The organism is Alloprevotella sp. Lung230 (genome assembly GCF_014385435.1).
Taxonomy (GTDB): Bacteria; Bacteroidota; Bacteroidia; order Bacteroidales; family Bacteroidaceae; genus Alloprevotella.
Map to the genome: position 1 here is coordinate 57,672 of NZ_JACSUD010000004.1, position 57,671 is coordinate 115,342.

At 54.5% G+C, this 57,671-nt stretch carries 39 protein-coding genes and 1 tRNA gene (2 of these 40 cut by a window edge); 18 read left to right on the forward strand and 22 right to left on the reverse strand.

Going from position 1 to position 57,671, the window contains the following annotated elements; genetic code table 11:
* Positions 1 to 628: the 5' end (the start) of a bifunctional UDP-sugar hydrolase/5'-nucleotidase gene (locus H8527_RS03830; protein WP_187545753.1), read on the reverse strand. Its footprint begins 1,013 nt before the window's first position; 628 of the gene's 1,641 nt are visible here — the first part of the coding sequence; the start codon lies at positions 626 to 628; its stop codon lies off the left edge, out of view.
* A gap of 256 nt (positions 629 to 884) precedes the next feature.
* Between H8527_RS03830 and H8527_RS03835 the strand changes: the two genes are divergently transcribed.
* Both H8527_RS03835 and H8527_RS03840 read left to right on the forward strand, forming a co-directional pair.
* A complete protein-coding gene (locus H8527_RS03835; protein WP_187545755.1) occupies positions 885 to 3,977 on the forward strand; it encodes a M60 family metallopeptidase in 3,093 nt (1,030 codons plus the stop codon).
* 160 nt (positions 3,978 to 4,137) lie between these two features.
* Complete coding sequence (locus H8527_RS03840) at positions 4,138 to 6,330, forward strand: GH92 family glycosyl hydrolase (protein WP_187545756.1); 2,193 nt, start codon at positions 4,138 to 4,140, stop codon at positions 6,328 to 6,330.
* 187 nt (positions 6,331 to 6,517) lie between these two features.
* Here the strand turns inward: H8527_RS03840 and H8527_RS03845 are convergent, their stop codons facing one another.
* Positions 6,518 to 6,691: a hypothetical protein gene (locus H8527_RS03845; RefSeq protein ID WP_187545758.1), complete on the reverse strand. Its 174-nt coding sequence runs from the start codon at positions 6,689 to 6,691 to the stop codon at positions 6,518 to 6,520.
* A gap of 379 nt (positions 6,692 to 7,070) precedes the next feature.
* Between H8527_RS03845 and H8527_RS03850 the strand changes: the two genes are divergently transcribed.
* From H8527_RS03850 to mfd, 7 genes are all read left to right on the forward strand, one after another.
* Positions 7,071 to 7,141 (forward strand) — tRNA-Gln (locus H8527_RS03850).
* A 182-nt stretch (positions 7,142 to 7,323) separates the two neighbouring features.
* Entirely contained in the window at positions 7,324 to 8,802 is a 1,479-nt protein-coding gene (locus tag H8527_RS03855; RefSeq protein ID WP_187545760.1) for a lipopolysaccharide biosynthesis protein, read from the forward strand.
* A gap of 23 nt (positions 8,803 to 8,825) precedes the next feature.
* On the forward strand, positions 8,826 to 10,073 hold the full coding sequence (locus tag H8527_RS03860; protein WP_187545761.1) for a pitrilysin family protein: 1,248 nt from the start codon (positions 8,826 to 8,828) through the stop codon (positions 10,071 to 10,073).
* Positions 10,074 to 10,077: 4 nt separating this feature from the next.
* Positions 10,078 to 10,641 (forward strand): NUDIX domain-containing protein, encoded by a 564-nt coding sequence (locus H8527_RS03865; RefSeq protein ID WP_187545763.1) that lies wholly within the window; start codon positions 10,078 to 10,080, stop codon positions 10,639 to 10,641.
* A 177-nt stretch (positions 10,642 to 10,818) separates the two neighbouring features.
* Complete coding sequence (locus H8527_RS03870) at positions 10,819 to 12,978, forward strand: peptidylprolyl isomerase (RefSeq protein ID WP_222935108.1); 2,160 nt, start codon at positions 10,819 to 10,821, stop codon at positions 12,976 to 12,978.
* Between the two features lie 98 nt (positions 12,979 to 13,076).
* On the forward strand, positions 13,077 to 15,050 hold the full coding sequence (locus H8527_RS03875) for an LTA synthase family protein (RefSeq protein WP_187545766.1): 1,974 nt from the start codon (positions 13,077 to 13,079) through the stop codon (positions 15,048 to 15,050).
* A gap of 96 nt (positions 15,051 to 15,146) precedes the next feature.
* Positions 15,147 to 18,629 carry a transcription-repair coupling factor gene (gene mfd, locus H8527_RS03880; RefSeq protein ID WP_187545768.1) on the forward strand — a complete coding sequence of 1,161 codons (3,483 nt, stop codon included), beginning with the start codon at positions 15,147 to 15,149 and terminating at the stop codon, positions 18,627 to 18,629.
* 563 nt (positions 18,630 to 19,192) lie between these two features.
* On the opposite strand, the gene H8527_RS03885 is transcribed toward mfd, so the two are convergent.
* From H8527_RS03885 to H8527_RS03900, 4 genes are all read right to left on the reverse strand, one after another.
* Positions 19,193 to 21,436 (reverse strand): GH92 family glycosyl hydrolase, encoded by a 2,244-nt coding sequence (locus H8527_RS03885; protein WP_187545769.1) that lies wholly within the window; start codon positions 21,434 to 21,436, stop codon positions 19,193 to 19,195.
* 77 nt (positions 21,437 to 21,513) lie between these two features.
* Positions 21,514 to 22,464, reverse strand: coding sequence for a ribosome small subunit-dependent GTPase A (gene rsgA, locus H8527_RS03890; protein WP_187545771.1), 951 nt, complete (start codon positions 22,462 to 22,464; stop codon positions 21,514 to 21,516).
* A gap of 143 nt (positions 22,465 to 22,607) precedes the next feature.
* Positions 22,608 to 23,168 (reverse strand): ribosome recycling factor, encoded by a 561-nt coding sequence (gene frr, locus H8527_RS03895; protein ID WP_187545773.1) that lies wholly within the window; start codon positions 23,166 to 23,168, stop codon positions 22,608 to 22,610.
* Positions 23,169 to 23,379: 211 nt separating this feature from the next.
* A complete protein-coding gene (locus H8527_RS03900) occupies positions 23,380 to 24,306 on the reverse strand; it encodes a lysophospholipid acyltransferase family protein (protein ID WP_187545775.1) in 927 nt (308 codons plus the stop codon).
* A 472-nt stretch (positions 24,307 to 24,778) separates the two neighbouring features.
* Between H8527_RS03900 and H8527_RS09860 the strand changes: the two genes are divergently transcribed.
* Complete coding sequence (locus tag H8527_RS09860) at positions 24,779 to 24,904, forward strand: hypothetical protein (protein WP_255498509.1); 126 nt, start codon at positions 24,779 to 24,781, stop codon at positions 24,902 to 24,904.
* Positions 24,905 to 25,145: 241 nt separating this feature from the next.
* Here the strand turns inward: H8527_RS09860 and rpsJ are convergent, their stop codons facing one another.
* The 16 genes from rpsJ to H8527_RS03980 all read right to left on the reverse strand — a co-directional run bounded on the left by rpsJ (position 25,146) and on the right by H8527_RS03980 (position 46,275).
* The gene (gene rpsJ, locus H8527_RS03905; RefSeq protein WP_124932125.1) at positions 25,146 to 25,451 is read right to left on the reverse strand and encodes a 30S ribosomal protein S10; all 306 of its coding nucleotides are present in this window, start codon (positions 25,449 to 25,451) and stop codon (positions 25,146 to 25,148) included.
* 98 nt (positions 25,452 to 25,549) lie between these two features.
* Complete coding sequence (gene fusA, locus H8527_RS03910) at positions 25,550 to 27,670, reverse strand: elongation factor G (RefSeq protein ID WP_187545776.1); 2,121 nt, start codon at positions 27,668 to 27,670, stop codon at positions 25,550 to 25,552.
* Between the two features lie 26 nt (positions 27,671 to 27,696).
* Positions 27,697 to 28,173, reverse strand: a complete 477-nt coding sequence (gene rpsG, locus H8527_RS03915) for a 30S ribosomal protein S7 (protein WP_187545778.1) — start codon at positions 28,171 to 28,173, stop codon at positions 27,697 to 27,699.
* A 220-nt stretch (positions 28,174 to 28,393) separates the two neighbouring features.
* Positions 28,394 to 28,777: a 30S ribosomal protein S12 gene (gene rpsL, locus H8527_RS03920; protein ID WP_187545780.1), complete on the reverse strand. Its 384-nt coding sequence runs from the start codon at positions 28,775 to 28,777 to the stop codon at positions 28,394 to 28,396.
* A gap of 1,009 nt (positions 28,778 to 29,786) precedes the next feature.
* Entirely contained in the window at positions 29,787 to 30,212 is a 426-nt protein-coding gene (locus tag H8527_RS03925; protein ID WP_255498510.1) for a hypothetical protein, read from the reverse strand.
* Between the two features lie 410 nt (positions 30,213 to 30,622).
* The gene (locus H8527_RS03930; protein ID WP_187545784.1) at positions 30,623 to 31,288 is read right to left on the reverse strand and encodes a hypothetical protein; all 666 of its coding nucleotides are present in this window, start codon (positions 31,286 to 31,288) and stop codon (positions 30,623 to 30,625) included.
* A gap of 2 nt (positions 31,289 to 31,290) precedes the next feature.
* Complete coding sequence (locus tag H8527_RS03935) at positions 31,291 to 31,611, reverse strand: hypothetical protein (RefSeq protein ID WP_187545786.1); 321 nt, start codon at positions 31,609 to 31,611, stop codon at positions 31,291 to 31,293.
* 292 nt (positions 31,612 to 31,903) lie between these two features.
* Positions 31,904 to 32,329 carry a hypothetical protein gene (locus H8527_RS03940; protein ID WP_255498511.1) on the reverse strand — a complete coding sequence of 142 codons (426 nt, stop codon included), beginning with the start codon at positions 32,327 to 32,329 and terminating at the stop codon, positions 31,904 to 31,906.
* A gap of 732 nt (positions 32,330 to 33,061) precedes the next feature.
* Positions 33,062 to 35,689: an alanine--tRNA ligase gene (alaS, locus tag H8527_RS03945; RefSeq protein ID WP_187545788.1), complete on the reverse strand. Its 2,628-nt coding sequence runs from the start codon at positions 35,687 to 35,689 to the stop codon at positions 33,062 to 33,064.
* Between the two features lie 130 nt (positions 35,690 to 35,819).
* Positions 35,820 to 36,218, reverse strand: a complete 399-nt coding sequence (locus tag H8527_RS03950) for a DUF805 domain-containing protein (RefSeq protein WP_187545789.1) — start codon at positions 36,216 to 36,218, stop codon at positions 35,820 to 35,822.
* 111 nt (positions 36,219 to 36,329) lie between these two features.
* A complete protein-coding gene (locus tag H8527_RS03955) occupies positions 36,330 to 36,857 on the reverse strand; it encodes a DUF805 domain-containing protein (RefSeq protein WP_187545791.1) in 528 nt (175 codons plus the stop codon).
* Positions 36,858 to 37,195: 338 nt separating this feature from the next.
* Entirely contained in the window at positions 37,196 to 37,669 is a 474-nt protein-coding gene (locus H8527_RS03960) for a Dps family protein (RefSeq protein WP_187545793.1), read from the reverse strand.
* Positions 37,670 to 37,876: 207 nt separating this feature from the next.
* Positions 37,877 to 39,292 carry a DUF5723 family protein gene (locus tag H8527_RS03965; protein WP_187545795.1) on the reverse strand — a complete coding sequence of 472 codons (1,416 nt, stop codon included), beginning with the start codon at positions 39,290 to 39,292 and terminating at the stop codon, positions 37,877 to 37,879.
* 21 nt (positions 39,293 to 39,313) lie between these two features.
* Positions 39,314 to 41,125: a hypothetical protein gene (locus H8527_RS03970; RefSeq protein WP_187545797.1), complete on the reverse strand. Its 1,812-nt coding sequence runs from the start codon at positions 41,123 to 41,125 to the stop codon at positions 39,314 to 39,316.
* Between the two features lie 471 nt (positions 41,126 to 41,596).
* Positions 41,597 to 44,047, reverse strand: coding sequence for a glycoside hydrolase family 27 protein (locus H8527_RS03975; RefSeq protein WP_187545799.1), 2,451 nt, complete (start codon positions 44,045 to 44,047; stop codon positions 41,597 to 41,599).
* Between the two features lie 476 nt (positions 44,048 to 44,523).
* On the reverse strand, positions 44,524 to 46,275 hold the full coding sequence (locus tag H8527_RS03980) for a putative transporter (RefSeq protein ID WP_187545801.1): 1,752 nt from the start codon (positions 46,273 to 46,275) through the stop codon (positions 44,524 to 44,526).
* A 208-nt stretch (positions 46,276 to 46,483) separates the two neighbouring features.
* Here H8527_RS03980 and udk point away from each other — a divergent pair, with 208 nt between their 5' ends.
* The 8 genes from udk to H8527_RS04020 all read left to right on the forward strand — a co-directional run.
* Positions 46,484 to 47,125, forward strand: a complete 642-nt coding sequence (udk, locus tag H8527_RS03985; RefSeq protein ID WP_187545803.1) for a uridine kinase — start codon at positions 46,484 to 46,486, stop codon at positions 47,123 to 47,125.
* Between the two features lie 106 nt (positions 47,126 to 47,231).
* Positions 47,232 to 49,154: a 1-deoxy-D-xylulose-5-phosphate synthase gene (dxs, locus tag H8527_RS03990; protein ID WP_187545805.1), complete on the forward strand. Its 1,923-nt coding sequence runs from the start codon at positions 47,232 to 47,234 to the stop codon at positions 49,152 to 49,154.
* A 12-nt stretch (positions 49,155 to 49,166) separates the two neighbouring features.
* The gene (trkA, locus tag H8527_RS03995; protein ID WP_187545807.1) at positions 49,167 to 50,510 is read left to right on the forward strand and encodes a Trk system potassium transporter TrkA; all 1,344 of its coding nucleotides are present in this window, start codon (positions 49,167 to 49,169) and stop codon (positions 50,508 to 50,510) included.
* Between the two features lie 37 nt (positions 50,511 to 50,547).
* The gene (locus H8527_RS04000; protein WP_187545809.1) at positions 50,548 to 52,005 is read left to right on the forward strand and encodes a TrkH family potassium uptake protein; all 1,458 of its coding nucleotides are present in this window, start codon (positions 50,548 to 50,550) and stop codon (positions 52,003 to 52,005) included.
* A gap of 493 nt (positions 52,006 to 52,498) precedes the next feature.
* Positions 52,499 to 53,113 (forward strand): TetR/AcrR family transcriptional regulator, encoded by a 615-nt coding sequence (locus tag H8527_RS04005; protein WP_187545811.1) that lies wholly within the window; start codon positions 52,499 to 52,501, stop codon positions 53,111 to 53,113.
* 23 nt (positions 53,114 to 53,136) lie between these two features.
* Positions 53,137 to 54,891: an ABC transporter ATP-binding protein gene (locus H8527_RS04010; protein ID WP_187545813.1), complete on the forward strand. Its 1,755-nt coding sequence runs from the start codon at positions 53,137 to 53,139 to the stop codon at positions 54,889 to 54,891.
* 52 nt (positions 54,892 to 54,943) lie between these two features.
* Entirely contained in the window at positions 54,944 to 56,689 is a 1,746-nt protein-coding gene (locus H8527_RS04015; protein ID WP_187545815.1) for an ABC transporter ATP-binding protein, read from the forward strand.
* Positions 56,690 to 57,480: 791 nt separating this feature from the next.
* Positions 57,481 to 57,671: the 5' portion of a co-chaperone GroES gene (locus H8527_RS04020; RefSeq protein WP_187545817.1), read on the forward strand. It continues 82 nt past the right edge of the window; only the first 191 of its 273 coding nucleotides appear in the window; the start codon lies at positions 57,481 to 57,483; the stop codon falls past the right edge of the window.

A 57,671-nucleotide genomic window follows, 5' to 3' on the forward strand; every position in this document is an offset into this window, starting at 1 on the left:
TGCCGTCGAAGGAGAGCCCTTTCAGGCGCTTCGCACTGGCCTGCCAAGGGGTGTTGCTCGTGAGCAGTCCGACGAAGGCCACATCGACCGTGCGCCCTCCGCCCACCGACACCGGCACCACTGCCCACGGCTGTGCAAAAGCGGGGATGCGCCCCTCGGCGTTGCGGGTGTTGGCGCAGACGTAGTCGATGTGCCACGTGCGAGGGATGAGTTCGGTGTGCTGCCATTTGTCGGCCAGTACGTCCTGCCCTTCGTCAAACTCGTGGTTGCCGAGGGCGCTGAGGGTGATGCCCATGTCTTTGAACACCTGCGGCATGAGAGTCTTGGGGCGCGTGGCGGAATAGAAGAAACTGCCGCCGAAGTTGTCGCCGGCCGACACGGTGACGTTGTGGGGATAGACCTGCTTGAGGGAGTCGAGCGTCTGCACCACATAGGCAGCACCGGGCACGCCCTTCCGCGGGTCGGAGACGATGCCGGCGTGGAAGTCGTTGATGGTGAAGACGGCCACCGTGACCGTCGATGGGCGGCTTTGTGCCTGTGTCGTCGAAGTACTGAGCCCGAAAGCCGCTGTGCAAAACAGGCTCATGCTGAGTGCTGCTTGGGAGAAGGAGTGTTTGAGGTTCATCATATTGATTTTGAGATTTGAAGACGTGCAAATTTACGGATTTAATCTTAATATGCCCCAACAGACGTTCTCAAAAAAAGCGTCTTTGGGTAGAAATCCTCGAAATCTGCGAAATCGCTGCGAAAGATACATTTTCCGACTTCGCAGCACAAAAAATAGTCGGGTGCGCTTTGTAGAAGAGAATAAATACGTATCTTTGCCAGCGTAGTTCGCAAAACCACTCTTTAGCAAATAAATTCCTTAATTTTTATCCACCACAATGAAACATTTTACAAAACTTCTTTGGCTTTTTCTCGCCATCGTAGGGTCATTCCTCCCCTCTGTGGCCGAAGCTTCCAAGGCCGATGTGGACAAGTACCTCCAAGATGGAGGCATTTTCCGCATCAAAAATCGTGGGTCGAACCGCTACATGACCCTCAATGCCAGCAACGGCAACCTCACCGGGCGCGACATCATCGGCGCCCGCCCCAATGCGCTCACCCAGATTTGGGTAGTCAAGGGGGCAGCCGGAACTTACAGCATCCGCAGCGCTTTCGACGGCCGCTACGTGCCGGCCAAGGAGGGCAACCCCATGCAGGCAGTGAGGGCCGTCACACCGCTCTACATGAAGTACAGCGCGGCCAACAGCGGCACTTCCACTTCCTATGTGACCATCTCATGGAAGTCGGACTTCTCCGACCGCAACTGTCTGAACGAAAACAACGGTTCGCACAATATCCTTGGCTGGTATGCCAACTCACCTTCAGTCAATGATGCCTTCTCCGACTGGGTACTGGAGCCCGTCAACGACCTCACCGCCGAGGAAATCAAAGCTCAAATCACGTCCCAAGCCGGCGTGGTGTCGGCCACCGATGGCGGCGTCTACCGCATCCTCAGTGCCAGCTACAACACCTTCATGACCGAAGCGCCTTTCTCCCACGAACTCTCTTGCACCGGACTGCTGGAAAATGACTACAGCCAACTTTGGAAACTCGAAAAACACACCAACGGAAAGTGGAACTTGAAGAACGTGCTCACCGGGCGCTACATCAAAACGCAGGGCGGTGAACTCTCACGCATCTACGAAACCACCACCAGCAGCAATTCTCGCTTCTCTCTTGAAGACGGCAACGACGACTATCTGCCCGTCTATTCCTTTGTCGACGGCAACGGCATCGGACTCCACTGCGACGCCAGGGGGCACGTGGTGGGATGGGACGCCAGCATAGCAACTTCCCAATGGATGCTCCGCACCGCGACTGTCGACGAAACGGCTTTGAAAGCTGCGCAAGACAAACTTGCGGAATATGCAGCTTTGACTGAGCAGGCCAATGTGGCGCGACTGCGTACCACGATGCAGGCTTATTTCGAAGATCTCGCCTGCACTAAGCTAAAAGCCCAATATCAGGCCATGAGCGACGCCGATTTGACCACACTTATGAGCACCACCCCGACCGATCAGACGGGTGCTATTAAGATGGCACTGCCGCCTTTCGTCCAAGAAATGGTGTTGAAGGTGAAGAACAACACCTGGGGACATCGCGAAAAGGAATTTCGCATCTATGACTACAAGCCCTACTCCGACCACACTCAGTGGAACTCCACAAAACTTGTCGGTACCGGCTACATGCTTTCGCCCCAAACCGGTCCCACCGGCATCAGCGTGAAGCGCGGCGACATCATCACAGTTTACGTCGGCGGTAACATCCCCGGCGGCACCACCCTGCACCTGATGAACTGCTCCGGCATGGAAGTGGCCGGCGACTACAAAAAGTTGCAATCGGGGCTCAACGTGGTTTTCTTCGACAACGACGGCCACCTTTTCATCAACTACGTCATCACCAACACCAACAAGAAGTTGGCCGAAGTGCCCGCCCTCCCCATCCACATCGAAGGCGGCTACATCAATGGTTGTTTCGACATCACTCGCGGCCACACCAATGCCGACTGGCTCGACATGGAAAAGACGCTCTTCAAGGACGAAATCATCCATATGAAAAGCAAGTGGACACAATTTAATATGGTGCTCAGCGGCGTGAAGAAGCAAATCAACTACGCCCAGATGAGCAAGGTCGACGTCGACGGCACGCCCAAGGGCATCGAGGGCACACTCATCCGTTGGGACAAACTCGTAGAAATCGAACGTGAGCTCATCGGTGCTCCGCAGTTCTACGACCGCTTCAATTCGATGCTATCGGCTTCCGCTAGTTCAAAAGGTAATCCCTATGCTTCGACTTATGGCACTTACTATCCCGGCGTGGGCAAATACATGAACTACGACCACATGACCTTCGGCACAGAAAACGACGAAGGCGGTGACTTCTGGATGGTTGCTCACGAGGTGGGACACACCAACCAATCCCTCATCAACCTCCCCGGCGACACCGAAATGTCCGTCAACTTCTTCTCGCAGGTCGTGCGCTGGAAGCAGGGATCCAACGTGGGACGCGGCCGCCCCTTGTCCAACACCATCGCCTCCTTCCACAAGCAGCAACATCACAGCGAGTACGACATCTGGCAACGCAGCCGCATGTACTTCCAGCTCTGGCTCTACTACGAACTCCAAGGCCACAAACCCGGTTTCTGGCCGGCCGTCTGCGACCTCATGCGCAAGAGTCCCATGACCAAGTCGACCAGCGAGAACAACCCCGGTAGCGCCAACGGTAGCTACTTCAAGTTTGCCAAAAATTGTGCCGATGCAGCAGGCGAAGACCTTTCCGAATTCTTTGAATTCTACGGTTTCTTCCGTCCGCGCCAAAACTTCAAAGTGGGCGACTACACCAACTCCTACTTCAACATCACCCAGGCCGACATCGATGCCTGCAAAGCCTACATGAGCAAGTATCCGAAGGCACATCCCGGCCTCATCTTCATCGACGAGCGCATCCGCAAGTCGCCGGCCAACTATCCCGGCATGTCCACCGGTGCCATGCGCCTGGGCACGTCCCCCGACGCCACGCCCGGTGTCACCTCGGAAGTGGGCAATGTGGGCATGTACAGCGACTTCCGCACTGACCTTCCCGTCAAGCCTTATAGTTGCACCGTTGCCTCCTCGGGCCGCGTCACCGTCAAGCAGGACGGCAGTGGCGCTGTCGGTTTCAAAGTCTACGACCTCCAGGACAAACTGGTCTATGTGGCCAACACCTGGACTTTCAACCTCCCCTCGACGGTGTTGAAAAACGGCTACCGCATTGTTGCCGCCTACGGCAACGGCACGCAGACCACCCTCTACGACAGCACCAACCCCACGGGCATCGGCACGGTTGAAGTCACCAACAGCGCTGCTCCGAAGGTCTACGATCTCACCGGACGCCGCACCACCCCCGCCGACCACGGTGTGCGCATTGTCAATGGCAAGGTCGCTATCCAATAAGGCGGCAGACCATCGCATTTCCGACCTTTTCATTCGTCTTTCAGTCGCTTGAAGCGACATCTCATCCCTTGATGGAGGCCGTGCCAAAACAAATCGTTTTTGGGCACGGCCTCCTCTCGTGGAGGGAGGGTTGGATATTCTCTCTAACACACACCTATTTATGAAATCTCGTTTTGCTTTTCTCATCTTCCTGCTCCTCCTCGGTAGCGTGCCGCTCTGTGCCCAGCGCGACTACACGCAGTATGTCAATCCCCTCGTGGGTACCGACTTTGTGGGCAACACTTATCCCGGTGCCCAAGTGCCGTTCGGTATGGTGCAACTCAGCCCCGACAACCTCATCGGCGGTTGGGACCGCATTGCCGGCTACTTCTATCCCGACAGCACACTGACGGGATTTTCCCACACCCACCTCTCAGGCACGGGCGCCGGCGACCTCTACGACATTTCCTTCTTTCCGACCACGCTGCCGCAAAAGGCCGATTTCACCGTTCGACATCCTGACCAAGCTCCGCTCGGCATCTATTCCACCTTCCTCCACAGCGAGGAGACGGCCACAGCCGGATTTTATGTCGTGCGACTGGCCGACTACGACATCCGCGTCCGCCTCACGGCCACACCGCGTTGCGGCGTTCAGCACTACACCTTCCCTGCCGATGGTCGTGAGCGTGTGGTGACGCTCAACCTCGCCCGCACGATGAACTGGGATGCCACGCAGGCCGGCGAGGTACAGTTTCTCGACAGCACCACCCTCTGCGGGCATCGTTTCTCCACGGGATGGGCGCGCGACCAGCGGGTGTTTTTCGCCACGCGTTTCTCCCGCCCTTGGCAGCGTGTAGAGATCGACACCGTGCCCACGACAGCCGGCCGGAGCGTAGTGGTGCGCTTCTACTTCGGACATTCTGCCGATGAGGCTCAACGTTCCATCACTCTGGTCACGGCCCTGAGCGGGACGAGCACGGAAGGCGCGCTGCGCAACCTCGCTGCCGAAGCACCGCACAACGATTTCGACCGCTATCGAGAAGACGCGCGCCGCCTTTGGAACGAACAACTCTCGCGCCTCGAAGCCGAGAGTGACAACACGACCGACCTCCGTAAGTTCTACACCGCCCTCTATCACACCCTCCTCGCTCCCACCATCGCCAGCGATGTCGACGGAGCCTATCTCGGATCCGACCGCCGCATCCACCACACGGTCGGCATCCACTACTCCACTTTCTCACTCTGGGACACCTTCCGCGCCTCCCATCCCCTCTTCACGCTCATCTGCCCCGAACGCGTGGGCGACATGGCACAAAGTCTCATCGACTTCGGCACGCAACACGGCCGCCTGCCGGTGTGGTCGATGTGGAGCAGCGAGACTGACATGATGATTGGGCTGCACGCCATTCCCATCTTGGCCGATGCCATCGGCAAGGGCATTAAAGGCTTCGACTATGCTCAGGCACTGGCTTTGAGCCGCCGCTCCCTCCTTGATGCCGACTACCGCAGTCTGGGACACTACGACAGTTTGGGCTACGTCCCCTTCGACGTAACGGACATGGGGAAAGACGACTGGTCGCTCTCGCGCACCCTCGAATATGCCTACAACGACCATTGCGTGGCGCAGATGGCGCAATGGGTGGAAGGGCGTCCCGACCACCGCTTTGCCCAACGCTCGCAAAACTTCCGCCACCTTTTCGATGCGCAGTCGGGCTTCTTCCGTCCTCGCGACAGCCACGGCCGCTTCCAGTCGGACTTCCATCCCGAGGCCTACACACCGCACATCTGCGAGAGCAACGCCTGGCAGTATCTGTGGAGTGTGCAGCACGACCTCCCGGCACTGATGCACCTGCTCGGCGGTCGCGACCGGATGGAGGCGCGTCTCGACTCCTTTTTCACCCTCGCTCCCCGCGACAAGGCCGAACTTCCCCTCTTCTCCACCGGTATGCTGGGGCAGTATGCCCACGGCAACGAGCCTTCCCACCATGTGGCTTATCTCTACAACGTCGTCGGCCGGCCCGAGAAGACACAGCACTACGTGGCGCGGATAGTCCGCGAACTCTATCGTGACAATCCGGCGGGCTTGTGTGGCAACGACGACTGCGGACAACTCTCCGCCTGGCTGGTGTGGAGCGCCATGGGCTTCTACCCCGTCGACCCGGTGAGTGGGCGCTACGAACTGGGCACGCCGCTCTTCCCGCACCTTCGCCTCCACCTGCCCGGGGGCACGACCACCACACTCCTCGCTCCCCACGTCGATGCCGACCATTGGCGCGTGGCGAGTCTCCGCGTCAATGGCCGTCGCCACCGCTCCACGTTCCTCCCCCACGCCCTCCTCACCTCCGGTGCTCGTATGGAATGGGAGATGAAGTGAGCACCGACTTGTATTTTTATATTTTACCGATTATTTAATTCCACTCAATAGGTAGTGTACTATATCGATGGAGGCGGTGTTTTCCATTACCCACTCAAATCAAAATAGAGTGTACTTTCAAGGCAGAAGTGCAACAGTTCCCCCTTCCCTCGCGCGCGTTCCCTACAATTGTGTATGTTTTTTGCCTTCACGCCTTCACCCGGCGAGGTAAGTTGCAGAGCAACAGAAGGTTGTGGGTGAAGGCAAAAGGCGTTTCATCCTTCACCGCCTTCACTACCTTCAGGGACTTTTCCTTCACCGGCAACTCTCTGACAGCCTGCAATTTAGGGAATTCGGTGAAGGCAGTGAAGGCAAAAAACAAGACTTTCAATGTAGTAACGCGCGCGTACGCGTGAGAACGAGAACGTGTGGAGATAGAAACGCACACGATAGAGAAAAAGGAGGAGAGAAACAAGATGGGAGAAAGAAATATAAAAATATAAATAGGAGGGGGAGGAATTTACCTCTGAGATAAATACAACTATCTCTGAGATAAAAATAATTACCTCAGAGGTAGTTTTTTCAATCTCAGGGGTAGATAAGCGGGGGCGAAAATTCTTTGCCCAACTGATTGGGGAGAGTTCATGGGCGTGTTTCTGTCGTCTTTTTCTCGACGAGAACAGAAAAATCGTGCTTTTGGTAGAAAAAAGCGCGGGAAGGCTTGCAGGTGTGAAAAGAATGTCGTACTTTTGCAGCGCAATTGGGTCATGGTGTAATGGTAACACTACAGGTTTTGGTTCTGTCATTCTGGGTTCGAATCCCGGTGACCCAACAAAATGCGCTGATTGGCTGCGTGCGCAACGCTCCGATTAGCGCTTTTTTGTTGTATTTCGGCCGCTGCGTCTGTTTCCTTCGTGCTCACTCCTGTCTCGTCCGTGCGAGCAGCCCCTTTCGCAACGTCTGATTTCCCGACATCATCTTTCATATCACCTTATCTTCTGTCCTCCAAAAGCTATGGCTTCTCTAAAATCGCTTGCCAAAGACACCGCCATCTATGGAATGAGTTCCATCGTGGGGCGCTTTCTCAACTACTTGCTCATGCCGCTCTACACGGCCAAAATCGCGGCTTCTACCGGTGGATATGGTGTGGTGACGGAAGTCTATTCCTACACCGCGCTGCTTTTCGTCATCCTCACTTTCGGCATGGAGACCACGCTGTTTCGCTTCATCAACCGCGAGGACGAGCGCGACCCGACTCGCGTCTACACCACTGCCCTCATCGCTGTGGGCAGCGTGGGCTTGGCATTCATCGCCTTGGTGCTGCTGGGGCTGCGCGGCATTGCCGGCTGGATGGGCTATGCCGACCATCCGGAATACGTATGGATGATGGCGACGGCCGTAGCGCTCGATGCCTTTCAGGCCATCCCCTTCTGCTACCTTCGCTATCAAAAACGCCCGATGAAGTTTGCCATCCTCAAACTCGGTTTCATCTTCCTCAACATCACGCTCAATCTCCTCTTCTTCCTCGTTCTGCCGGCCGTTATGGAGGATTTTGTGGTGAAGGTAGACTATGTCTTTGCCATCAACCTCGCCTGCACCGGCCTCATCACCTTCGGATTTTGGAAAGAACTTTTCGGTGTGCGCTGGCGGCTGGACAAAGCGCTCCTGCGTCGCATGCTCGGCTATGCGTGGCCCATTTTGGTGCTCGGCATTGCGGGCATCCTCAACCAAACGGCCGACAAAATCCTCTTCCCTCAACTTGTGCCCGGTCGGGAAGGTAAGGTGCAGCTCGGCATCTATGGGGCAGCGGTGAAGATAGCCATGATTATGGCGCTCATCACGCAAGCCTTCCGTTATGCTTACGAGCCGTTTGTCTTCGCAGCCACCAAAGAGGGCGACAGCACCGACAACCGTCGCACGTATGCCCTGACAATGAAGTTTTTCATCATCTTCACCCTCTTTGCTTTTCTCGCAGTGGTGGCCTATCTGGAAGTGATCCGCCACATCATCGGTCGGGACTACTGGGAAGGCTTGAAGACCGTACCCATCGTGATGGTGGCCGAAATCCTGATGGGCATCTACTTCAACCTCTCCTTCTGGTACAAACTCACCGACCGCACCATCTGGGGCACTTGGTTTTCGGGAGCAGGCTGTGTGGTGTTGCTCGCCTGCAATGTGCTCTTTGTGCCGCAATATGGCTACATGGCCTGCGCTTGGGCCGGCGTGGCGGGCTACGGTACGGCAATGATGCTCTCTTACTTCGTGGGGCAACGCTACTATCCCATCCCTTATCCCCTCCGCTCCATCGCGCTCTACGTGCTGTTGGCCGCTGTGCTCTATGCGGTGATGGCCTTTGTGCCCAGTCTGACCGCTTCGACACCCCTTCATCTGTTGGTCAATACGGTCTGCCTCGTCCTCTTCCTCACCTACGTTGTGCGCACCGACTTCCCGCTCTCCCGTCTGCCTTGGGTGGGGAAATACGTCCGCCGCTAATTCTTCTTCTCTCCTACTGAATTATGCCCACAGCAACACTCAGCAACGGCCTTCGCGTCATCTTCGAGCCCTCCGCTTCGGAAGTGCTCTATTGCGGCTATGTGGTGTGTGCCGGCACACGCCATGAGCCCGAAGCCGACAGCGGAATGGCGCACTTCTTGGAACACTTGAGTTTCAAAGGCACCACGCGCCGCACCTCCACACAAATCAACAACTTTCTGGAACGAGTGGGCGGCGATCTCAACGCCTTCACCAACAAGCAAGAGACAGTGTACCACGCCACGGTGTTGCGCAAGGACGTGGCACGCGCCGTCGATTTGCTCACGGACATTGTGTTCCACAGCACCTACCCTCAGGCGGAAATCACGAAAGAAGTGGAAGTGATTGTGGACGAAATCGATAGTTATCGCGACAGCCCCTCAGAACTCATTTTCGACGAATTCGAACACCTCCTCTTTGCCGACGCTCCCCTTGGGCGCGACATTCTCGGCACTCCCGAACGTCTGCGCCAATACACCACGGCCGATGCACACCGATTTGCCGACCGCTACTACCAACCGGACAATGCCATCTTCTTTGTCTATGGGCAAACCGACTTTGCCCGCGTGCTGCGTCTGCTCTCCAAGGCGCATCAAGCCGAAGTGACGACTGCGCCTCCATCGCCCCCGGAAGTACGCCCCGGAGAGGTGGACGCCCCCACGGCTTTCAAAGGCTACGCCACACCAACCACACGCATCGTGCAGAAGGACACCCATCAAGCCCACGTCATGATGGGCGCCCCGACTTTCGGGAGCAACGACCCACGCCGCTTCGCACTGATTTTGCTCAACAACCTGCTGGGCGGTCCCGGGATGAACTCCCGCCTCAACATGGTGGTGCGTGAGCGCCACGGCCTGGTCTACAGCATCGATGCCTACCTCAACTCCTATCCCGATGCGGGCTACTGGAATGTCTACTTCGGTTGTGATGTCGACGACGTGAAGCGCTGCCTCCGTTTGGTGAAACGCGAGTTGCAGAAGTTGGCCGAAAAGCCACTCACACCGGCACAACTCAAAGCCGCCAAAGACCAATTGTGCGGACAAATCGGTATCTCGTGCGACAACCGCGAAGGCTATGCCCTGGCGATGGCCAAGACCTTTGCCCATTTCGGCCGCCACCGCAATGTGGCCGACGTCGTGGCCGCCATCCGCGAGGTGACGGCCGAACAACTGCAGAAGTTGGCCGCCGAGATTTATGCGCCCGAACGCTTGTTTACCCTCATCTATCAGTAGGAAGATGTCCTCCCATTGTCTCTCCCGCTTTTGCTACTGCCCCTGCTGCGGCAGCGACCAATTTTCCGTGCTCGACGACCGCTCCAAACGCTGTGCCGAGTGCGGCTTTGTGTTCTACCTCAATGCTTCGGCCGCCACCGTGGCCCTCATCCGCAATCCCAAGGGCGAACTCCTCGTGGTGCGTCGTGCCCGCCATCCGGGCAAAGGGTTGCTCACCCTGCCCGGCGGCTTCGTGGACCACGGAGAGAGTATCGAAGAGGGTTGCCTGCGTGAGGTGCGCGAGGAAGTCGGTGTGTCGGGACGCATCGTTCGCTTCCTGTTTTCCCTCCCCAACCGTTACCCATTTTCCGACTTTGTCGTGCCCACGGTCGACAGTTTCTTTGAAGTCGCCATCGACAATCCGGCAGCGATTGTGGCCGGCGACGATGCCGAGGCGGCCTTTTGGGTAGCCCCCGAAGATTTGCCCCTCTCGTCCTTTGCGATGTCCTCCGTGCGCGAAGGTTTGGCGCGTTGGCTGGAAGAGCAAAGGAGAAAAACAAACACCTCATCCGTCCTAACCTCTTCGTAAGTCTTGTTGAGCCCCGCCCTCCATCAGCAGGCAGGCGTCGTCGGGATTACACTTTTTTAGGTCAAAAGGCAGTAGAAACAAAGTTTTTTGCGTATCTTTGTCGCCAAATATGTGCATACCCCCTCTCGGGAGAAGTGCTAAAAGACTGAGAATGAAACAATAATAACAACAATACTAATGGCAGCATTACAAAAAATCAGAAGCAATACGTGGATTATTGCAATCATGGGAGTAGGACTTTTCCTCTTCATCCTGACCATGGTACTCGACCAAAACACCATCTCGGCCATCACCAGCGGCGGCCGCACCGTGGGTGAAGTCTACGGCAAGAGCCTTTCGCAAGAGGAATTCTACAAGATGGTCAACGAAGCCTCCGAAGTGCAGAAGTTCCGCAGCGGTGGCAGCCTCACCGACGAACAAACGGAGCAGGTGCGCGACCAGGTGTGGAACGAGTTTGTTTCGTTTGAACTCATCAAGCACGAGTGCGACAAGCTCGGTCTTATCGTCACCGACGAAGAGGTGAAACAAGCCCTTCGCGAAGGAACGGCCCAAAGTTTCCAGAACGTTCCGATGTTCATGGGGCAAGACGGTCGCTTCAACTACACCGCCCTCCAAGGTTTCTTCAAGCAAGCCAAGGAAATGAAGGGCAAACAGGTCGATTCCTCTGTGGCTGAGCAAATCGCCACCATCAACAGCCTTTGGGCCTACACCGAGAAGCAATTGCGCCGCGAGTTGCTCATGAACAAGTATCAAGCGCTCTTCGTGACTTCCTTCACCAGCAACCCTGTGAGCGCCAAGGTGGCTTTCAACGACCGCACCGTCTCCACCAACACGCAAGTGGCGGCTTTGCCTTTCGCTTCGATTTCCGACAAGGAGGTGAAGGTCGAAGACAGCGACCTCAAGGCCGCCTATGACCAATATAAAGAATTGTTCCGTCTCGACAACGAAGTGCGCGACATCAAGTATATCGACGTGAACGTGACGGCAAGTGCTGCCGACAAGAAGGCCCTCAACAACGAGATGAACGTCATCTTCGGCAAGCTCCAAGCGGGCGAAGATCCTGCTGCCGTCATCAACGCCAGCAAGAGTGCTGTACGTTTTGCCAATGTGCCCCTCTCCACGAGCGTATTCCCCTCCGACATCAAGGCAGAACTCGACTCTATGGGGGCAGGAGCCACCAAAGCACCCTACCTCAACGTACAGGACAACACGATGAACATCGTCAAGGTGATTTCCAAAGTTCAAGCTCCAGATTCCATCCTCTATCGCGCTCTCCCCGTGCAGGCTGCTGATGCCAAGGCTGCCGGTGTGCGTGCCGACTCCATCCTCAACGCCCTCAACAGCGGTGCAAAATATGCCGACATCGCCAAGAAGGCCGGTGTACCCAGCGACTCATCGTGGATTGCCGCTTCGCAATTTGAGTCTACCGAAATCTCTGCCGACAACGCCAAGTTTGTCAATGCCCTTTATAATGCTCCGCTGAAAGGCTACACTCAACTCGAAATCGGTGGCAACAAAATCATCCTCCAAGTCCTCGATCGCAAGGCGATGAAGAGCAAGGTGGTGGCCGCTGTGGTGAAAATCCCCGTAGACTTCTCCAAAGCCACTTACGATGCTGCGGTGAGCAAGTTCAACCGCTTCCTGGCTGAAAATCACTCCTTGGCCGACATTGTAAAGAACGCTCCCAAGGCCGGCTATCAGGTGATTGACCAAGATGGTTTCTCCTCGTCCAACCGCCACATCGGTGGCAACGGCCAGTTCCCCGGCATCGCCGGTTCGAAAGACGCTGTGCGCTGGGTGTTCGACACTGCTGACGAAGGCGAACTCTCTCCTCTCTACGAAGTGGGCGAAGCCAACAACCACCTCCTCGTGGTTGCCTTGGACAAGGTCTACAAGAAAGGCTACATGCCTTGGGACAACAAGCAGGTGAAAGAGTTCCTCACCGCAGTAGTGAAGAGCCAGAAGAAGGGCGAAGTGGCAGCGAAGAAACTCGCCGGTGTGAAGACCATCGAAGCCGCCAAAGCCAAGGGTGCTGTTGTCGACAGTCTCAACAACGTGACGTTCTCAGGCTATGCCGTTGTTCCTGCCGTTGGTACTCCCGAGCCGATGCTCACGGCCGCTATCAGCACTGCCAAGGTGGGCCAGACCACCGCTCCCATCATCGGTACCGCCGGTGCCTACGTGGCCAAGATTGTTTCGCGCAACAAGGGCACGGAGAAGTTTGACGCCAAACTCGAAATGAACATGACACAGCGCAGCTACATGCAGGCCGCCCAGCAGGTGCTTGGGGCTTTGGCACGCAAGGCTGACATTGTCGACCATCGCTACAAGTTCTAATCCCCTCATTGATTAGCAACAGACTCACCGAAGCGAAGTGAGGAGGTGAAACTCCCCACTTCGCTTTTCCTTTGTTCCTTTCCCTCTTTTTTTCCTCCATGCGTACTTCTATTTCTGCGCGCTCCTTGGCCTCTTCGGGGTGGAGCGTTCCCGTTGTGCTTCTGCTCAACACCCTGTTGGCACTTATGGTGTTTGCACTGTGCCGCCTCGTCTTTTTTCTGGAAAACTATACCCTCTATGCTGCCGACTTAGGGCGCTGGTCGTGGGGCGAGATGTGGGAAGGCACGTTGCGGTTTGACGGTGCCGCCGTGGCTTATACCCAGCTGCTCTATGCACTGTTCTTGCTCTTCCCCTATCCCCGTTGGGAGGGGCAAGTGCGACAACGCTTGACCAAATGGACGTTTGTCGGGGTGCAAAGTCTGTGTGTGGTTCTCAACCTCATCGATGCCGTCTACGTCCAGTACACCGGACGGCGCAGCACGATCGGTGTGCTGCAAGAGTTCAGTCACGAAAGCAACATCGGGCGCATCTTCCTCGCCGAGCTCCTCCCCCACTGGTACCTCTTCGTGGCAGGCGCAGTCCTCATTTTCCTCCTCTATCGGTGCTACGTCTCGCTGCCCCATCCCACGAGCCCTTTCCGCCCGAAGTCCTACTACTTCTCGCGCATCGGCACTCTACTGGGGTTTGCTCTCCTCGCAGTGGTAGGCATGCGGGGCGGCTATCTCGGGGGACAGCGTCCCATTCGCTTGACCGATGCCAACATCTTTGTCCGGCGTCCCACTGAAGCGTCCCTCATCCTCAACACCCCCTTTTCCATCATCCGCACCCTCGGCAAACGCTCCTTTGTTGTGCCGCACTACTTTCCGGCCGACCGTTTGCCAGCCCTCTATTCGCCCATCCACAACGTGGGCGACAGTCTGCCGATGCGGCGGAAGAACGTGGTGGTGCTCATTGTCGAAAGCATGGGCCGCGAATACATCGGTGCGCTCAACCGCGACTTAGACGGCGGACGCTATCGGGGGTTCACCCCCTTCTTAGACTCTCTGTGCCAACAGAGCTACCGTTTCGAACAAAGCTACGCCACCGGCCGTAAGAGCATCGACGGCATGCCCTCCATCCTTTCGGGACTGCCGAGGATGGGTGAGTCCATCTTCCTCACCCCTGCCGCCCTCAACAAAATAAGCGGCTTGGCGGGAGAACTCCGCAAAGAGGGCTACACCACCGCCTTCTTCCACGGTGCCGAAAGGGGGTCGATGGGCTTCCTCCCCTTCTCCCGCACCACCGGCTACGCTCACTACTATGGCCGCGAAGACTACGAGGCCGACCCCGTCTGGGGAAAGCAGGCGGCCTTCGACGGCACTTGGGGCATCTGGGACGAGTGGTTCTTGCAATACTATGCCCACAAGATGACGCAGATGCGCCCGCCCTTCCTGACCACGGTCTTCACGCTTTCGAGCCACCATCCTTTCCACGTGCCCGAAGCCTATGCCAAGCGCTTTCCTGAAGAGGGCGGACATCCCCTCTACAAGTGCATCCGCTATGCCGACTTTGCCCTCCGCCGATTCTTTGAAACCGCCCAAAAGCAACCGTGGTACAAGAACACGATTTTTGTACTCACTGCCGACCATACCAACGCCCCCATCCACGACGAATATCGCACGGTGGCGGGACTTCACGCCGTCCCCATCTTCTTTTTCGACCCTTCCGGCGAACTGAAGCCTACTCTCAGAAAGGGCATTGCGCAACAGTCCGACATCATGCCTACCCTCCTGAGCTACCTCGGCTATAAGCGCCCCTTTGTGGCCTTTGGACACGACCTCCTGCACACACCCGATGCCGCAACGTGGACAGCGGGCTTCGACAACGGCACTTTCTACATCATCCGCGGCAATCATCTCCTCCTCTTCGATGGCGAGCGTACCACGGCGGTCTACAATCTGGCCGACGACCGCCTCTGTCGCCGCAACCTGGTCGGGAAATATCGCGAACAATCCGCCCTCGAACAACTCCTCAAAGCCTACATCCAGTCCTATATGGAGCGTGTCGATGGCAACCGGCTTGTCTGCGAGTAGTTGCCGGTGTTCTTCTGATCTCGAAGGTCGAACTTCCACATCATCCTCCCCGAAGCGCGCTTCTCCAATTTTGCTTTTCTCCCATTTCCTCACTTCATGACCCTTCCCGAACTTCTCCCGCTTTTTGCTCATCATCCCGGTGTGCGCGCCCTGCTCCACTGCCTGCGCGAAGGGCAGACGCCCGTCCTGCTCGAAGGGCTGCGCGGTTCTGCTCCTGCACTGATGCTGGGGGCAGCAGCTCACGAATGTCCATCCCCCTACCTCTTCGTGCTCAACGACGAAGAGGAGGCGGGCTACTTCTACCACGACCTGCGGCAACTGCTGGGCGACGAGTGCGTACTGTTCTTCCCCTCGTCCTATCGCCGGGCAGTGAAATACGGCCAACGCGATGCAGCACAGGAGATCCTCCGTACCGACGTACTCTCCCGACTGAGCCGATGGGAAAGTACCCCTACCGAGGAGCACCCCATGCCGCTCTGCGTCGTGACCTTTCCCACGGCACTGGCCGAACGGGTGGCTTCGCGTAAGGAACTGACCGACCACTCCCTCACCATTCACACCGGCGAAGAGTACGACATCATTGCCCTCACGCGCCGACTGGAAGAAGTGGGCTTCCATCGCCGGGACTACGTCTACGAACCGGGAGAATACGCCCTCCGCGGGTCGATACTCGATGTGTTTAGTTTTTCGTACGAACTTCCCTTCCGCATCGACTTCTTCGGCGATGAGGTGGAGACGATACGCACCTTTGAGGTGCAGAGTCAGCTGTCCAAGCAGCTCTGCGTCGAAGCCCACATTGTGCCCCACGTTGAGGAACAAAGTTCCGCGGCGGAGTTGGTGCCGTTCACCGACTTCTTGCCGTCTGCCACACGTTTGGTCGTGCGCAACTTCGGTTTCCTCACCGCTGCCGTGCAGAAGGTCTACGACGAGGGCTTTGCCCGACAGGCAGTGGCCGAGATGGAGGCTTCATCCGAAATGGAGGCGGCCGAACTCGAAGCCCGATTTTCGGCTGCCGCTCAGTTGGTGAGCGGGAGTCGACTGGAGCGGGAACTTGCGCCTTTGCAGCGCTTCGAACTCACAGCCTCGCCCTCTACCATGGCCGATGAGGCTGCGCGGGTGGTGTTTCGCACGCAGGCCCAACCGCTGTTTCACAAGAATTTCAATCTTGTGGTCGACACCCTCCGCCGCAATCTCCGAGCGGGCATACACACCTATGTCCTCGCCGACAGTGAGAAGCAAAACGAGCGTCTGCGCGAAATCATCAACGATCTCCAACACGCCGATGTGGAGACTTCGCAAGAGGCCGCCCAGACCGCCCCACTCTTTACGAGTGTGCACCTCACCCTACACGAGGGTTTTGTCGATGAGCAAGCGCAGGTCGCCCTCTTCACCGACCACCAAATCTTCGACCGATTTCACAAGTACAACCTCCGTTCCGACCACGCCCGCAATGCCAAAATTGCCCTGACGCTCAAAGAGCTGATGCAGTTTGAGCCGGGCGACTATGTGGTGCACGTCGACCACGGCGTGGGGCGGTTTGCCGGATTGGTGCGCATGCCCGGTGCCGACGGCGAACTGCAAGAGGTCATCAAAATCACCTATCAGAACAACGATGCCATCTTCGTCTCCATCCACGCCCTCCACAAGGTGTCGAAGTACAAAGGCCGCGAGGGCGAACCGCCCCGACTCTCCCACCTCGGCACCGGTGCGTGGGAGCGCATCAAGAGCAAGACCAAGGAAAAGCTCAAAGACATCGCCCGCGACCTCATCGTCCTCTACAGCCGCCGGCGCGAAGAAAAGGGCTTCGCCTACACCCCCGACACGTTCCTCCAGCAGGAGCTTGAAGCCTCCTTTGCCTACGAAGACACCCCCGACCAGCTCAAAGTGACCCAGCAGGTCAAGGCCGACATGGAGCGCGACCGCCCGATGGACCGCCTCGTCTGCGGCGACGTGGGGTTTGGCAAAACCGAAATCGCGGTGCGCGCTGCCTTCAAGGCGGCCTGCGACAACAAGCAGGTCGCCGTGATGGTGCCGACCACGGTGCTCGCCTTGCAGCACTACAAAACTTTCGCCAAGCGGCTGAAGGACTTCCCAGTCCGCGTCGACTACCTCTCGCGGGCACGCACCACGGCCCAGACCAGGGAAATCCTCAAAGACCTCGCCGCCGGCAACATCCACATCATCATCGGCACGCACAAACTCATCGGGAAGAGCGTCAAGTTCAAAGACTTGGGCCTCCTCATCATCGATGAAGAGCAGAAGTTCGGCGTTTCGGTCAAGGAAAAGCTCCGCCAACTGAAAGTGAACGTCGACACGCTCACCATGTCGGCCACGCCCATTCCACGCACGTTGCAGTTTTCGCTCATGGGGGCCCGCGACCTGAGCGTCATCAACACGCCGCCCCCCAACCGCCTCCCCATCCAGACGGAGATCCACTCCTTCGGCCACGAAATCATTGCCGACGCCATCAACTTCGAACTCTCTCGCAATGGACAGGTCTACATCGTGACCCACCGCATCTCGTCCCTCACCAACATCGAATCGCTCATCCGCAAGCACGTGCCCGATGCGCGAGTGGTCGTGGGGCACGGACAGATGGAACCCAAGCGGCTGGAAGAAATCATCCTCGACTTCGTCAACCACGAATACGACGTCCTGCTCTCCACCACCATCATCGAAAACGGCATAGATGTGCCCAACGCCAACACCATCCTCATCGACAACGCCCACCACTTCGGCCTCTCCGACCTCCACCAGATGCGTGGTCGCGTGGGGCGCGGCAACCGCAAAGCCTTCTGCTATCTCCTCGCACCGCCCCTCTCCCTCCTCCCCGACGACAGCCGCCGACGCCTGCAAGCCATCGAAAACTTCTCCGACCTCGGCTCGGGCATCCACATCGCCATGCAGGACCTCGACATCCGCGGCGCCGGCAATCTCTTAGGTGCCGAACAGAGCGGCTTCATCGCCGACCTGGGCTACGAGACCTATCAGAAAATCCTGGCCGAAGCCGTGGCAGAACTGAAGAACGAGGAGTTTGCCGACCTTTTTGCCGAAGAACTCGAACGCCAGACCAACGCCCTCGACGGCGATGCCTTCGTGGCGGAATGCAACGTGGAGTGCGACCTCCGCGCCTATCTGCCCGAAACCTACGTGCCCGGCGCGAGCGAACGCATGCTCCTCTACCGCGAACTGGACGGCTTCAACACCGATGAAGAAATCGAAGACTTCCGCCGCCGCCTCATCGACCGATTCGGAACGCTGCCGCCCGAAGCCGAAGAACTGCTGCGCGTGCTCCCTCTCCGCCGTCTCGGTCGCCGGTGCGGGGCGGAGCGCTTGGTGCTGAAGGGCGGCAAAATGACCCTCTACTTTGTGGCTAACGCCCAAAGCCCCTTCTACCAGAGCGGTGCTTTCAGCCGCGTGCTTGCCTTCGCCACCTCTCCGGCCAACCTCCGCCGCTGCGAACTCGGCGAACAGAAGGGCAAGCGCTTCATGCGCATCAAGAGCGTGCCCTCCGTGGCCGATGCCGTGGCGCTGCTCGCCCATCTTGTGGAACATCAAGACGCTGCGTCCCCACAATAGTGCCCCGCCCCGTGCCTCTGCCGACACAGGTTCGGTGTCCTCATTTTCGCCCCATAGTTTTCTCCCCAAGCGGAGAACCGATTTTCCCTCGCGGGAGAATGGGTTCTCTTCTTGGGGAGAAATGGTTAGAGGCAAAGAGGGGTTTCCATCTGAGCTTCAGCAAAAGTTCGTGGCTTCAGCAAGAAAAGTTGCGCGCCTCAAAGATAAACTATAAACCAAACTTTGAATTACATAAACCAAACTTTGGTTTATATAAACCAAGGCTTGAATTATATAAACCAAGGTTTGGTTTATAGATTGCGCCTTAGCTTTTCAACTTTTCTTGCCGAAGCCACGAACTTTTTCGCTCACGCAGGCGAGCTGTGCCCAAAGAAGGGATGAGTTTTGAACAATGCCGCAGCATAGCTTGGATAGAGAAACGACACTTCGATGTTCGTGCCTCACGCTCACCTGCGGTGTGCTTCTCAAACAGCCCTTCGGGATGATGCCTGCTACATAAGCCAAAAGGCTGCACTTCGTGATGAAGTGCAGCCTTTTCTGTGCTTGTACGGTTGTGTCGATAGTTATTGCAACTCAAAGTCCAAGCGGCCACCGCGCAGGAGGTCGGCGTGGGAGATGCGGAAGCCCTTGAACGGGCGGCCGCCCAGGCGGATGGAGCGGATGCGTTGTCCTTGCGCGGCATTGGGGGCGGAGATGACCAAGCGGTCGGTGCCGTGGATGGCAGGGTCAAGACGCAGGGTGATGCGGTCGAACACCGGAGCGGTGAGGGTGTAGGAAGCATCGGCAGGGTTGTCGGGGTAGAAGCCCATCATCGCGAAGACAGCCCATGCACTCATCGTGCCGGTGTCGTCATTGCCGGGGATGCCGTGGGGAGCGTTGTGGAAGACTTTGTCGAGCCATTGGCGTGTGAGCACTTGTGTGCGCCATTCCTCGCCCTTGATGTAGGAGAAGAGGTAGGGATAGGCGATGTCGGGCTCGTTGGCGGGGTCGTAGTAGCCGTTGTCGAAAATGCTTTGGAGACGTTCGGTAAACTTGCGGTTGCCGCCCATCAATTTGGCTAAGCCGGTAATGTCGTGCGGCACAAAGAAGGTGTAGTTCCAAGCGTTTCCTTCGTGAAATCCGGGAGAGGGCTCGAAGTTTTCGCCTTGTTTGGGATTGAAGGGCGAGAGGAAGCGACCGTCAGGCGTACGGGGGCGCAGGGTGCCAAACTCGGGGGAGTAGTAGTGCTTGTAGCCCAGCGAGCGGCGGCGATAGCGGCGGGCATCGTCTTTCTTGCCGAGGGCTTCGGCAAAACGTGCGAGCGCGGCATCGGCCACGTAGTATTCGAGAGCGTGGGAGACAGAATTGTCGTAGGGCTCGCGCAGGGGGCAGTAGCCGAAGCGCAGGTAGTCGTCGTTGTCGGGGCGTAGGGGATTTTCCTTGCCGGGCGTGTCGGCTCCTTTGCACATGGCTTCATAGGCGAGGGGGACGTCGAAGTCGCGCAGCCCCTTCATCCAGGTGTCGACGATGACGGGGATGGCCGGGTCTCCTTCCATGGTGTAAGTTTCCTGCCCATAAAGTTCCCATTTCGGCAGCCAGCCCGTTTCGCGATATTGGTCGAGCATGGAGCGCACCATGGCCTGCTGACGTTGGGGAAAGAGGAGCGTGAAGAGTTGGTGGGTGCAGCGATAAGTGTCCCAAAGAGAGAACACGGTGTAGCGGTCGCCCGAAGTGCGGCGAGTGATGCCGGTTTGCATTTCGGGATATTCGCCGTTGACGTCTTGGAGGATGTTGGGGTGGATTTGTGTGTGATAGAGCGCGGTGTAGAAGATGGTGCGCTGGTCCGGCGTGCCGCCTTCGACGGTGACCACGGAGAGTGCCTCTTCCCACGCACATTCGGCAGCGGTGCGCACATCGGCAAAGTGGGTGCCTTGGGGCTGTTCGTGTTGTAAGTTTTCGCGCGCATTGGCGGTACTCACAAAGGAGACCCCGATTTGAACTTCTATCTGTTCGCCCTCTTCAACATTGAAGGAAAAGTAAGCCCCGATGTCGTCGCCCGAAATCTCGCGATGGAAGTTGGGGTAGAGTTTGCGTTTTCCGGCGTAGGGTTCCCAATCGGCCTCGGCGGTCATGGGGCGCTGTTGCTTCCAAAAACCGCGCTGTTGGGGACGGCGGTTGATGCGCATCACGAAGTAGAGCGGATAGACGGCTTGGGGATTGTTGTAGCAAAATGTGCCGAGGAGTTTGCTGCCTTCGATTTCGGTATCGCTCACATAACGCACCGTAGCACCACTCTCGTTGGTCAAGCCTTCGCCCAGGTTGAGCAAGACGTTGGCCTGCCCTTTGGGAAAGGTGAAGCGGGCGATGGAACTGCGGAGCGTGGCCGACACCTCGGCGAGGATGCCGTATTTCGTCAGGCGGTTGCTGTAATAGCCGGGATGCGCCACCTCGTCGGTGTAGGTGGAACCATAGTTTTTGTAGTCCGTTTCGAGGTCGCCTGTCGTGGGCATCAGCAGGAGCGAACCCATGTCGGGGCAGCCCACACCGCTGAGATTGACGTGGCTGAATCCGGTGAAGAAGCGGTTGGTGTGGTCATAGGGCGTGGACCACCAGCGGGCGTCTTTGTCGTAGCCGTTCAGGTCGCTCCCCATCACGTTGAAGGGCGTCACGCTCATCAGCCCTGTGGGGAGGACAGCACCAGGGTTACACGTCCCGAAGTTGGTCGTACCGATGAAGGGATTGACGTAGTCGATGAGCCGCTGCGCGGATTGAGCCGCTGCTGCCGAGGCAAGCGTGCAAGCCAACAGAAGAATGAGAATGCGTTTCATTTCAGGGAAACTAAAAAGGATGGTGTGTTTAGAAGAAAAGGTGCGGCCGGTTTGGAGTAGACAGTACCTTGATGGCCTCAAAGGTGGGCGCGATATTTTCCCTCTTCCTTGTCGTTGAGCATGGAGAGGTAGGAGGTGTAGCGCGAGGGAGCGAGCCGGTGGGCTTCGAGAGCTTCGACGACGGCACAACCCGGTTCTTGGGTGTGGGTGCAGTTGGAGAAGCGACAACCCTCTCCGAGCGCAAAGATGTCGCGGAAGTAGTGGGCGATTTCTTCCGGCTCCATGTCGAACGTGCCAAACCCCTTGATACCGGGGATGTCGATGAGGCTGCCCGCAGATTGATCATCGGGCGAAGGAAGGTCGAAGAGTTCGCTGAAAGTGGTGGTGTGCATCCCCGTGCCGTGGGCGTCGGAAATTTCGGCCGTCTTCACTTGCGCATCGGGAATGAACTGATTGAGCAACGTGCTTTTGCCCACGCCCGAATGTCCGGCCAGAAGGGTGATTTTCCCCGTGAGCCGTGGACGCAATGCCTCCAATCCGTGGCCGGAGAGCGCCGCAATTTGGTGCACCTCGTAGCCCATGTCGGTGTAGATGTGCGTGAGGTAGTCGGCCGTGGCGCGTTCGTCGTCGGTCAGATCGTCCATTTTGTTGAGCACCAACACGACGGGGACACGATAGGCTTCGGCCGAAGCCAAGAAGCGGTCGATGAAAGTGGTGCTGGTCTCAGGGCGCGCCAAGGTGGCCACCAAGAGGGCTTGGTCGATGTTGGCGGCGAGGATGTGGCTTTGTTTGGAGAGGTTGGAAGCTTTGCGGATGATGTAGTTGCGGCGCGGGTCGATGGCGGTGATGAAAGCGAGTTCGCCCTCGCCGTTATTGCGCAGCGTCACGCCATCTCCCACTGCCACGGGGTTGGTGGTGCGGATGCCTTTGAGGCGGAAATTGCCTTTGACGCGGCTTTCGATGAGTTGCCCTTCATCGGTGCGCACAAGATAACTGCTTCCGGTGTTTTTGATGACGATGCCGTGCATGAAGTTGAGGGATTGGGGGGAGGTTTTCGGAAATAAGTAGGCAATGAAGCGTCTGTAAGGAAACGAAGAAAACGATGGTCAGGTAGTGCATAGGCTACTTGCCATCGTTTTTTTCGGGCTGGGGCCAAGAGCGACCTTCTGCCTTAGACGGTCATGATTTCTTTGCTCTTGGCGGCGAGCAATTCTTCCACGCGCTTCACCATCTTGTCGTGGAGCTTTTGCAAGTCGTTTTCGGCATCTTTGGCCACATCTTCGGGCACACCGTCTTTCGTGCTTTTCTTGAGTTTGTCGATGCCGTCACGACGTGCGTTGCGGATGGCGATTTTAGTCTCTTCGCCCTCGGCATTGCACTGCTTGGTGAGGTCGCGGCGACGTTCTTCGGTGAGCGGGGGAATGGCGAGACGGATCACTTCACCATTGTTTTCGGGCATAATGCCCACGTTGGAATCGATGATGGCCTTTTCGATGGGGCGGAACATCGACTTGTCCCAAGGCTTGATGGCAATCGTGCGGGCATCTGGAGTGGTGATGGCAGCACAATTGTTCACGGGCACCATCGATCCATAGGAGTTGACCATCACTTGGTCGAGGATGTGGACATTGGCCTTTCCGGCGCGGATGTGCGAGAGCGTTTCTTCGAGGTGCATCACACTCATTTCCATTCTTTCCTCGCTGTCGGCGAGCAGTTGCTTTACGTCTAACATGGGGCTGTCAAGTGTTATCGTTGAGTTAAGTAAGTGTTCAAAATCAAACGTAGTTACCTTACTTGTAGGCTGTTCTCTACTATCAGTAGGTGTGTAGCTATCTTATCCGTAGGTTGTTCTCTACTTTGATATTTCGTTTTGCAAATATACTTCATCTTTTCCTATTTGCAAAGGAAAGCTCCGGATTTGTAAGGCGCAGTGCTGCATTTCACTATTTCCGGGCAGAAGGGCCGGCTTTGTAGTTTTCCCAATCTTGGCGGGTGCGCTTCCAGCGGTTGTGCGTCCAGAGCCAAAGGTGAGGTTGCGAGCGTATGCTTTGCTCAATGCAGCGGGCAAAGGCGTCGGTGACGGGGAAAGGCTGTTCCGGTGTGGGGACTTCAGGGTGCATCTCCCGCAATTCCGCCCGATAATACCCTCTTCGAGGACGCGTCATTTCGAGATAGAAGAAGCGAGCGCCCAACTTTCCACCGATTTTCTCCGCCCCGGTGAAAAAGGACGTGTCGTGGTGCAGAAACTCCGTCCAGTGGTGCATCGCCTCTATCTTGGGCGCTTGGTCGGCAATGAAGCCCACCATCGACGAGTGTCCTTCGCGCTTCCAGTGCAGCAGTACGCGCAGCGTCTCTTTCATCGCAATGTTCGTTGCGCCGAAGCGACCTCGGATGTGGAAAAACAGCCGGTCCATCATGGGCGAGTGAAGGGGATGATAGATTTGTCCAAACATCGTGCTGCGGTGACTCCACAGCGGCAACGAGGCCACCCACTCCCAGTTGCAGAAATGCCCCAGATAGAGGAAGCAATGCTGTTCGGGGCTGCGTTCCATTTCGGCTTCCACCTCCGCGAGGTTGACAAACTCCATACGGCGCATCATCTCTCGGCGCGAGATGGAGAACTCTTTGAGGGTTTCCACCATATAGTCGGCCAGCCAGTGGTAAAACTTGCGTTCAATCTCCTGCCGCTCCTGCTCACTTTTTTCTGGAAAACAATCGCAAAGGTTGCGCTGCACCAGTGCACGGCGATACTTCAAAATGTGGAACACGAGGGGGAACACCAGCACATCGGCCAAAAAATAATGTAGTCGTAAGGGAAGCAGCGAGGTCAAGTAGGCTAAACCATAAGCTATCCAATAAAAAACTTTCATGCTGCGAAGTTACAATTTTAAGTTGAGATGGGCGTCAAAGGCTACGACATTTCATGGAGAGAGGATACAAAAGCGCTCCTACCGATAGAAAAAGAAAGCGTACCGCAAGCCCTGTTTCGCTGGACTTATGCCAACTTGACCCTTCAAATTTACTTTACTGTCGTTAAAAAGAGGCGGTTTTAGTCGATTCTGCTTGTTCTAAGATAGCAAACGTTGTATCTTTGCACCAGAAAACAAAACGATAGCACTCGCTTCGATAGTCGTCACCTCGACACTCAAGCGCGCTTCGTGTTCCAATATGGATTTAAGGTAAAAATTAAGGATAATATCCGCTGCGTGATGCAGCCGATTGATTAAGGTAAAAGATTAAGGATTAGATGTTGACTGTCGAGAGACAGACAAACTGAACACAGAGGCCGGCAAAACGGCCGGTTCTCTTATTGTTGAACACAAAAACAAAAAAGAACCAATTATGATGGATAAAAAAACTATTGACGAACTGATGTATCGCATTGCTCGGTACCGTTCGATGGGCAACGGCAGTATGTGCCAAATGCTCAACAGCCAACTTCGTGCACTCCGTTCACAAGTCGGTTAAGAAAACTCTCTTCAACCCTCGCACTTCCCAATTCGGGGAAGTCGAGACAGAGGTTGAACAGAAATGTTGTTACAACCCCTTTATTGATGAAGCTCCACATCGGGCTTCTTTTTTTTGCCCCTATGCACAGCAAGTTGGAGCGCCCGAACGTATGGCTCTTCAGCCGGGCAAAAAACAAAAGAGGATATATCCCGAAGCGGGCTATATCCTCTTTATTGTTGTAAATCGAAGCGAGAAAAGACTACACCTTGATTTCTACTTCAACACCGCAAGGCAATTCGAGCTTCATGAGCGCATCGATGGTCTTGGGGTTGGAGCTGTAGATGTCGATGAGACGCTTGTAGGTCGAAACCTCAAACTGCTCACGACTCTTCTTGTTGACGAAGGTAGAGCGGTTCACCGTGATGATGCGCTTACGAGTGGGGAGGGGGATGGGACCGCTCACGATGGCACCCGTTGCTTTGACATTCTTCACGATTTTTTCGGCCGACTTCTCAACGAGAGTGTGGTCGTAGCTCTTGAGCTTGATACGAATTTTTTGACTCATTGTTTTGTAGTGTTTGACACCATCGAAAGGTAGGCGGGATAAGAGTCGTTCGCTATCCCACTCCTTTCGGCGGCAATGGATTGGATTTTGTTTCGGAATTACTTGATGAGGTCTACGCGGCCCTTGATTTCTTCAAGCACAGCCTTAGCGATACCGCTCGAAACGGGCGAGTGGTGATCGTACTGCATCGAAGAAGTGGCACGACCGGAAGTGATGGTACGGAGCGCTGTCACGTAGCCAAACATTTCTGCGAGAGGCACAGTGGCCTTCACGATGCGGGCACCGGAACGGCTGTTTTCCATACCTTCCACCTGACCACGGCGCTTGTTGAGGTCACCGATGACGTCACCCATGTTTTCTTCGGGAGTTACCACTTCGAGCTTCATCATGGGCTCCATCAAGACAGGACCTGCTTGTGCGCAAGCGTTCTTATAGGCTTGGAGGGCAGCGATTTCGAAGGAGAGCTGATCGGAGTCAACGGGGTGGAAAGAACCATCGAGGAGTTCCACCTTGAGGCTGTCGAGAGGGAAGCCACCGAGCACACCACTCTTCATAGCGTTTTCAAAGCCCTTCTGTACAGAGGGGATGAATTCCTTAGGAATGTTACCACCAGTCACCTTGTTCACGAACTGGAGACCACCTTCCTTGAAGTCTTCATCAACAGGACCTACGTTCACGATGATGTCTGCGAACTTACCGCGACCACCAGATTGCTTCTTGTAGACTTCGCGGAGGTTGACGGTCTTGGTGATGGCTTCCTTGTAGTTCACCTGAGGCTTACCTTGGTTGCACTCCACCTTAAACTCACGACGCAGACGGTCGATGATGATGTCGAGGTGAAGTTCACCCATACCCGAAATCACGGTCTGACCGCTTTGTTCGTCGGTCTTCACGGTGAAGGTGGGGTCTTCTTCGGCGAGCTTGGCCAAACCATTGGAGAGCTTGTCGAGGTCCTTCTGCGTCTTGGGCTCAACCGCAATACCAATCACGGGATCGGGGAAGTCCATAGATTCGAGCACGATGGGAGCGCCTTCTTCAGCGAGCGTGTCGCCCGTGCGGATGTCCTTGAAACCGACACCGGCACCGATGTCACCGGCAGAAATCACGTCTACGGGGTTTTGCTTGGAAGAGTGCATCTGGAAGAGACGCGAAACGCGTTCCTTCTTGCCGGAGCGAACGTTGTAGACGTAAGAACCAGCTTCCACCTTACCGGAGTAAACGCGGAAGAAGGTGAGTCGACCTACGTAGGGGTCGGTAGCAATCTTAAAGGCGAGAGCAGCCGTCTTTTCGTCTTCCGAAGGCTTGCGCGTTTCGACTTCGCCGGTTTCGGGGTTCGTACCTTCGATAGCGGGTGTGTCGAGGGGAGAGGGCAGGAACATGCAGACGTAGTCGAGCAGCGTCTGTACGCCCTTGTTCTTGAACGAAGAACCGCAAGTCATGGGCACGATGTCGAGAGCGAGCGTACCCTTGCGGATAGCAGCCACGATTTCCTCTTCGCTGAGCGAGTTGGGGTCGTCGAAGAACTTCTCCATGAGGGTTTCGTCTTGCTCAGCAGCGAGTTCAATCATCTTCTGACGCCATTCGTTGCATTCGTCCACGAGTTCGGCGGGGATGTCTTCTACATCATATTCCGCACCCATCGTTTCGTCGTGCCACAGGATGGCCTTCATCTTGATGAGGTCTACGATACCCCTGAAGTTTTCTTCAGCACCGATGGGCACAGAAATCACACAGGGAGTAGCACCGAGGACGTCCTTCATCTGGCGCACCACTTCGAAGAAGTTGGCACCGGAACGGTCCATCTTGTTGACATAACCGATACGGGGGACGTTGTACTTGTCGGCCTGACGCCAAACGGTTTCCGATTGAGGTTCAACACCACCCACGGCACAGTAGGTTGCCACAGCACCGTCGAGCACACGGAGCGAACGTTCTACTTCTGCGGTGAAGTCAACGTGTCCCGGAGTGTCAATGAGGTTGAACTTATACTGTGTGCCGTTGTACTTCCAGAAGGCAGTCGTAGCAGCGGAGGTAATGGTGATACCGCGCTCCTGCTCTTGTTCCATCCAGTCCATGGTAGCACCACCTTCGTGTACTTCACCAATTTTGTGGGTCTTACCCGTGTAGAAGAGGATACGTTCGGAAGTGGTGGTCTTACCGGCATCGATGTGGGCCATGATACCGATATTACGCGTCAAATGGAGATCTTGCTTTGCCATTTTGTTATGCTATCTTGGGGGTTGGATTAGAAACGGAAGTGTGCAAAGGCACGGTTAGCTTCTGCCATACGGTGCATTTCTTCCTTACGCTTGAAGGCAGCACCCTGTTCGTTGTAGGCGTCCATGATTTCGGCAGCGAGCTTGTCGGCCATCGTCTTGCCACCGCGCTTGCGAGCATAGGCAATCATGTTCTTCATCGAAACAGACTCCTTACGATCGGGGCGGATTTCTGTGGGCACTTGGAAAGTGGCACCACCGATACGACGGCTCTTCACTTCCACTTGGGGAGTAATCTTGTCGAGGGCAATTTTCCAGATTTCGAGCGCACTCTTTTCTTCGCTCTGCATCTTCTCACCTACGATTTCGAGGCTCTTGTAGAAAATCTCGTAGGAGATGTTCTTCTTGCCGTCATACATGAGGTGATTTACGAACTTGGAGACCTTCTGGTCGCCGTAGACGGGATCCGGGAGGATCACACGCTTCTTTGGTTTTGCTTTACGCATGGGTGATAAGGGGTTGGGTTGTGTTAGGGCTGCATCATGTCTTCAGCAGAGCCACGATAGTGGTGCTTACTCAACCTTATGCAAACCAATCTTTGATTTGATAGACGAAGCATTGGGAAAGGGCTGGTGGGCTAAGGGCTACCCGCTCAGTAAGAGCGAGTCTTCATCCGCCATCACTTGGGGATTACTCTCTTACCACAGCGCTCATTTCCCGATCTTCTTATTTCTTGGCGGCCTTAGGACGCTTAGCGCCATACTTCGAACGGCGCTGTGTGCGGTTGGCCACGCCGGCGGTGTCGAGCGTACCGCGAACGATGTGATAGCGTACACCGGGGAGGTCCTTCACACGACCACCGCGAACGAGCACGATGCTGTGTTCCTGGAGGTTGTGGCCTTCACCGGGGATGTAGGAGTTGACTTCCTTAGAGTTGGTGAGACGCACACGAGCCACTTTACGCATGGCGGAGTTAGGCTTTTTGGGGGTGGTTGTGTACACGCGAACACAAACACCACGACGCTGAGGGCAGTTGTCGAGAGCAGGCGACTTTGACTTGTCGGCAGCTACTGAACGACCCTTACGAACGAGTTGTTGAATAGTTGGCATTTTGCTGATTTTTAATTGTTTATATATTGTATTTTTGTTGTCTTATGAGGGTTGGGTGAGTGCATACTTCACCTTTCAAGGTGCAAAAGTACCACTTTTTTTTGGCTTAGACAATAGCAAGGGGGCATTTTTTCGGTGCAAGCGAGGATAATCTATCCGCACAGGAAGTTCTCCGAAAAAAGGACTCTCCTCACCTGCCGAAAATTAGACTTCCGAGCGGCACTCACGACGCCTCGCGCGCGTCCTCTACAAGAGAGTGTGCGTTTTGCCTTCACGCCTTCACCGGAGCAGATAAGTCTCCGAAAAACAAGTAGATACGGGTGAAGGCAACGCGAAAGATGTGCCTTCACCTTCATTGACTGAGTATAAAGAGTTTCCTCAGGAGGTGAAGGCAGTGAAGGCAAAAAACAAGATTTTACAGAATAGCGTGCGCACATGCGTACGCGCGTATGAACAACGAGAGAAGAGGCGCGAAGACGTGATGAAAAAAGCCTTCACCGCGGTGGCTCGGTTGTGCGCTCCACTTACCTCAGAGGTAGATTTTTCTACCTCTGAGATAGAAAAAACTACCTCTGAGGTAAGTGGGTCTTCTTTGTAGGATGATCTCTACTTTGACACCCTCTTTGCCTCTCTTTTCCGCCATCTCGCCCTTGTTCATCCCTCGCGTAGCCCGCTACACTCCTTCTTCGCAAAGACAAGCTGACGAAAAAAATGAAACAAATCTGGTATCAATTCATTCCGAACACCCACTTAAACAAAGTTAAAGTCACGCCTTCATGGCTGTTTTTGAGATTGAGATGACTATATACAAAGGAGGAGGCCAAAATCAAAAGTTCCCCTATCGCTTGAAACGAGATAGGGGAACTTTCTTTTAACCCCAATTCGAGACCGTAGAGTCAACCAGCAAATGCAAAATTACACTTTTATTTGATAGAACTCTGATTTCAGTTTTGCAAAACTAAGTTATGTCTCGGTCTGTTGTATAGAAGTTTAAGGGGCAACAACATGTCTATATTTCATTATCAACGATTTTAAGCTCTTTCATCTTTAATCTATAAAGACTTTTCGCATTCTTACAATCTTTACTATACCATTCATATTTTGTAAGGTCTACAAGCGTACGAATGCCCCAACCAGAATCATTGGTTATGACAATATAACAGACGCTTCCATCTTTACGTCTGTAGTAGCTTACTTCGCCTAATTCATCTGCATAGTGATTTCCCCAATCCATTGTATTATCCCAATAACTATATACAGGATTATATTGATTCCCCTCTTTAAAGTTCAGAGTCAAATACTTGGTTTTTCTATAAAAACTGATTTTATAGAATTCATATCGCTCCAAAGAATCCAGACACACATTCTTCCAAAAATACGTTTCTAAGCATTGCTTTATATTTTTCTTAAGATACGGAGCATTATCCACCAACATTATGTGGTACACTGATTTCGTTCCTGAATCCGAGACGGTTGTATGAGTCTCCAAAACATCACACCTTATTGGTGCAACAACAATGTCTCTTCTAAAGTGAAAGATTACACCCATCACTATGAAACAGAGAAATGCCAGTCCAATAAGACTCTTCTTGTGTCGCATTGTATATATATCAGTTTAATTGACCTTGTATTATAATTTCTTTCGACATCACACTAAGCTGGGGCTTCTTACGGGAGACAATCCCACCGATGTAAGGGTCGTATGAGTCCAATCTTACATACTTATGTTTAGCAGGCGACTCTCCGGCCACCTTTGTCCCTTTCTTCGATGCTTCTAAATGCTCCACCTTTGTAAGGATCGAACTTGGCACGCGCCTCATTGGAGACCGGCACCTCCACTCGAATTCACTTCTTAGGTTCTTGATAGCGTTCGATGTCTCGCTGGAGATACTGCCTAAACGTAGGAAACTCCTTGTCCGTGACTTCTAATATCGTCTCTCGAACGACCGTCGGAATACGATCCAAGCGTATGAGCTGGTCATATTCACCGAACTCAGGGTAGGAAAGGCAAAGTTTGGAATAGTCCTCTTCAGAGAGAGGGATCTCTGATTCCTCGACACTATCACTCCACGTGCCCACTCCTCCTTTATGCTTCACTACCCCCCACGTTTTGTCCTCCTTAAAGTAAAACATAAAGCTATAGACCGTATCATAGTCTTGCGGATGCTTGGGTTGGAGTCTGATAGTATCCAAGAACAATGTTTTCCCTTCTTGTGTGAAGTCTCTAAACGTATAAATGAGAAAGTTTTCAAGATCCTCTCTCAAGAAGTCTACCCCAAAGTATCCCACATTGGACTCAATGGCGCAGTAGGGGCTGTCATCCTCATTGAGAATCGTTGCAAAGTAAACATTTTGTTGCTCATGCGCTTCGCGAGAGGCCAGTTCCAAAAGGCCTTCTTTATTCTTCCGACGAGAATAGCGAGTCTTGTTGTAGCGATCTAATTGACTTAGGGTTGCTTCTTCTGTATTTATGTGATTACCAACCCAGGTTCTAATGAATATTGTCTTCATAACTAATTATAGTATTTACCTTTTATGTCTCTAATCTTTATATAGTGCTTCTTCGCGTAGTCTAATACCTTTGGCGGTATTTCCGCTTTATGCACGGGCACTTCAAGAATCATTTGTCCTTTAAGAACTTTTCCATTATTTGCCTTGAAGATTCCGGCATTAGCCTTACTTATATTGGACGGCACATCGGCAATGATCGAACCTGATGGGTACTTCTCCTCTAGCTCCTTGAGGTAACGAATTGCTGTCTCTTCCGACACCTCACCGAGTTGGGTTTTCTTACGAGAGACTATCTCACCTTTCTGAGGGTCGTATGAGTCCAATCTTACATACTTATGTTTAGCAGGCGACTCTCCGGCCACCTTTTTCCCTTTCTTCGGTGCTTCTAAATAAACCTCATTGAAAGGATAGAACCCTCGTTAATAACTTGGCGAATCGACCTCAAAGGTCCACTCGTATTCATCCGCTCCGTAGCTCTCATTCTTCAGTTGAACAACCATAGGAGAGGTCTTGTCCTCAGCAACCTCAATAGAGAAGGAAGAGGCTATTGGAACTGACTGTTCGTGGAGGCAGGAAGAAAAGAGTATTATCAAGAGACCTGCTATTATAATACTTCTATATTTCATTATCAACGATTTTAAGCTCTCTCATCTTTAATCTATAAAGACTTTTCGCATTCTTACAATCTTCACTATACATTTCAGATTTTGAAATGTCTACAAGCGCACGAATACCCCAACCAGAATCACTGGTAAAGACAATATAACAGACGCTTCCATCTTTACGTCTGTAGTAGCTTACTTCGCCTAATTTATCTTCATAGTGATTTCCCCAATCCATTGTATTATCCCAATGGCTATATACAGGATTATATTGCCCACCCTCTTTAAAGTTCAGAGTCAAATACTTGGTTTTTCTATAAAAATAGATCTTATACTTTTCATATCGCTCCAAAGAATCCAGACCCACATTCTTCCAAAAATACATCTCTAAGCATTGCTTTATGTTTTTCTTAAGATACGGAGCATTATCCACCAACATTATGTGGTATACTGATTTTATTCCTGAATCCGAGAAAGTTGTATCAGACTCCAATATGTCGCACCTTATTGGTGCGACAACAATATCTCTTCTAAAGTGAAAGATTACGCCCATCACTATGAAACAGAGAAATGCCAGTCCAATAAAAATCTTCTTGTGTCGCATTGTATGTCACTTTAATTGCCCTTGTAATATAATTTCTTTCGACATCATTGTCACAAAGGGTTTATACCCCCTCATGTATTGCAAGATAAACCACGAACAAAAATCTTCTGCAGCTTCTTCGAAGAGTACATCAGGAAGCTCCATATTCCGTTATAACCCCAATTCGGGATAAGGAACTCTTGTTTTTTGCCTTAAAATAGTTTCAATAAAAGCCCAAAAAGAGGATTATTTTTCGTATATTTGTTGTTGATAACCAAACAGATAACAAAAAACAATCCTCTATGAAACTTGTCAGCAAAGTTACGGAAATTTATTGTATTGCAGATGATTTCTGCAAAGAATATGAGTTGGAATTGAACAAAAAAGCACTATCAATATGGAGTTTGAGATGGAGGGAGAAGCAGGAGTGAAACAGCTCACACTTTTCTAAACCTACTTGCGTGAAACAATGAATCTTCGGCCTACAACAAGGTCGAAAGAATCGTTGTGGACTATAAGCTGAGTAAAAAATAGGTGACCTTAAACCGAATTGGGGTTACTAAGTAGGTGTAAAAATCGGACGAGGACTTAGAAGCCTGCCAGTTCGAGCACTTTGGCCACCGCTGCGTCAAGGCCGGCCGTATTCTTGCCGCCGGCTGTGGCGAAGTGGGGAGCGCCGCCACCACCACCTTGGATGAGACGGGCAGCTTCCTTCACGAGGTTGCCGGCATGGAGTGAACGGCCGGACACGAGGTCTTTGCTGACCATCACCGTGAGGAGCGGTTTGTCGTCGTGCTTGGAACCCAAAACGATAAAAGTGCTTTCGGGCAACTGACCGGCCACTTGGAAAGCGAGATCCTTTACGGCAGCAGGATCTACGTCCATCGGAATAACTTGGGCGATAATCTTCACGCCGTCCACTTCTTTGGCGGCTTCGATGAGACGGCCTTTCAGTTGTCCCACACGTTCGCGCACAGCGGCTTCCACCTGCTTCTTAAGGTCGGAATTTTCTTCGATGGCACGCCGTACGGCAGCCGTAACGTCTTTGGCATTGTTGAAGAAAGCGCCCACGCTTGAGATGATGTCTTGTTGGAGATAAATGCTTTCTTCGGCAGCTTCGCCCGTGATGGCCTCAACACGACGCACACCGGCAGCGACACTGCTTTCGGAAACGATGCGGAAGAGGCCGAGTTGGCCGGTGCTCTTGGCGTGGCATCCACCGCAAAACTCTACGCTGTCGCCAAACTGCACCACGCGCACTTTGTCGCCGTACTTTTCGCCGAAGAGAGCGATGGCGCCCATCTCCTTGGCATCGGCGATGTCCATGTCGCGGTGGTCTTGGAGGGGCATATTTTCGCGAATGCGGCTGTTGACCAGACGCTCCACTTGGCGAATTTCTTCGGGAGTGACCTTTTGGAAGTGGGAGAAGTCGAAACGAAGACTTTGCGGGGTGACGAGCGAGCCCTTCTGCTCAACGTGGGTGCCGAGGACTTCGCGCAGGGCTTGGTCGATGAGGTGGGTGGCCGTGTGGTTGGCTTCGCAGGCACGGCGCTTGTCGACATCGACACAGGCCATAAATTCGGCCTCGGGATGCTTGGGAAGTGCCTTGGTGAGATGGATGGGCAAGTTGTTTTCGCGCTTGGTGTCGAAGATTTCAATCGTTTCTGCTTCGTTCACCAACACACCCTGATCGCCCACTTGTCCGCCCATTTCTGCATAGAAAGGCGTGTGGTCGAGCACCAACTCGAAGTAGGTTTGCTTCTTCTGCTGCACTTGGCGATATTTCAAAATGCGGCAGCCGTATTCAGTGAAATCCCAACCGTGGAAGGTAGTTTCTCCTTCGGCGAGCACGACCCAGTCACCTGTTTCGGAAGCGGCAGCGTTGCGGGCGCGCTCCTTTTGCTGTTGCATTTCAGCATTAAAGCCGTCTTCGTCTACCGTAAGACCGGCTTCAGAGCAGATGAGTTCGGTAAGGTCGAGGGGGAAACCATAGGTGTCAAAGAGAGTGAAGGCTTCTTTGCCGTCCACAACCTTTTCATTGGCGGATTTCGTGGCCTCGATGATACCTTCGAGACGGCTGATGCCCGTGGCGAGGGTGCGGAGGAAGGACTCTTCCTCTTCGCGAATGACCTTGGTGATGAGCTCTTGCTGAGCGGGGAGTTCGGGATAGGCGCCACCCATCTCCTGCACGAGCGTGGGGATGAGTTTGCAGATGAAAGCCTCGCGCTGGTTGAGGAAGGTGTAAGCATAACGCACAGCACGACGAAGGATGCGGCGAATCACGTAACCTGCCTTGGCGTTGGAGGGCAACTGCCCATCGGCGATGGAGAAGGCAATGGCACGCAGATGGTCGGCGATGACGCGCATGGCCACATCGACACTCTCCTCTTGGCCGTAGGAGAAGCCCGAAAGTTCGGCAATTTTGCGAATGATGGGCTGGAAGATGTCGGTGTCGTAGTTGGAGTTCTTGCCTTGGAGCACACGCACCAAGCGTTCGAAGCCCATACCGGTGTCGATGACTTTGTGGGGAAGCCCTTCGAGCGAACCGTCGGCTTTGCGGTTGTACTGCATGAAGACGAGGTTCCAGATCTCAATCACTTCTGGATTGTCCTGATTGACGAGCGAAGCACCGGGGATTTTGGCCTTTTCCTCCTCCGAACGGCCATCGATGTGGATTTCAGAGCAAGGGCCGCAGGGACCGGTGTCGCCCATTTCCCAAAAGTTGTCGTGCTTGTTGCCGTTGATGATGTGGTCTTTGGGGAAGTAGCGTTCCCAGATGGTAGCCGCTTCGTCGTCGCGCTCCAGGCCGGCGGATTTGTCGCCTTCGAAAACGGTGACGTAAAGGTTTTTCGGGTCGATTTTCAGTACATCCACCAAGAACTTATAGGCAAAGGTGATGGCGTCTTCCTTGAAATAGTCGCCAAAGGACCAGTTGCCAAGCATTTCAAACATCGTGTGGTGGTAGGTGTCGTGTCCCACCTCTTCGAGGTCGTTGTGCTTACCGCTCACGCGCAGGCATTTCTGCGAGTCGGTCATGCGGCGGCTTTTGGGTTCGGCGTGTCCGAGGATGATGTCCTTGAACTGGTTCATCCCGGCGTTGGTAAACATCAATGTCGGGTCGTCCTTGATTACCATAGGAGCGGAGGGGACGATGAGGTGTCCGTGCTCCTCAAAGAAGCGCTTGTAGGCTTCGCGTATTTCGTTTGCTGTCATCATACTGTATTCTTAATGTATTTGGGTGCAAAGTTACAATTTTCTAAACGAAAAACGAGCGATACGGCCACGAATTGTGACCGAATCGCTCGGTGTCTGAGTGAGTTGTGCTACAAAGGTAGTTACTTAAAGATTATCCTTGGTAAGGATCGCCGTAAAGATCGTTACCTACACCCTTAGGGTTAGGGCCATACCCGTTATGTCCTAGTTCGCTATCGGTGCACATCCAGACGAGCATAAGGATTCCTCCCACTAAAGGGATTAAAACAGTTAGGTAAAACCACCCACTTTTGCCCGTGTCGTGAAGACGGCGCACACATACTGCAATTGTGGGTAGCAATGTTGCCAGCCCCCAAAGATAGGCAAGAGATATGAATCCAGGAGTGTCTGTTGCAAGAGCTAACAATAAAGCAAGAACAACGCATGCAATGTAAATCAAGGTGTTGAATAGGGTGTAATACCAGTACTCGGAACGTCGAGCACGGCCGTTGAAGTCAGCATAGTGCTGAAGGCAATAAAGAAAATACTTCATAAAAGGATTGTTTAAAGGGTTTATTGTGAGTTGAATGCTCTAGCATTTCAATTATTGCTTTTCCCTGAGATGAAAACCTTGTTGATTTGGGTATCCACCTTTATTGAGAGCCTATTGAACTGGATTTGCGTTGTTTCCTTCTTTGGGGTTAGGACCAAATCTATTTACCCCTTGTTGGCTGTCTCTGCAATACCAAACTAGAAGAAGGATTTCTGCAGCTATGTGGCAAATGATGGAGATGAACAAAAGAACTGAAAGCAGTTTTTCTTCCATAAAAATAGAGAAGCCACGCATATCTATGCCCCATATGGCATAAAAGAATAGCAGATACACCAAGATTATTACCAAACCAAACGTAATGAGTCCGGTAATGATGGTCAATAGTTGCCACCAACCACTTCGGTTCGTGTCGTGTAAGCGTCGAGCTGAGACTGCCAAATTAGGAATGAATAAGGCAATCGGATATACAGATATTATGAAACTCCAATCTATTCCTATTACTCTTTTTATTGCTAGAATGATAAGGTAAATACCAATAAAAATAAGAACGTTGAAGAGCTGAAAGTACCAAAACTCCGAACGGCGTGCACGGCCGCTGAAGTCGGCATAGTGCTTAAGACAATAAAGAAAATACTTCATAGTGTTGAAAAAATTATCGAAGAATGGAGTTATTGCAAATCTTGTCCGCCAGCATTAGGGTTTTGTTGGTAAGAATTGACCGCGTTGTGAGGAGGCTGTTATTCGTGCACAAAATTACGAAATAATTCGCATTGGATGCGTTTTCGCTGTATAAAAAGCGACTATCCGTGCCGGGGGACGTTGTTTTGTCGGGGCGGGTGGAACATTTCGGAGAGACAAAGGGAGAGAAGAATGCCGCTTGCTCCGCCCTACGTTCGCCTCCTCCAAAAACAAAGTCCCCTCACCTTTGGCGAACAAAGGCAAGGGGGCAAATGATGTTGCGTAACAACGAGTAGGAATTAAGCGAGGGTGGCGGCAAGCATCCACACTTCTTTCTCCTGACCACGGAGATAGTCGCTGATGAGGGCTACCGTCACCTCGTCGCCGGCTTCTTGAGCAGCGGCCAAGATGGCACGCTCTTCGGCGATGAGCAGACGAAGGGTGTCCAAGACGTATTGCAAAGCATCTTCCTTGTCGTGGACCACACCCAGTTCCTTCACCTCAGATTGTTGCAGGTAGGCGCTGAAACGGTGTTCGGGGGTAGCTTCGAGCTGAAGGAGGCGTTCGGCAATCTCGTCCACCTTTCCGGCAGCGTCATTGTAGAGGTCTTCGAAGTGGGTGTGGAGCGAGAAGAACTGGTTGCCACGGATGTTCCAGTGCAGACCACGGAGGTTGGTGTAGTATACCTGGAAGTCAGCCAGCAGTTGGTTGAGAGCTTTGACTACGGGAGCTACGGCAGCGGCATTAAGGCCGGTGATTTCGAGAGTTTTCATAAGAGTGATTGTTTTGAGGGGTTGATGTATTATTGTTTTTTTCTTGTTTTCTGGTGCAAAGATACGGCGCATCTTGCACCCCGCCAACAGATATAAACAAACACGAGATAGAGGATTTCTATTTCAAGAGGATAACTCTCTCATTTACAAACTTATTTCTACCGTCTTCAAGTTTTTTTATGCCATTCTTCGGCAGTAGGATAGTTCCTACTTTTGCGCACGATGGGCTTCGGCGGAGAGGGGAAAGCCGATGCCGAAGGCCACGTTGGAGTTCAAGCTGTTGAGGGGAATGCCCTGCTTGGAGAGGCGCCCCACAAAGCGGTCGGCAGCGACAAAGAAGTGGAAACCGTGGGCGTTGAGCGTGAGCATGCCACCAAACTGCGTACCGGTGCTGGTGAAGGCCGTGCTGAGGCCGACTTCCACTAAGCGGATGGGACGGACGCGGGCACTGAGCATGGTGGAGTTCCAACTATAAATGTCGTTGATGCGGTGGGAGTGGAGAAGGCCGAAACTGAGTTTGTCGTAAACGGGCAGGGTGTATTCCGCACCGATGTTGAGCGTCGTGGCGAGACCCTGGCCGTGACCTTTACGGCCGGTGTCGTAGAGGTTGAGCATGTCTTTCAAGTCTTCGCCCATTTGGTCGAACTCGTGTCCCAACTCCTGCGAACCGCTCTTGTCGGAGGCCACGTAGGCTTGGCGAAAACCACTGAACGTCCACTTCGCATTGTCTTTGGTTTTGAGATTTTGCGCCTGACTATGGTTGATGCCGCCCATGTCGTTGAGGGCAGCGCTGAGGGTGAGGTTTTCCATACCGTGCACCTTGTAGGTCGCACCAAGATCGAAGGCCACACCGAAACCGGTCATGCCGCCTTTGAAGTCCTCAAGGTCGTCCAAGCGGCCCTTGCTGTCCATCCGGAAGTGGGTGTTTTGGAAAGCGACAGCCCCTTCAGCCTGCCCCATCACTTCCCACTTGTTGTCGTCGAGGGTGAGGTCGAGCTGCTTGACTTTCAGGTTGGCATAGGCCAAACCGAAGAGGAGTTTTGCCTTGGCACCCACCACAAAGTGGTCATCAATGGCGTGAGAGTGACCCAGCGCTACTTCTAAGTACGACTGGCTTTTCATACCCAAATCCGAAAGGTTGTAGCTACTGTTGGCGCCACTTTCTTTGGCAAAACGGAAGAGTTGGTTGGGGAGCTTAAAGTCGGTGTTGGAGCGCAAATTGACATCAATAATGTTGTTGCCCTGCCACGCTTTGAAGCCCACGGAGATGAGATTCATATTGAGATAGACACCGCCCTGCACATCGTCGCTGCCCAGCGTGCTGAAGAACTGACCACTACTCACGTCGGGATGCAGAAAGGTGCCGTAACGCCGGCCGTTGTTTTGGGCGGGGTCGATGTCGTAGATGAAGGTGCGAGCGCCGAAGTTGCCCACCGACCCAACGTTGAAGTTACCCAAGAAGGGCATGGAGACATAGCGTTGGTCGCTGATGTAGGCGGGATTCAACTGGTGGCGAAACTTGGCCGTTTCCATAAAGTAGGAAGTGCGCATTTCCTGTGCTGCGGCGGTGAAGGCTGCGCTGCCGAGGAGAGCGGCAAGAAGGGTTTTATGAAGAGCTTTCATGATGTTTGTGAGTACTGAAGGTTAGTTGAAATCCGCAATGATGGCTCCGCCAAAGTTGAGTTTGGCATTCTGAATTTGGAGATACTGGTCGCTGCGCAAGGTCTGTGCCTTGTTCACCTCGTCGGCCGATGCCTTGACGGAGAACTTGAAGCGCTTGATGAGTTGCAGGCTTTTGGGATGGTCGGCTTTGAGGGTGAGGGTGATGGGGCGTGTCACAACATTGCCATCGGGAGCTCCCTTGATGTCGACTTCCGACACGGTGATACCGGCAATCACATTGCCCTTTTCGTCGAGCGGGATGAGGCGTGCTTTCAGCGAGAGAGGGATATTGGTGAGGACATCGGCGGTGACAGCAATCGCAAGGTTGCTGCTCGTCACGTCGTCCATGTCCATGTCGATGTCGCTCGTTTCATCGGTGTAGTCGACCTTCAGCCCCTGCGAGAAGGCAAAGGGCACCAACATCTTGTAAGACGATTGGGCACGATACTGACGGCCGAATTCGAGGGTGACTTCCTCGCCGGCCAACCGCACAGCGCCATCGTTCAGGCGGACGTTGACCACATCGGGGATGGTTTCGATGAGCCGGCCGAAATCCTTGACCACCGACTTTCGTGCATCGGCAGGAGCGGTTTCGGTGTCGTAGGGTTGCTCGCCTTGGTAGAAATAAACCACGTTCTTCCGGTCTTTCTCCAAGCGCACGCCCTCCGGTGCGAGCTGCACTTCAGTGTGCTTGCCGCCGGCTTGTGCGGTGAGTTTACCCTTTTGCAACACTACGGCCGCGGGAACATCGGTCATGTCGGCATCGAAGCGGAGGGTGAGTTGGTCGACCTTGAGCGCAACATCGTCGCCGCTCAGGAAGTCGGGCACTTGCGCCTTCACCTGAATGGGGTCGATCTTCGGGGCAATGGAGGGACTGAACACCCCCGTCACCGTTTTGGCGGCCACCACGTCTTTGTTCTTCCCATTCACCGTCACGAGCAAGGCGATGGTCGCTTTGGGCGCTTTGTCGCCCGACACGTGGAAAGGAGTTTTCACTCCCATGGCCAGTTCGCCTTTGAGACCAAACTTTTCGGCAGGCACCTGGTGGGAGGTCAAGGCTTTGGCGAAGGCGAGACGATCCACCACGATATTGCCCAAGTCGATTTCGCGCAGACCTTCGACGATGGTTCGATTGGGCAGCGTGTAGATGCCATCCTTGTAGTGGGCGCTGTTGGACTTGATATAAGAAGGCAGTGTGATTTTGAGATTTTTCAGACCGTAGATGGCAAAGTGCGTCGCCACATCATCTTGCAGTTTCAGTTTGAGGTTGAACGTGACGTTGCCCAAACCAATGCTGCTCACCTGCTTCACTTCGTCGCTCCAAGAGAGGTTGAAGTCGAAGTCTTTGCCGTCTTCAAAAGCGGTGTAGTCGGGGTTGGTGTTGGCCGGCACGTCGTAGCCCGTTGTAGCCAAAAGCGCCTTTTGTGCATCGGTGAGCTGGGAGAGCAGATGTTTCCAGATGTCGTTGCCAAAGTTGTAACCCACGTTCAACTGGTTGACCTCTATTTCAGACGAGGCCTTCTTTATGGTGAAGTCCAGGTGGGTCTGCCCGGTTTCCACGAGGTAGTAAAGCCCGTTGGCATCGGTTTTGATATTTCCTTCGGGCTTGAGGAGGTCCACGAGTTTAATCCTTTCAGTGTTGCCGAATTTCACCTTCAATCCATCAACATTGAGTTTCACTTTCATATCGACATCGCCATAGTCGACGGAAGAGTCAACGCAGCTACACAGCATGAGGGCGGCAGGAAGTACATAGAAAGCGCGCCGCAAGAGAGGACTTAGGGAGTGTTTCATGGCTGAATTTAATTTATGGGGTTGGTGTATATGTATATGGAGTTCCGTGAGAGAAAAAGGCAAAACATCCGCATTTCAACACGACGTAAAGCACCGCAAAGATATAAATTCTTTTAATAATGCCCAAAGAAGACGCGATTTTAAGCAAAAAAAACAAGGAAAATACCATCCCAAGCTCCCCCAAAGTTCCAAATACCTTCTCGTCCGACAAAAACAGCGCTCCATGTGAAGTAAAATTGGACAAGGCAATCCAATGAATTGGACAAGTGTGTCCAATCCATTTGCAGCGTGAAGCACAAAAAAGCGAGCCCCTTCCTTGGATGATCCAAAGAAGGGGTTCGCTGCATTCAGAAGGCGCGCGTTAGTGCCGGAAAAAGGAGTGGGGATTGCAGATGTTGTCCCACAAGCGGGGCAAAAACGTGTTGAGAACAAGGGCGGGCACGATGGAGAGCGCGAAAACCGTGGGGTGCCTTAACGAATGATTTTCGCCCCGTTTTCCAAAACGTAGACGCCGGAAGTGGGAGCGCTCACCCTGCGGCCGGAGAGGTCGTGCAAGCGGCCTTGAGCCTGAGCGGCCGCGGTTTGGCTGCTGCCGGGGAGGGGGTCGATGCCGGTGGTACCCGACTTTTCAGTAAGGAGGAACACCTTCGTTTCGTAGGGAGCGAGCGCGCCGGTGGTGAGGCGGCCGGTCACTTCGGTCGTTGTGCCGGTCCACACATTCTTAGAGAGGTAGGTGGCAGTGGCTTTGAGATAGAGCTTCGTCAGGTCGAGTGTGCGCGAAGCGATGGACGCTCCGCCGCGGTTGGTCACGGCGATGGCTTTGCGGCCGCCGGTGAGGTCCTTGACGTAGACATCGAAGCCCGTCTTCGCAAAGTCGGTGTTGCCGGTGCTGAGCTCGGCCATATATTCCGCCTGCTGGCCGAGGGCATCTTGGTTGATGGCGATGATGTCGGCATTGGTGAGGGTGGCGAGGTCGGCTTTGGTGACAAGAGGTGTGGGGATCGACACGCCGCCGTTGGCTTCGCCTCGGGGGGTGGCGCGGAGGTCGCAAGTGAGCGCGAGCGGACTGGCCAGCATGCACCAGAGGCTCATCTGGCTGCGGGATTGGGCGTTGTTGAGGCCGGGGATGATGCCGCCGTTGCTTTGGTGGTCGGAGGTGTTGTTGCTCGGGCCGCCGAGACCGTGGAGCCCGATGCACATCATGTCGAGGTCGTTGAAGCGATTGACACCGGCATACATCCAGAGGTCGCGCACCTCGTCGACACCGCCCAGCACACCGGGTCGGCTGTGGTTGCCGATCCAGCTTTCACGCGCATCGGCCGTGGCCCGCCAACTGCTGCCACCGGCTTCAGCGCCCCAGGTCCAGGGGCGGTTGGTGCCCCACTCGCAGATGTTGTAGCCGAAGGGAGGACGACCGGCAGCGGCGCGGGCGTCGTTGATTTGCTTCACCGCCTGCCCCATCGCTTTGTAGCTTGGATAGGCTGCTCCTTCACTATTGCAGAAGTCATACTTGAGCATATCGACACCCCAACTCTCGAAGAGCTGCATGTGGGGCAGTTCGTAGCCATAGCTGCCGGGCTGATAGTTTTCGCAGGTCATGCGGCCGGCATCGCTGTAGATGCCTACCTTGGCTGTGGGATTGACGGCTTGCAGGGCAGCCTTGAGCCCGCTGATGCCTTTCGGGAACTTGACGGGGTCGTAGGTAAGTTTGGCTTTGTCGGCCTCCTGCGTCCCCCATCCGTCGTCGAGGACGATGGTGTTGTAGCCAGCCGCAAAAAGACCTTTGTCTTCCATCCCTTGCGCGATGGCCACCATCTTGTCGTGACTGATGGATTTGGCAAACCAGTTCCAGCTAAGCCATCCCATCATGGGCGTGGGCGACTGCAGGTGGCGACTCACGGTGAGGCGGACGGGGATGCTGCTCACCACACCGTCGGAGGCAGCCACCTTGACGTGGTAGACGTATTCGCCTTCCTGTTCGGGCGCCGTGCCGTAGACGTACTTGTAGCGGTTGCCCACGGCCGTACGGTCGTCTTTGAGGCTGAAACCGGCGAGCGCACCGAAGTCGACACTCTGCACGGTCTCGCCCGAATTGGCCACGAGTTTGTGCATAAATTCTGCTCCGGGAAGGCTGAACAACGTGGTGGCGCAGGCCAGCGAACCCACCGCGGGGTCAATGATGGTCCATGCACTGTTGCCGTCGTCGGTGCGCCAGAGGTTGAGCACGGCCTTGTAGTTCACCCCGCCGGTGAAGTTCCACGAAGGGGTATCTTCCTTCACCTGCGCCACACTGCCGGGGATGATGCTCACGTTCTCCCGGTCGGTCCGCAGGAGGATTTTCCACGTTTTGGCCGCCGAGGCCGAGGTGACCACCTTCACATAGCTGCCCGACTGCGTGGTTTGCAGATCGGCATTGGCCACGCGGGTGTAGGTGATGTAGCCATTGGCCGCGAGGTCATAGATATAGTAGTGGCCGATGGTGTTTTGGTCTTCGAGAAAGAGGAAGCGGTCGGCCTCCGACTTCTGGGTCGTGGACACGAGGTTGTTGCCCTTCTTTCCGATGTAGGCGGCCGGCATTTTGAGCAGGTAGGGATGTCGTTCGCCATGGAGCGAGAGGGTGGGAATGAACATCTGGAGGAAGTCTACATTGACCTGCCGATGGGTGTTGTCCACCTGCACGGTGTAGCCGTAGCCGCCTCCGCAGGTCACTTTCACATCACTTTCCTCGATGGGTTCGGCTTTGAATTTGGTGTCGCCCTGTGCGTTCACACCGCGGAAGGATGAACCGCGGATGGTGATGGTGGCCGTCTGCGGCATACCGGACGAGAAGAGCGTGTACTCCCTCAGTTCCGCCGAAAGGGGCAGTACGATGGCGAGCAGGAGCAGCAACAGGGTGCTGCGAAATCGTAAGGTTGAAAACATGATATTGAAGATTTAAAAGTTGAATGTCGAAGAGCGTGCACACCGCTATCGGGAATTCCTTGCCGACAGTCTTATGCACTATATGTACTCAGTCGGGTGCAAAGATATAAATTCTTTGCTATACAGCCAAAGCCGTCTCGACTTTGCCCGAACTCAATGTGCACAACATTTTAGCGCAGCACTCCTATCTTGAAAGTACACGACGTTCGTTCCACCCGACGTACAGTGTTCAGACAAAAAGAAGACCACATCCGCAACAAAAGATAATTCTCTCCAAGGAATACTATAAACCAAAGTGTGATTTATAGATTACTCCTTAGCTTCTCAACTTTTCTTGCAGAAGCAGCCAACTTTGTCATTGAGCCTGACGAACAGTGCCAAAAGGAACATCATCAAACGGACTCGGCAGGACTTTGCCGAAAGACAAAATCCTGCCGAGTCCGTTATTTTAGAAGAAGTCTATAAGATATGAGGCACTACATGAAGAAGAGCAACACGAGCTGCGCCATGAGGATGCGCAAGAACATGGCGAGCGGATAGACGGTGCTGTAGCCCACGGCCGGGGCGTTGTTGCCCGCTGTGGCGTTGGCAAAAGCCAAGGCCGGTGGGTCGGTGTTGGAACCGGCAATCAAGCCCATCAGGGTGAAGTAGTTGAGCTTCATCTTCAAGCGTCCGTAGAGACCTACGATGAGAATGGGGAGGGTTGTAATCAGGAAACCCATCCAGACATAGTGGACGCCGTCGCCCTCCATGATAGTCTTCCAGAAGGAAGCACCGGCCTGAATGCCCACACTGCTCAAGAAGAGGATGAGACCGACTTCGCGGAGCATGAGGTTGGCCGAGGTGGACGTGTAGGTGTTGATTTTGTAGCGATAGCCAAAGGCACCGATGAGGATGGCCACCACGAGAGGACCACCGGCCAAACCGAGCTTCACAGGCACAGACACACCGGGGATGGGGATGGGCAACTGGCCGACAATGATACCCACGAGGATGCCGAAGAAGATGGCACCAACGTTGGGGTGGTCGAGGTGCTTGACGTGGGCACCGATGACGTTTTTGAGGCGCTCGATGTTTTCTTCACGTCCCGTCACCATGATGCGGTCGCCCACTTGGAGGGGCAGGTCGCGGGCGGCAAAGAGCTCCATGCCGTTGCGAGTGACGCGGGTGACATTGACGCCATAGAGGGACGAGAAATGCAGTTGGCCGAAGGTCTTGCCGTTGATTTCGGGTTTGGTGATGACCAAGCGTTTGCTCACGTAGTTGGTCGTTTCGATGGTTTCGGGCTCGTTGAAAGGCTCTGCCTCACCGATGAGTAGGGTGAGCGCTTCGGCCTCATTTTCGGTGCAGACGATGTGCACGCTCATGCCCAGTTCGAGTTCCGTTTCGTGGTTGGGGATGAAGAAACTGCCATCGGGATTGATACACCGCGTGACGATAAACTGGCGGTTGAGGAACTGGTGAAGCGCTTCGAGCGAACGGCCCACGACGGCCTTGTTGGTCACACGCACAAGGATGTGCTTGGGGGTGGCATGAGGGTTGCTTTCTTCCGACTGGCGGATGGCTTCTTGCTCCTTTTCGTAGGAAACTCCCGTAAGTAGTCGGATGGCGAGAGTGGCCAGGATGATGCCCACCACACCGAGGGGATAGGCGCAGGCGTAGCCGTTGGCGATGGTGGGGATGGTGCCGGACTGGATGAGGTCGGGCAGAACACCGTTGGCCGCACCGAGACCGGGAGTATTGGTCACAGCGCCATACATCACCCCGACCATCATGGGCAAGTTGTTGGCATCACCAGGATGAGAGAAGATACCGGCAAAGTCGCCCAAATAGTAGAGGCCGAGCATGACCACCACGTTGAGCATCACCAAACTGGCAGTGAGCAGGTTCATACCCAGTCCGCCCGACTTGAAAGTTTCGAAGAAACTGGGGCCGACTTGCAGACCGATGCAGTAGACAAAGAGGATGAGCCCCAACTCCTTGACCACATCGATGATGGGTTTCTGATAGGCCACGGCCGCCGCGGGGTCGGCATAAAGCACGTTGGTGCAGATGTGGCCGACAATGATGCCCACAAAGAGTACCCACGTGACTCCAAAGGCGATGCCGTTGCGGCCGCCAATCTTCCAGCGACCCAATTTAACCCCCAGACTAATGACCAGGGCATACAAAATCACAATATGCGCAATGCTCTCCGGGTTTTGTAGAATTTTCACGAACCAATCCATGGTATAAGATAAATGAGATGAATGTTGATTTTGGGTGCAAAATTAAGTATTATTTGCGTTCCTGCAAAATATCGCCCTCAAAAAAACATGCCCCGCTTCCTCTGAGCCGCTCCCAAGGCGAGGGGGAAGAATTTTCCATAAAAAATTTCCGAGTTTCGTTTTTTCTACGTAAGTTTGCATTTCTAATCGTATCACAGCACACAACCGCATGATAATCATAGGTATAGCCGGCGGAACGGGGTCGGGAAAGACCACCGTTGTCCGTAAAATCGTAGAAAGTTTGCCCGAAAACTCCGTCGCGGTCATCCCCCAAGATTCCTACTACAAGCACCAGTGGGATGTGCCCGAAGAGTTGCGCAAGCTCACCAACTTCGACCATCCGAACGCTTTCGACTGGCCGCTATTGGCCCATCAGATTGAGCAGCTCAAATTTGGCAAAGCCATCGAGCAACCCACCTACTCCTACCTCACCTGCACCCGTCAGGAGGAGACCATCCACGTGGAGCCGCACGAGGTGATTATCGTGGAGGGGATTATGGCTCTTTACGACAAAGAGTTGCGCGAACAGATGGACTTAAAAATCTTTGTCGATGCCGAACCGGACGAACGGCTGCTGCGCGTCATTGAGCGCGACATTGCCGAACGGGGACATCCGCTCGACATGCTGATAGACAAATATCGCAACGTCTTGAAGCCGATGCACGACGAGTTCATCGAACCCTCGAAGCAACACGCCGACATCATCATCCCCAATGGCGGCGACAACACCCGCGCCATCGCCATGATGCAGCAATACATCCGCTCCGCCTTCCGCGAGCAGGAGGTGCGGGCGGCCTTCTCTGCTAAGTAGGGAAGTAGGTAAATAGGTATTCATTCTGAACGCCTACTTACGACTCATCTGTCGTGAGCCGACAGCCCTTTTCCCTCCTCTACCCTCTCTCATCAACCACTTAGACATGACAAATCCGTCGAAATATCAACTGCTCTCCCATATCAACTCACCAGCCGACCTGCGGCGCTTGCCTCTCGAACGATTGCCACAACTTTGTCAGGAGTTGCGCGAGGACATCCTCGACGAACTGGCACAAAATCCCGGACATCTGGCCTCGAGTTTAGGGGTGGTGGAACTCACCGTGGCGCTCCACTATGTGTTCGACACGCCTGAGGACCGCATCGTTTGGGACGTGGGACATCAGGCCTATGGGCACAAAATCCTCACAGGGCGGCGCGATGCCTTCTGCACCAACCGCAAGTTGGGCGGCATTCGCCCCTTTCCCTCCCCCCAAGAGAGTCCCTACGACACCTTTGTGTGCGGTCACGCCTCCAACTCCATTTCGGCTGCCCTCGGCATGAGTGTGGCCGCCTTGCAACAGGGGCATCCCGAGCGCAAGGTGGTGGCGGTGATCGGCGATGGGGCGATGAGCGGCGGACTGGCCTTTGAGGGGCTCAACAACGCTTCCGACACGCCCAACAACCTGCTCATCATCCTCAACGACAACAACATGAGCATCTCCCATTCGGTGGGCGGCATGAAGCAATACCTCCACCACGTCCACACCTCCTCCTTCTACAACCGCTGGCGCAACCGCTTCGCTCGAAAACTGGAGCAATGGGGATGGCTCAACACACCGCGACGCAAAAGGCTCATCCGCCTCAACAACGCGTTCAAGTCGTTCATCACCGCCCAGCAAAATATCTTTGAGGGGATGAACATCCGTTATTTCGGCCCTTACGACGGTCACAATGTGCTGGAGTTGGTGCAATCGTTGCGCCGCCTCAAAGACATGACCGGCCCTCGCTTGCTCCACATCCACACCACTAAGGGCAAGGGTTATGAACTGGCTGAGGAAAACCCCATCGTCTGGCACGCCCCGGGCAAGTTCGACCGCCAAGAGGGCGAACGTCTTGAAACGGGCAAGGACGGGCAACCTCCGAAATTTCAAGATGTATTCGGCCACACGCTGGTCGAACTCGCACAGAGCAACCCACGCATCATGGGCGTCACGCCGGCCATGCTCACCGGTTGCTCCATGCACTTGCTGGCCGAAGCGATGCCCGAACGCACCTTTGATGTGGGCATTGCCGAAGGCCACGCCGCCACCTTCTCGGCAGGTATGGCCAAAGATGGGCTCATCCCCTTCTGCAACATCTACTCCTCCTTTGCCCAGCGCGCCTACGACCACATCATCCACGACTGTGCCATCCTCTCCCTTCCGGTGGTGTTCTGCCTCGACCGCGCGGGGCTTGTGGGCGAAGACGGACCCACCCACCACGGCAGTTTCGACATTGCCTACCTCCGTCCCATCCCCAACCTCACCCTTGCCTCGCCCTACGACGAGCACGAACTGCGTCGCCTCATGTTCACCGCACAGCAGGAGGCCACAGGACCTTTCTTCATCCGCTACCCTCGCGGCGGCGGCCGACTGGTCGACTGGCGCTGCCCGCTGGAAGCCATCGAAGTGGGGCGTGGACGTTTGCTCAAAGATGGACGCCGAGATGGGCAGGGCGATGTGGCCCTCCTCTCGTTCGGCCCAATCGGCAATGTGGCAGCCGATGCCATCGCCCGACTCACCGTAGAACGCCCGGACTTGCGCATCTCCCACGTCGACCTTCGCTTTGCCAAACCGCTCGACGAAGCTCTCATCCTCGACATGGCGCGCACCCACCGGCGCCTCATCACTCTTGAAGACGGTGTGCGCAAAGGCGGTGTCGGCACGGCCGTTCTCGAGCTCCTGGCCGACCACAATCTCTCCTGCCCTGTGCAGCGCATCGGCCTGCCCGACCACTTTGTGGAGCACGGTACACCGACCGAACTCTATCACCTCTGCGGAATGGACACGGAAGCCATCACGCAGGCTTTGTCAGACATCAGAAGTTAGAAAATCCCTCCTATGAAAGTTGTCATTGCCGGTGCCGGCGAAGTAGGCACTCACTTGGCCAAAATGCTCGTGGGCGAACACCACGACATCACTCTCATCGACGAAAAGCAATCGCGGCTCAACGCCGTGTCCTCCAACCTCGACATTCTCACCATCTTCGGGTCGCCCACTTCCATCAGCACCCTTCAAGAGGCGGGAGTGGGGCGTGCGGGGCTTTTCATCGGCGTCACCCCCGATGAAAGTCGCAACATGACCTGCTGCATGCTCGCCAAAAAACTCGGGGCGAAGAAGACGGTGGCGCGCGTCGACGAACTCGAATACACGCAGCCCGACAACCTGAGCTTCTTCCAGACCCTCGGTGTCGACTCCGTCATTTACCCCGAACAACTCGCAGCGCAGGAAATCAACCACCTCATCCGTCGCCCCTGGGTGCGCCAATGGTGGGAAGTGCAGGGCGGACAGCTCATGCTCTTCGGAGTGAAAGTGCGCCGCGGAGTGTCCATTCTCAATCGCCCCTTGGCGGAGTTTTCCGGGCCGGACGACCCCTATCACATCACCGCCATCAAGCGGCGGGGCGAAACCCTCATCCCCCACGGGTCGGACTGCATTGAGGAGGACGACCTCGTCTTTGTCATGACCACACCCGACCACATCGGCCTCGTCCGCGAAATCCTCGGCAAGGCCGACACGCCCGAGGCCCACACCGTCTTCTACATGGGGGGCGCCGACACGGTGGTGCAAAGTATCAACACCCTCGACCCCAAAATCCACGTCAAACTCTTTGAGCGCGACCCCGAACGCCACCTCGACCTCAGCTCGGCCATCCATCGCTCAGACATTCTGATGCTCAACGGCGATGGGCGCGACATCGACCTGCTGCGCGACGAAAACATCGAGCACGCTCAGGTGTTTGTGGCCGCGACACTCAGTTCGGAATCCAACATTCTGGCCTGCATGGCCGCCAAACGTCTCGGCGTGCCCAAAACGATTGCCATGGTCGAAAACACGGAATACATTGCCATGGCCGAACAGCTCGACATCGGCTCTGTGCTCAACAAGAAGGCATTTGCCGCCGGCCACATCTACCGCCTCCTGCTGCGCGCCGATGTCGAGTCGATCAAATACCTGAGCATTGCCCAAGCCGACGTCATCGAATACAAAGTCAAGAAGGACTCGCGCATCACGCAAAAGCCCATCAAGGACCTCCACCTCCCCTCGAGTGTCAACATCGGTGGCTACGTGCGCAACAACCGCGGCTATCTGGCCAACGGCAACACCACCTTCGAAGCGGGCGACATCGTCGTGGCTTTCAGTTTCAAAGGCGAATGCAAAAAGTTGGAGAAGTTTTTCAAATAAAGCGCATCTAATAACACGCATCTAAGTACACCTACTTATGCTCAATTATCGTATCATTGCCAAAGCCCTCGGCGGTCTCCTCTGGCTCGAAGCCCTGCTGCTCGGCCTCTGTCTGCTCGTAGGGCAATGGTATAGAGAGACCAACACCTCGGTGTGGCTCATCCCCATCGGAATCTGTGCCCTCCTCGGGCTGCTCGGGCTGCTCGTAGGCCGCCGCGCCCACAACAATTTCGGACGACGCGATGGCTATATGATTGTGTCGAGTGTTTGGATCATTTATTCTCTCATCGGCATGATTCCCTTCCTCATCGACGGACACACCGACCGTGTGGCAGTGGCCTTTTTCGAAACGATGTCGGGCTTCACCACCACCGGCGCTACCGCCTTCTCCGACGTCGATGCACTCCCCCACTCCATCCTCTTCTGGCGCAGTCTCACCCACTGGATTGGCGGTATGGGCATCATCTTTTTCACCCTCGCCGTCCTCCCCGCCATGGGCATCGGCGAGCAAAAACTCTTCTCGGCCGAAGCCACCGGACTGAAGATGGGCAAACTCCATCCGCGCATCTCCACCACTGCCCATTGGCTCTGGTCGGTCTATTTTCTCATCACCGGCAGCTGCATCCTCACCTACTACCTCTGCGGCATGTCCCTCTTCGATGCCGTCAATCACGGCTTTGCCACCATCGCCACCGGGGGCTTCTCCACCCACACGGAGTCCGTGGCCTACTTCCACTCCCCCGCCATCGAATATGCCACGACCTTCTTCATGTTCTTGGCCTCGACCAACTTCACCCTGCTCTACCTCTTCATCATCAAGCGCCGCTTCCGGCAGGTGCTCAAGGACGAAGAACTGCGTCTTTTCTTCGCCATCATCACCCTGGCCGTGGTCATCATCACCATCACCAAGTGGATTGAGGCCGACACCATCAGCGAACAGAGCTTCCGCAACGCCCTCTTCAACGCCATGTCGCTGATGAGCACCACGGGCTTCACCACCGACAACTTCATGCTCTGGCCCCACCTGGCCTGGATCATCCTCACCGCCATCAGCGTCATCGGTTCGTGCCAGGGCAGCACCAGCGGCGGCGTGAAAGTGGTGCGCGTGCTCACCTCGTTCAAGATTGTGCGCAACGAGTTTAAGCGCATCCTCCACCCCCGGGCCGTCCTCCCCGTGCGCCTCAACCACGACTATCTGGGCAACGATGTCACGCAGTCCATCTTTGCCTACACCTTCTTCTACATCGTGCTCATCGCCCTCGGCACAGCGGCCATGACCATGATGCACCTCCCCATCCTCGATGCCGTCGGGCTGAGCATTTCGGCCTTCTCCAACATCGGCCCCACCATCGGCCATTTCGTAGGTCCGCTCGATGCCTGGGGCATCATCCCCGACACCGCCCTTTGGGTCAATTCGTTCTTGATGCTCGCCGGCCGTCTCGAAATCTTCACCCTCCTGCTCCCCTTTGTCCCCGCCTTCTGGCGCGACAATTAGGATATCTCTTTCCCTTAAAAGAAATGAGATGAAGTCATGTTCTTCCACCTCTCATCACAAAATACCTATTTTTAGGTATTGCGACTTTTCTACAGCCTTGCTACCTTTGCACCCAACAAACTCCACGTTATGCAAAGCGACCGACTCCAACTTATAAGAAGAAACGGGGTTTCCCCTTCCACTCAGCGCACCATTCTTTCTCTGAATGGTGCGTTTTCTTTTGAACAAAACAAAACAACGTTCATTTTACAGTCGTTTTCTCGCCACGGCAATGTCCAAAATTCCCCCTTCATTTTGGCACTGCTCATCCGGCTCAACGAAAAAGTTGATTGCTTCAGCAAGAAAAGTTGAAAAGCTAAGGAGCAATCTATAAACCAAGGTTTGGTCTATAGATTATCCTTGAGGAAAATAACTTTTTGTCGTAGGTAGAATCTTTTTTCATTGTAGCAACACCTTTCATTTCAGACTTCAACTTCTCTCCCAACTCATCCCTATGCAGACACTCAAAGACGACATACGGCAGCGCATTCTCGCCATAGCACGTGAAGCATTCATTGCACACGGCGTAAGGGGCACTTCCATTCGTCAGGTAGCCGGAAAGGCGGGTATCGCCGTAGGCAACATTTACACCTATTTCAGCAGCAAGGACGAATTGTTCTGCGAAGTGCTGCGCCCACTCCTCCATGCGCTCAATCGGTATATACAGTCGCACAACGATGAGCGAAACCTGAGCATCAACATCTTCACCGGGCAGGAAATTCAAGAAGAACACATCATGTCCATCAAGACACTCGTTCAAAAATTCCGCGCCGAACTACGATTGCTCCTTTTTCAGGCAGAAGGCACATCCCTTGCCGGCTATAAGGCGAAAATCATCCAACATCAGGCTGAAATTGCTCAGGAATATCTGCTGCTGATGAAAGCGCGTTATCCTCACATCAACACCAACATCTCCCCCTTCCTGCTCCACATCGCGTGCTCCACCTGGATGAACCTCTTCTCCGAACTGGTGGAACACGATGAGTACAGCGAACAGGAAATAGATTGTGCCCTCCGGCAATATGCGGCTTACAGTACGGCCGGTTGGAAAGCACTCATGAATCCATAACACTTTCAATACATAAAATAGTCATGATAAAGACACTCAAACGCTTAGGAGCATACATGGGAGGGCGCAGTCTGCTGTTGCCTTGCTCCATCGGGCTGTCGGCACTCCATGGACTGCTGTCGCTCGTCCCCTTCATTTTCTTGTGGCTTGTGGTGCGCACCCTCCTCACGAGTGAGGGGAACCTCTCCGACACGCCTCTGTGGGACTACGCCCTTGCAGCGCTCGCCATATCTATCGTCAATGTGCTGCTCTACTTTGCTGTGCTCATGCTCTCCCACCTTGCCGCCTTTCGTGTGGAGACCAACATGCGCCGCCGGGCCATGGAGCGGCTCATGCGTGCGCCGTTGGGATTTTTCGACACGCAAAACACCGGACGTATGCGCAAAATCATCGACGAAGATTCCGCACAGACGCACACTTTCGTGGCCCACATTCTGCCCGATGTGGCAGGAAGCATCGTCGCTCCGCTCGGCGTCATCCTTCTCCTCTTCGTGGTAGACTGGCAGTTGGGACTGGCTGCCATGATGCCGATGGTCTGTGCCTTCGGCATCATGGGCTATATGATGAACCCCAACAACAACGATTTCCAGCGAATGTATCTCGATGCGCAGGAGAAGATGAGTGCCGAGGCGGTGGAATATGTGCGCGGCATTCCGGTGGTAAAAGTTTTTCAGCAGACGGTTTTCTCCTTCAAACGTTTCTACGACAGCATCATCAACTACCGCGACCTCGTCATCAAGTACACGCTCTTGTGGCGCACCCCCATGTCGGCCTATCTCGTTGCCGTCAATGCCTTTGCCTTCTTTCTCGTGCCGACGGGCATCCTCCTCATGGGGCACGGCAGTCAGCCTACGCTCGTCATTGCCGACTTGTTTCTCTACGTCGTCATTGCACCAATGATTTCGGGCAACATCATGAAGGTGATGCACCTCAGTCAGAATCTCTTCATGGCCAACGAAGCCGTCGAGCGTTTGGAAACGCTCACTTCCACGCTGCCGCTTCCCGAAAGTGCATCGCCGGCCACGCCCAAGACATTCGACATCCGACTTCGTGACGTATCGTTCCGCTACGAAGGGGCAGAAAAGGATGCCGTGAGCCATATCGACCTCGTCATTCCAGAGGGTAAAACCGTGGCTCTCGTCGGTGCTTCGGGCAGCGGAAAGACCACCATAGCCCGGCTCATCCCCCGATTTTGGGATGTGCGGAAAGGCAGTGTGAGCATCGGCGGCACGGATGTGCGGCAGATGGACAAGGGCGAACTGATGCGCAACGTTTCGTTTGTGTTTCAAAACACCCATCTCTTCAAAACCACGCTCTTGGAAAACCTTCGTTACGGCCATCCCGAAGCTACAATCGAAGAGGTAAATCGCGCCATAGACCTCTCGCAAAGTCGTGAAATCATCGACCGCCTACCGGAAGGGCTGAACACCGTCATCGGGGCCGAGGGCACCTATCTTTCGGGCGGCGAACAGCAGCGCATCGTCCTGGCTCGCGCCATACTCAAAGACGCTCCCATCGTGGTGCTCGACGAAGCCACGGCCTTTGCCGATCCCGAAAACGAGCATCTCATCCGCCAAGCCCTCTCACACCTCACCCGGGGCAAGACCGTGCTGATGATTGCCCACCGGCTCACCACGGTTCGGGATGCCGACAACATCGTCGTCGTAGACGGCGGCCGCATTGCCGAACAGGGCACACACGACCAACTGATGGCGAAAGAGGCACTCTACTACCACATGTGGAACGAATATCGGAAAGCGGTGGCTTGGAAACTATAAGTAGATCTATTATCAATTCATTTCGAACACCTACTTAATAAGATTTACGACCATGACTAATTTTTTTCAGAAATACTTCCAAAAGCGTTTTGCCTTGTCGGAAAAAGGGGCAAAAGACTTGCAGCGAGGCATCTTCTTCTCCACTCTGCTCAACCTGGCCTTGATGCTGCCGCCCACCTATTTGTTTTTCTTCCTCATGGAGTACGTCGGCACGCAGCCCGCGCTGCAACGACACACCCTCTGGTTCTACCTGCTCCTGGCGGCAGTGCTGGCCGTGGTGATGTTTCTGGTGGCACGATGGCAGTACGACAGCACCTACACCACCGTCTACACCGAAAGTGCACAGCGACGCATCAGCGTGGCCGAAAAACTGCGGCGTCTGCCGCTGGCCTTCTTCGGTGAGCGCAACCTCTCCGACCTCACCTCGACCGTGATGGAAGACTGCACACAACTCGAACAGACCTTTTCCCATGCCGTCCCCCAACTGTTTGCCTCTGCTTTGAGTATGCTCGTCATTGCCGTCAGCCTCTTCTGCTACGACTGGCGACTGGCGGCAGCGCTCTTCTGGGTCGTTCCGCTTGCCCTTGCCATCCTCCTGCTCTCGAAGCATAGGCTCGACATTCTCTTCGACCGACACTATCACGTGAAGCGTGGAGTCACCGAACAGATACAAGAGGGATTGGAGTGCGTGCAGGAAATCAAGTCGTACAACGGCGAAGCGGCTTACTGCCGGAGCTTCGACCACCGTCTCCACCTTTACGAAAAAGGGCTCATCCGCGGCGAACTAGTGGTAGGCGTTTTGCTCAACCTCTCAATTATGTTGCTAAAACTGGGTCTGCCCACGGTCATCCTCTTGGGAGCGTGGTTGCTGCAGCGCGGCGACATTTCGGTGTTCGTCTACATGGCTTTCCTCATCGTTTCGGCCATGGTCTACAATCCCGTTCAGGAGGTGTGCAACTATCTGGCCATCCTCACCTTCCTCGACGTGCGCATCAACCGCATGAAAGAGATTGAAGCCATGCCGGCGCAGGAAGGGAACAAGCCGGCCGAGATGGAGCACTACGACATCGAGTTTCGCAACGTCAGCTTCGCCTACGAAAGTCGGAAGCAGGTGCTGAACAACGTCTCTTTCATCGCCCGTCAGGGGGAGGTGACCGCTCTCGTTGGCCCATCGGGCGGAGGCAAAAGCACTACGGCCAAACTGGCAGCACGCTTCTGGGACATCGACAGCGGGCAGATATTGCTCGGCGGCTGCGACATTGCCGATATAGAACCCGAAGCCTTACTGAAGCACTATGCCATCGTCTTCCAAGACGTGCTGCTCTTCAATGCCTCCATTGCCGACAACATTCGCATCGGCCGACGCGATGCCACCGATGAGGAAGTGCACCGTGCAGCACAGTTGGCCCGATGCGACGACTTCATCAGCCGCATGCCGCAAGGCTACGACACCATCATCGGCGAAAACGGCGAAACGCTTTCGGGCGGCGAGCGCCAACGCATCTCCATCGCCCGTGCTCTGCTGAAGGACGCCTCCGTCATCCTCTTGGACGAAGCCACCGCCAGCCTCGATGCAGAAAACGAAACAAAGATACAAGCCGGGCTCTCCGAACTGGTGCGCGACAAGACCGTCATCATCATTGCCCACCGCATGCGCACCGTGCGCAATGCCGACCACATCGTGGTGCTCGACGGCGGCACCATCGTTGAGCAAGGCACACCGGACGAACTGATGGCGCTGAATGGCGAGTTCGCCCGAATGGTCGGCCTGCAACAGGACAATAGTTGCTCCCTCTGACATCGGTTGAGGACAAAAGAAAGGTTCATCCGACATTTGGAGTGATGCGGTTCTAAAAAAGAAGAAAACCGCTGTACAAATTGTATATTTGGATTGTCAGGGCATGTGCTACAAGGCTGCCGTCGTGGCACAGCGCCGCCTGAAAGACCGCGTGGTCGGTTTCTCCATCTTGGTGTCCGATGCCACCGTCCTTTGGTCATGCAGGAGTTCAGCATCCGCACTGCTCGCTGAGGCTCACGCTCCACGGACTGCTCGCGCGCGTATACATTATATAGTACGTGTTTTTTGCCTTCATTGCCTTCACCAGCACTCTAAGTTGTTGATATTCTCTTGTTTATGGGTGAAGGCAAAATAAAGAATTGCCTTCACCGCCATCCCTCTCACTTCGTGATTTTGGGTAAGACGGTGAAGGCAGTGAAGGCAAAAAACACGACTTAATAGTGTGGTGCGTGCGCGTACGCGCGAGGAATGGGAGAGGAAGTCGGTGGGGATATGTACCATCGAGGAGGTTCCTTCCCATCGACACTCCCTTCTATGTCTCCTTTTCTCATACAGCACAAGTAGTCGATTCTACCTCAGAGGTAGTTTTACGCAGCTCAGAGGTAGATCCAACTACCTCTGAGTTTTTTTTGTGAGGGGAACGCTCGATATTCACCCGTGCGGCTCTGACAGCACAACACAATGTGTCAGCCGAGGTCTGCCATTTTGGCGCGTTGTCTGGGGCAGGACGGCTTTGGCAGAGTGTTTGCAATAGAAACCAACAAAATCATTATCACAAAAAAGTTACAGCAATGAATATCCAACCTCTTGCAGACCGCGTGCTCATCAAGCCCGCTCCTGCCGAAGAAAAGACTGTCGGCGGCATCATCATTCCTGACACCGCAAAAGAGAAACCCCTCCAAGGCGAAGTGCTCGCTGCAGGAAAGGGCACGAAAGACGAAGAAATGGTGCTCAAAGCCGGCGACCAAGTGCTTTATGGCAA

Excerpts from the sequence above, each read along its gene's own strand:
- H8527_RS03925 (WP_255498510.1), bottom strand. The coding sequence starts at position 30,212 with ATGTTGGTGGATAATGCTCCGTATCTTAAGAAAAATATAAAGCAATGC.
- H8527_RS03875 (WP_187545766.1), top strand. The coding sequence starts at position 13,077 with ATGCGTACTTCTATTTCTGCGCGCTCCTTGGCCTCTTCGGGGTGGAGC.
- alaS (WP_187545788.1), bottom strand. The coding sequence starts at position 35,689 with ATGATGACAGCAAACGAAATACGCGAAGCCTACAAGCGCTTCTTTGAG.
- H8527_RS03975 (WP_187545799.1), bottom strand. The coding sequence starts at position 44,047 with ATGTTTTCAACCTTACGATTTCGCAGCACCCTGTTGCTGCTCCTGCTC.
- H8527_RS03960 (WP_187545793.1), bottom strand. The coding sequence starts at position 37,669 with ATGAAAACTCTCGAAATCACCGGCCTTAATGCCGCTGCCGTAGCTCCC.
- trkA (WP_187545807.1), top strand. The coding sequence starts at position 49,167 with ATGAAAGTTGTCATTGCCGGTGCCGGCGAAGTAGGCACTCACTTGGCC.
- H8527_RS03940 (WP_255498511.1), bottom strand. The coding sequence starts at position 32,329 with ATGTTGGTGGATAATGCTCCGTATCTTAAGAAAAACATAAAGCAATGC.
- fusA (WP_187545776.1), bottom strand. The coding sequence starts at position 27,670 with ATGGCAAAGCAAGATCTCCATTTGACGCGTAATATCGGTATCATGGCC.
- H8527_RS03860 (WP_187545761.1), top strand. The coding sequence starts at position 8,826 with ATGCCCACAGCAACACTCAGCAACGGCCTTCGCGTCATCTTCGAGCCC.
- H8527_RS03950 (WP_187545789.1), bottom strand. The coding sequence starts at position 36,218 with ATGAAGTATTTTCTTTATTGCCTTCAGCACTATGCTGACTTCAACGGC.
- H8527_RS03955 (WP_187545791.1), bottom strand. The coding sequence starts at position 36,857 with ATGAAGTATTTTCTTTATTGTCTTAAGCACTATGCCGACTTCAGCGGC.
- H8527_RS03980 (WP_187545801.1), bottom strand. The coding sequence starts at position 46,275 with ATGGATTGGTTCGTGAAAATTCTACAAAACCCGGAGAGCATTGCGCAT.
- H8527_RS09860 (WP_255498509.1), top strand. The coding sequence starts at position 24,779 with ATGATGGATAAAAAAACTATTGACGAACTGATGTATCGCATTGCTCGG.
- udk (WP_187545803.1), top strand. The coding sequence starts at position 46,484 with ATGATAATCATAGGTATAGCCGGCGGAACGGGGTCGGGAAAGACCACC.
- H8527_RS04000 (WP_187545809.1), top strand. The coding sequence starts at position 50,548 with ATGCTCAATTATCGTATCATTGCCAAAGCCCTCGGCGGTCTCCTCTGG.
- H8527_RS03930 (WP_187545784.1), bottom strand. The coding sequence starts at position 31,288 with ATGAAGACAATATTCATTAGAACCTGGGTTGGTAATCACATAAATACA.
- rpsL (WP_187545780.1), bottom strand. The coding sequence starts at position 28,777 with ATGCCAACTATTCAACAACTCGTTCGTAAGGGTCGTTCAGTAGCTGCC.
- frr (WP_187545773.1), bottom strand. The coding sequence starts at position 23,168 with ATGTTAGACGTAAAGCAACTGCTCGCCGACAGCGAGGAAAGAATGGAA.
- H8527_RS03970 (WP_187545797.1), bottom strand. The coding sequence starts at position 41,125 with ATGAAACACTCCCTAAGTCCTCTCTTGCGGCGCGCTTTCTATGTACTT.
- mfd (WP_187545768.1), top strand. The coding sequence starts at position 15,147 with ATGACCCTTCCCGAACTTCTCCCGCTTTTTGCTCATCATCCCGGTGTG.
- rpsG (WP_187545778.1), bottom strand. The coding sequence starts at position 28,173 with ATGCGTAAAGCAAAACCAAAGAAGCGTGTGATCCTCCCGGATCCCGTC.
- dxs (WP_187545805.1), top strand. The coding sequence starts at position 47,232 with ATGACAAATCCGTCGAAATATCAACTGCTCTCCCATATCAACTCACCA.
- H8527_RS03855 (WP_187545760.1), top strand. The coding sequence starts at position 7,324 with ATGGCTTCTCTAAAATCGCTTGCCAAAGACACCGCCATCTATGGAATG.
- H8527_RS03870 (WP_222935108.1), top strand. The coding sequence starts at position 10,819 with ATGGCAGCATTACAAAAAATCAGAAGCAATACGTGGATTATTGCAATC.
- rpsJ (WP_124932125.1), bottom strand. The coding sequence starts at position 25,451 with ATGAGTCAAAAAATTCGTATCAAGCTCAAGAGCTACGACCACACTCTC.
- H8527_RS03835 (WP_187545755.1), top strand. The coding sequence starts at position 885 with ATGAAACATTTTACAAAACTTCTTTGGCTTTTTCTCGCCATCGTAGGG.
- H8527_RS04015 (WP_187545815.1), top strand. The coding sequence starts at position 54,944 with ATGACTAATTTTTTTCAGAAATACTTCCAAAAGCGTTTTGCCTTGTCG.
- H8527_RS04010 (WP_187545813.1), top strand. The coding sequence starts at position 53,137 with ATGATAAAGACACTCAAACGCTTAGGAGCATACATGGGAGGGCGCAGT.
- H8527_RS03965 (WP_187545795.1), bottom strand. The coding sequence starts at position 39,292 with ATGAAAGCTCTTCATAAAACCCTTCTTGCCGCTCTCCTCGGCAGCGCA.
- H8527_RS03865 (WP_187545763.1), top strand. The coding sequence starts at position 10,078 with ATGTCCTCCCATTGTCTCTCCCGCTTTTGCTACTGCCCCTGCTGCGGC.
- H8527_RS03900 (WP_187545775.1), bottom strand. The coding sequence starts at position 24,306 with ATGAAAGTTTTTTATTGGATAGCTTATGGTTTAGCCTACTTGACCTCG.
- H8527_RS03840 (WP_187545756.1), top strand. The coding sequence starts at position 4,138 with ATGAAATCTCGTTTTGCTTTTCTCATCTTCCTGCTCCTCCTCGGTAGC.
- rsgA (WP_187545771.1), bottom strand. The coding sequence starts at position 22,464 with ATGCACGGCATCGTCATCAAAAACACCGGAAGCAGTTATCTTGTGCGC.
- H8527_RS03885 (WP_187545769.1), bottom strand. The coding sequence starts at position 21,436 with ATGAAACGCATTCTCATTCTTCTGTTGGCTTGCACGCTTGCCTCGGCA.
- H8527_RS04005 (WP_187545811.1), top strand. The coding sequence starts at position 52,499 with ATGCAGACACTCAAAGACGACATACGGCAGCGCATTCTCGCCATAGCA.